The organism is Azospirillum argentinense (assembly GCF_000632475.1).
Lineage (GTDB): Bacteria > Pseudomonadota > Alphaproteobacteria > Azospirillales > Azospirillaceae > Azospirillum > Azospirillum baldaniorum.
The window spans coordinates 1-56254 of sequence record NZ_CP007795.1; the positions used below are offsets into that span (position 1 = coordinate 1).

Below are 56254 nucleotides of genomic sequence, written 5' to 3' on the forward strand. Positions count from 1 at the left end.
ATGCGCGGCGAGGACATCAAGGCGTTCCGGGAAGGCCGAACGCTGAACCAGCCGGATTTCGCGGCTTGGCTGAACGAAAAGCTCGGCCGGAAATACGACAAGGCGAAGATCTCGCGTTGGGAGAACGGCAGCGAGAAGATCCCGGCCCCGGTCATTTCCCTGCTGCTGCAGGAGAAGATCGGAACGGTGACGCAGCATGGTCCGGCGCTGATCTGTGCGGCGGCCAACCGCAAGGGCGGTGTGGGCAAGACGGCCTTCACCGTCAACACCGCCACCCTGCTCGCCCGGCACTTCAAGGTCCTGCTGATCGACGCGGACCCGCAGGCCAACGCCACCATCCATCTCGGCATCAACTCCATCGAGCGCGAGCGGGAGGAGAAAACCCTCTACTACGCGCTGAAGGCGTCCGTGGAGGCGCTGAAATCGCGGGGGAAACACTTCGACCTCGGCGACTACATCGTCACCACCGACAGCGGGCTGGACGTGATCCCCAGCGGCATGCGGCTGGGCGACGCGGAGGCGGAGTTGCAAAGCCAGTCCTCCGGGGACTGCGCGCTTCGTGAATGCCTGGATGGCGGGGCACGGCAGAGCTACGATTTCATCTTCGTCGACACCCCGCCGCATTTCGGCATGCTGGCGCGCAACGCGTTGACCGCCGCCAACACCGTCGCCATCCCCTGCCAGACCGAGATGCTGAGCGTCGCGGGTGTGGAATTCCTGCTGGAGAACCTGGACATGATCCGCCGCCGGGCCAACCCGGGGGTCAGCGTTCTCGGCATCCTGCCGACGATGTTCAACGCAAGGCTGACCCAGGACCAGGCGTCGCTCGACGACATCCGCAACCTGTTCGGCACGAAGCTGCGCGTCTTCGGCCCGATCCCGCGGGCGACCGTCTACGCCCAGGCGGTGGCCGCCGGGCGCGCCGCGCTGGAGGCGGTGCCGGACGCGCCGGGCTACGAAGTCTATCAGGCCGTCGCCGACGCGCTGATCCAGGAACGTGCCCGTATGCCGGAGGTGATGGCCCATGTCGCGTAAACTGGCCCGGACGAACACCGGCGTGCTGACCACCGCGGCGGCGGAGCGCCAAGCCCGCGAGGACGGGCAGGGCTTCAACCGCCGCGGCCCGGTCGTCGTAGAGATCGACGTCGGCCGCATCGTCACCAACCCCGACCAGCCGCGCCGCCATTTCGACGAGGCGGACATGGAGGCGCTGAAATCCTCCATAGCCCAACATGGGCTGGCCCAACCGGTCGGCGTGCAGCAATTGGGCGACGGCCGCTTCCAGCTCGTCTTCGGGGAGCGGCGCTTCCGCGCCGTTCGGGCGCTCGGCCACCCGACCATCTACGCTGTCACCGTCACCGGCGCGTCGGACGAGTTGGCGCTGATCGAGAACGTCGTCCGCGCTGACCTGTCGCCCTTCGAGGAGGGTGACGCCTACGCCCGGCTGATGGAGCGCCACGGCTACCGGCAGGAGGATGTCGGGCGGATCGTCGGCAAGGACCGGGTGGACATTTCCCGCGCGCTCCTTATCAGCCGCCTGCCGCAACGCATCCGCGACGAGTATCCGCTGCACCGCCCGGCGCGCTACCGGCTGGTAGAGATCGCGCGGCTGAAAGGGGAGGGGGACCAACTGCGCGGCTGGGACGCGCTGGTCAATGAGATGGCCCGGCGCTCCGCCGACGAGGAGGCTCCGGCGGCCACGGCGGCGAAGCCCCGCGGAAACGCGGTGCCGACCGGCAGCGCCCTGCCGAAGCCGCTGGCCAAGGCGGTGTTCGGGGCGCGCCAGACCGTCGCCAGCGTCCGTGAGCAGGGCTTGGCCTTGGCGGACATCGACCGCGAGACGCTCCGCGCGATCCGCGATGATATCGACGCGATCCTGAACGCCGGTCCGATTGCCGGGAAGGGCAGGGGAGGGGAGTGAGAAGAACCGGCTCCGCGAGAAAATTTTCTCGCGGAGCGCTGACGTCCAATATGGTTTAGTTGCTCGCCAAGGCCACTGGCGCGGCCGGACTCCGGGCGCTGTCCAACGACTGCAGCAGGTTCGTGCGGGCCATCACCAGGAGCAGGTCTGTCTGGGTCACCACGCCCAGCAGCCCGCCGCTTCCATCCACGATGGCGACCTCGTGCGTGCGCCCGTCCGACAGCGGGCCGAGCAGGAGGAAGGCCGGGGTTTCCGACCCGGCGGTCACCGGCGGGGCCATCACAGCGGCCACCGTCGCGGCGTTCCCGACCAGATGCTGGTATCCGACCAGACCGACCACCACGTTGCGCCGATCGACCACCGGCAGGGTGCGGAAGCTGTGCTCAATCAAGAGGGCGCGGGCCACCTCGGGATGGGCCTCCGCGCTCACCGTCACCACGTCGCGGGACATGATGTCGCCGCAGGTGATCCCGCCGTGCATCCGCTCCATGGCGTGAAGCTCTGCCTTCTCCAGAAGGGCGCTCAGGTCGTCGCGGTTGACGTCCAGCGCCTCTCCCAACTCGCGGATCGCCTCGTCCAGGTCGTCGGCGGTCAGGCCGGCGCGCGTTTGGGCGGGGGGATCGGCGGTGCCGTGGCTGTTGGCCGGCTTGGGTGGCGCCCGGTGCGGGTAGGAATGGCCGGAGAAGCGATGGAACGTCCAGCCCGCCAGCACCAGCAGGATGGAGTTGACGGCCACCGGATAGAACACGAACTGCATCCCCGACGCCGCGATCACCGGGCCGCCGATCACCGCGGTCAGCGCGGCGGCGCCGCCCGGCGGGTGCAGGCAGCGCGTCATCGACATGGTCGCGATCGCCAGCGCCACCGCCACGCCACCGGCCAGCATCGGATCGGGGATCAGCGCCGCCACCATCACCCCGACCAGCGCCGACAGGGTGTTGCCGCCAATGATCGACCAGGGCTGGGCCAGCGGGCTGGCCGGCACCGCGAACAGCAGGACCGCCGATGCCCCCATCGGCGCCACCAGGGCCGGCACGCTGGTGATGTGGGTCAGCAGGTTGTGGCACAGCAGGCCGGTCGCGGCGAGGCCGAGCATGGCGCCGCAGCAGGCGATCAGCCGGTCCTTCAAGTTCGCACCGGGCAGGATGGGCCTGAACAGGGCAAGGCGGCGGCGGTTTTCGCGTTTCTTCAGCAGAGTGATTTTCCAGCGGCGCAGCAGGAGCCGTATCTCGCGGTGCATTCGGCCCGGTCCCTCCCAAGGTTTCGGCGTGCGGCGGCAGGATAGAACCTCAAGCTAAGTTGAGGTCAAACGGAAAGTGCCGGATCGCCTCACCGTTTCCGCGCGGTGTTGCCGCCATCGGACCGGAAGCCGGGGGCGGGCGCCTTGACCGGGGGCAAGGGGGCGATCCCGTCCAACGCCTCTTTCAGCCCCAGCACGCGCTCGACCGACGCCGTCCACTGGGCGACGGTCGCCAGATTGTCGATGGGCCAGGACAACGCCGCGACGGCTTGCTGGAAAGCCTGCGCGGTCTGCATCATCACCCCCAGCGTGATGACTCCCGCGGCGTAGCGGGGCGCCACCACCAGAATGGGAAAGACCGCGGACAGCACCGAATAGGACGCGCCGAAGGCCATCACGCGGACCAGCGCGCCGGTCTGCCGCTCCCAGCCGCGGCGCACCCCGTCGAACAGCAAGGATATGCGGCCGCGCTCCACGGCCTCGCCGCGCTGCCGGGCGATGACCGAAGCGTTCTCGCGAACCCGCGCCAGCCCGAAACGGAAATCCGCTTCCAGCCCCTGCCGGCGCTCCGCCGCGCGGACCAGCGGCCGGGCGACGGCGACGGCCGCGGCGGTCCCGGCGGCGGCAAAAGCCAAGGCGAGGACAAGCAAATGGCCGGGCACCGCAAGGCTCACGCCGCCGAACGCGACAGGCACCACCCCGGAAAGTTGCCATAGGATGCTGGCGAAACTCACCAAAAGCAGCAGGCAATAGGTCAGCGAATGGCCGAGATCGACGGCGAGTTCGGTGACGATGCGGACGTCCTCGGCGATGCGCCCGTCCGGATTGTCGTGATCGCCGGGACGGGAGGGGAGGGCCTGTTCCCGCCCGTCCGACACCCATTCGCCGACCAGCCGCCGGGTCAGCCACGCCCGCCAGCCGAACTGGAGGCGCCGCTTCACCCACAAATGCGCCACGGTGACGGCGATGTTGTAAAGCAGGATGCCGCCGGCCGCCGCGGCCATCACCGGCAAACGCTCCAGCGCCCGCTGCTCCAGCGCGTCGAACAGGCGCTGGCTCCACAAATTCATCATGACCGGGACGGACACCTGCGCCACCGTCAGGGCCAGCAGGGCCACCGCCAGCAGCCACACCGACCAGCGCTCCCGCCCCGACCAGTAGCCTCCGGCCAGTCCGACAAAGCGCCGGACGAAGCCGGAGGCGGTCCTTGGGAAGATCCGTTTCGCCATGACCGACCATCCCGGCCGCTCAATCGAAGCATCCAACCGAGACGCCCGACTCTCAGGCGCCTCGGCTCAGCCTACCACCCTTCCGGCGGAGGGGAACCGGAACAAGCGGTGATCCCCTCATCCCGCCGGATCAGGCGGCCCGGACGGTGGCGATGAAACTGCGCACCTCGCTGCGCAGGCGCTCGGCCTCGGCGGCCAGCTCCTCCGACGTGCCATGGACATGGCTGGCGGCACTGCCGGTCTCCGACACCGCCGTGCTGACGCCGGCGATGTTGCGCGACACCTCCTCCGTCCCCTGGGCGGCCTGGGACACGCTGCTGGCGATCTCGCGGGTGGCGGCGGCCTGCTCCTCGATGGCGGCGGCGATGGTGGTGGCGATCTCGCTCATCCGGCCGATGGTCTGTCCGATGCTGCCGATGGCCTTCTGCGCGCCGCCGGTCGTCTGCTGGATCTCCTGCACCTTCGACTGGATCTCGTCGGTCGCCTTGGCGGTCTGGTTGGCCAGCGCCTTCACCTCGCCCGCCACCACGGCGAAGCCCTTGCCGGCCTCGCCGGCACGCGCCGCCTCGATGGTCGCGTTCAGCGCCAGCAGGTTCGTCTGGGCGGCGATGCCGCTGATGATCTCCACCACCTGCCCGATCTGCTCGGCGGCGGTGACCAGGGCGCGCATGGTGCGGTCGGCCCCCTCCGCATCCGTCACCGCCTGACCGGCGATGCGGGTGGAGATCTCCACCTGCTGACCGATCTCGGCGATCGAGGCCGACAGCTCCTCCGTCGCGCTGGCGACGGTCTGCACGTTGGCCGAGGCCTCCTCGGAGGCGGAGGCAACCAGCAGCGAGCGCTCGCTGGCGTCCGCCGCGGTGCCGGACAGGGTGCTGGCGGCGTTGTTCATGCCGCCGGCGGCGCTCGCCACCGCCTCGACGATGCCCTGGACGGTCGCCTCGAAGGTGTCGGCCATGCGGATCATGGTGGCGCGGCGCTGCTCGGCGGCTTGGCGTTCGGCCTCCTCCTGGGCCTTGCGCATGCGCTCCATCTCCTCGGCGTTCGCCTTGAAGACCTGGAGCGCACGGGCCAGCGCCCCGATCTCGTCCTTTCGCCACCCCTCGTCCACCTGCACCGTACGGTCGCCCTCGGCCAGCCGGCCCATCGCCCCGGTGATGGCGCCGAGCGGACGGGTGATCGCCCGCGAGATCATCCAGGCCAGCAGCAGGCCCAGCGCCACCGCGGCGGCGGTCACCGCGGCGCCTTGCCGCTCGGCGGCGGTCACCGCGGCGGCGGCGCTGACCTCCAGCCCCTTCAGGACCTCAGTGGAGTGCTGGCGGATCGACCCGATCTTCCCATTGATCTGGGCCCCGGCGCGGGTCAGCGTGTCGGCGTTGACGCGCGTCATCTCCTCGGCGATGGCGGCGATGCGCTCGATGCCGGCGGTGTAGCGCGGCAGCTTGGCAAGCAGCTCGGAGCGCTTGGCAGCACCCGGGGAATCGGCCCAGCCCTTGGCTTCGTCTTCGACGTCGGCGGCCACCGCCGCCAGATCCTGGCGGATGCGGACCAGATCCTCGGGCTTCGTCTCGGTCACGAAGCGGGCGACCAGAACGCGCACCAGCAGATACTGCTCACTGACACCCGCGGCCTGAACGGTGCGGTCCAGATTGCCGGTCTGCCGTTCGGCCGTCACCAGATCGCTCAACGTCCGACGGATGTCGGCCCCCAGCTTGTTCACGACCTCCGCGACGATGCCGTCCCGTTCGGTGCGCAGGGCGACCAGCCGGTCGAAGCCGGTCAGGAAGTCCCGTTCCAGCCCGCGGATCTCCTCCACCGCTTGACGGTCGGCGCCGTCGCGGATGCCGGGGGCCGCCTTGTCCAACTGCCGGCGGAAGTCCCCGGCTGTCGCGCGGAAGCGATTGGCAGCACCGTCCGTGCCGGAAACGAGAAACTCCGCTGCCGCCCCCAGCGCGTCGGACAGCGCGGTATCGGCCTCTCCCAGCGTCACCGTGACGTCGGATTGCGCCGCGTAGCTGCGCAGCGCCGCATCGTTGGACCGAAGGCCGCTCCAGGAAACCGCCCCCAGCGTGACCAGCAGGGCCAGCGTGACCCCGAAGCCGGTGTAGACCTTGGTTGCGGTGCGCAAGTTGGCGAAAGCACGAAGGGAGGTGGTCATGATGGGATTTCCTGCCTGGGGTATTTTTTGTTCGGCGTCGGTTGCCCGCACCGGATCAAATCATTCTCAAATTCCGTACCAACTCCCAATCCCCGCGCAATTGCTGTTCCACCCAGCAAAAATCCCGAGCGGGCTGCGCGGTTGTTCCTTCCCAACCGTTGCAATTTGCCAACGCGCTCCCATCCGCGTCGCAAATCGCCACGCCCGCGCCGGCAAGCTGCGAATCGGAACGCCGGAACCGTCCCGATGTTGAGGGCCGATGTTGAGGCCCCATGTTGAGGGAAGCGCCGCCAGAGCGCAGACTGGAATCCCGCACACGCACGGAACAACGAGAGGTCGGTCATGCCGGACAGCAAGCATTTCGCTCCGCCCGGACCCATCGGGTTTGGTGGCGCTCCGCTCGGCAACATGTTCGAGGAGGTGCCGGACGACGTCGCGGAGGCCACGCTGGCCGCCGCCTGGGACGCCGGCATCCGCTATTTCGACACGGCGCCGGAATACGGCCCCGGCATCTCGGAGCACCGGTTCGGCCATGTCCTGCGCAACCGTCCGCGCGACGAGTTCGTCCTGTCCACCAAGGTTGGGCGCCTGCTGCGCGCCGACGCCAGCAAGGGCGGCCAGCACGGCCCCTTCGTGAAGGGGCTGCCCTTCCGGGTGGACTACGACTACACCGCCGACGGGGTCCGCCGTTCCATCGAGGACAGTCTGCAGCGGCTGGGCATGGCGCGCATCGACATCGCCTACATCCACGACTGCGCGGAGGACGCCCACGGCGACCGCTGGCTGGAGGTGTTCGACACCGCCATGAAGGGCGCCGCCGTGGCGCTGACCCAGCTCCGCGAAGAGGGCGTGATCCGCGGCTGGGGGCTGGGCGTCAACCGGGTGGAGCCCTGCGTGATGGCGCTGGAGCGCGCCGATCCCGACGTCTTCCTGCTGGCCGGGCGCTACAGCCTGCTGAACCAGCCGGCGCTGGACACGCTGTTCCCGCGCTGCCAGGAACGCGGCGTCCATGTCGTGGTCGGCGGCCCCTACAACTCCGGCCTGATCGCCGGGGGCAGGAATTTCGAGTACCAGGAGGCTCCGCCGGACAAGGTGGCGGCGCGCGACCGTCTGGCCGAGATCGCCAAGCGGCACGGCGTGGACCTGCGGGCGGCGGCGCTGCAATTCTGCGCGGCGCACCCGGTCGTCGCCTCGGTCATTCCGGGCACCAAGAACCCGCCGCGCGTGCAGGAGAACGTGGCGCTGATGAAGCAGCCGATCCCGGCGGACTTCTGGCGTGAGTTGAAGCAGGCGGGCGTCCTGCCGGAGCAGGCCCCGACTCCCGCCTGAGGCGCCGGCCTAATCGTCCATGCGGACGGCGGCGGCGATCCAGTGGCGGAAGCTCTGCATCGCCGCCGTCTCGGGACGGGAGTGCAGGCGGGTCAGCCAGTAGCGGCCCGCCTGCACCTCAATGGCGAAGGGGCGGACCAGCCGGTCGGTGACGAGATCGTGCCCGAACAGCCGCGCCGGCAGCAGCGCCACCCCGGCGCCCATCGCCGCGGCGGCGGCGATGGTGGGGGAGGAGTCGAAGACCGGACCGCGGATGGCCGGGCAGGGCACCCCGGCCAGCGCGAACCAGCGCTGCCATTCCTCGACCCGGTAGGAGCGCAGCAGCACCTCCCGCGCGAGGTCGGCCGGGGCGGACAGCCGCTGCGCCAGCGCCGGAGCGCAGAGCGGGGTCAGCGGGGCGTCGAGCAGCGGCACCGCCTCCACCCCGTGCCAGGAGCCGTCGCCGAAACGGATGGCGAAGTCCAGCCCCTCACCGGCCAGATCGACCCGGTTGTTGTTGGTCAGGATGCGCAGGTCGACCGCCGGGTTCGCCGCGGTGAAGGCCGGCAGGCGCGGCAGCAGCCAGCCCGTGGCGAAGGTCCCCACCACCCCGACCGTCAGCACCTCGTGGTAACGCCCGTCGGCGAAGCGGTCGAGCGTCGCGCCGATGCGCTCGAAGGCGTCCATCAGCACCGGCACCAGCGCCGCCCCCTCGTCGGTCAGGGCAAGGCCGCGCGGCAGGCGGCGGAACAGGGTGACGCCCAGCCGTGCCTCCAGCGTGCGGATCTGCTGGCTGACCGCCGCCTGGCTGACGCACAGCTCCAGCCCGGCGCGGGTGAAGCTGAGATGGCGGGCCGACGCCTCGAAGGCGCGCAGCGCGTTGAGCGGAAGCTGGGGGCGGGCCATGGACAGCTATTAGTTTTTCTTGTGGCTTGTGAAAACTATCATCGTTTGTTCCGACGCCGGGAGCTTTTTATCGTCCGCCCATCGACACGGCATGAGACGAGGACACGATGATCGGACGGCGGGCTTTCCTGGCCGCGGCGGGCGGCATGACGGTGCTGGCGGCGACCGGCGTGAGGGCGGAGAAACCCAGGAAATTCGGGGACAAGCAGCTGGCCGACGCGATCGCCGCGCTGGAAAAGCGCAGCGGCGGGCGGCTCGGCGTGGCGGTGCTCGACACCGGCACCGGGCAGTGCTTCGGGCATCGCGCGGACGAGCGCTTCCCGATGTGCAGCACCTTCAAATTTCTTTTGGCTGGCGCCGTCCTGAAGCGGGTGGATGAGGGACGCGAGCGGCTGGATCGGACGATCCCGGTGACCAAGGCGGACATGGTCCCCTACGCCCCCTTCGCCGAAACCCGCCTCGGCGGCCCGCCCCCCACGGTGGCCGAACTGTGCGAGGCGACGATGACGCTCAGCGACAATGTGGCGGCGAACCTGCTGCTGCCGGCGGTGGGCGACCCCGCCGGGCTGACCGCCTTCCTGCGCACGCTGGGCGACCGGAAAACCCGGCTGGACCGCAACGAGCCGTCGCTGAACAGCGCCATTCCCGGCGACCCCCGCGACACCACCACGCCCGCGGCGATGGTCCACAGCATGGAGCGGCTGATGCTGGGCGACGCACTGACCCCGGCGTCGCGCGAGCGACTCATCGCCTGGATGGTCGCCAACCGGACCGGTGACAAGCGCCTGCGCGCCGGCCTGCCGAAGGGCTGGCGCGTCGGCGACAAGACCGGCACCGGCGTGCGCGGGACGGCCAACGACATCGGCATCGTCTGGCCGGAGGGCAGGGCGCCCCTGCTGATCACCAGCTACCTGACCGAGACGGCCGACACCTTCAAGGAACGGGACGCCACCCACGCCGGCGTGGCCCGCGCGGTGGCTGACGTCCTCAAAGGCTGATCGCATTTGAAATCCCCTCTCCCCTCCGCTCACGCGCAAACGAAGTTTGCGCTGACGCGACAGGCGGACCTCTGGTCCGCCGAAAGCGGGGAGAGGGTTAGGGTGAGGGGGTTGCGCTTGTGCCGGACGTATCGCCACGCACATCCCCCTCACCGGCCCTCCGGGCCACCCTCTCCCCAGAGGGGAGAGGGCTATGAAGGTCAAACGCGATTGTCTTGACCGACCAGCCCCTGCGGCATGTCGTCACTGGGGTTTACCCTAAGAAGTGTAGGGATGCCCCCAATGGGAGTGGGGCAGGGCGCCGGTACCCTTCGCACCATAGGGCCGCGGTTCGTCGCGGCCGAAGGAATCAGGTGCGAAGAGGCCAGCCATGGACCGATCAAGGCGCAACTTCTGCCTCGGCGCCGGCGCCGCGACCATCGGCGCCGCGACGGTGGCCGCGATGCCCGCCGCCGCAGCCCCCGGCGCTGCACCGCTCCGCCGCGACGGCGATCCGGCGCACCGCTGGGCGATGGTGGTGGACGTGCGCAAATGCGTGGGCTGCCAAGCCTGCACGGTCGCCTGCATCATGGAGAACGACGTTCCGGAAAACAGCTTCCGCACCATCGTCTCCACCTACGAGGTGACCGAGCAGGGCAAGGCCGGCAGCTACATGCTGCCGCGCCTGTGCAACCACTGCGAGGACCCACCCTGCATCCCCGTCTGCCCAACCGGCGCAACCTTCCAGCGCCGGGACGGCATCGTCGTGGTGGACAACACCGTCTGCGTCGGCTGCGCCTACTGCGTCCAGGCCTGCCCCTACGACGCGCGCTTCATCAACCACGAGACCCAGACCGCCGACAAATGCACCTTCTGCGTCCACCGCGTGGAGGCCGGGCTGCTGCCCGCCTGCGTGGAGACCTGCGTCGGCGGCGCCCGCATCTTCGGTGACCTGAACGATCCGGACAGCGCCGTCGCCACCCTGGTCCGCGAGGAGAACCCCAAGGTGCTGAAGCCGGAGCAGGGGACCCAGCCGCGCGTCTTCTACCTCGGCCTCGATCCCCGCTTCCAAGGGAAGGTCGACGGCACGCCGACGCTCTGGCGGCCCAGCAGCGAGACCCACACCCAGGCCCACGCCGAGAAGGAGCACGCGTGATGGACAACCACATCGTCGAGGTCATCAACGTGACCCGCGAGATCGCGTGGCTTCCCTGGGCCGTGCAGTATTTCTTCCTGATCGGCCTGTCGGTCGGCGGCCTGCTGCTCAGCCTGCCCGGCTACGCCTTCGCCCGGGAGGACTGGCGCGCGCTTGGCCGCACCGCCCTGCTGGTGGCGCTGACCTGCGGGCTGGCCGCTCCGGTGGCGCTGCTGTCGGACCTCCACCAGCCCGGCCGCTTCTGGCACTTCTACGTCGTGCTGCGTCCGACCTCCTGGATGTGGTGGGGGTCGATCTTCATCCCCCTCTACGTCACCGGCCTGCTGGTCTATGGCTGGGCGTGCTTCCGCGAGGAGTTGCAGGCGCACGGCCGGGTGGACAGCCGCTTGGCCGCAGTCTACCGGCTGGCGTCGCTGGGCGGCGGGCGCAACGACGCGCTGATCCGCGCCGCCGGCCTGTTCGCCCTGGTGGGCGCGCTTCTCGTCGCCCTCTACACCGGGGCGGAGGTCGCGGTGGTCAAGGCGCGCCCGCTGTGGCACACGCCGTTCCTGCCCGTGCAATTCCTGCTGACCGCGCTGGCCGGCGCCGCCGGTCTGGTGCTGCTGCTGAACCGCTTCGCCGCCGGCAACGACCGCGCGGTGGAGGTGCGGGCGAACCGGCTGCTCGCCGGCGTCCTGGGCGGGGTCATGCTGGTCGGCGCGCTGTGGCTTGCGCTGGGCCTGTTCGGGCTGGACGCCACCCACGCTGAGGCGCTGGGCAGCGTCGCCGGGTCGGAGGCGTGGCGCGTCACCGCCGTCTGGGCCGTCGCCGCCACCGCGCTGCCCTTCGCCATCGCCGTCGCCAAGCCGGCCGGGACGGGGCTGCTGACCGGACTGATCGCCCTGCACGGCGCCTGGATGTTCCGCTGGACCGTGTTCATCGGCGGCCAGACCGTGCCGAAGACCGGCGCCGGCTTCTACGACTACGCGCTGCCCGCCGGTCCGGAGGGGCTGCTGGGGATCGTCGGCACGGCGGGACTCTGGCTGTTCCTGCTGATCGTCCTCACCGCCATCCTGCCTTCCCCGCGCCGCCCGGCGCCCGCTCCGGCCCGCGCCCCCCATGCGCCCGCCGGAACCGTGGCCGCCGCCGAGTGAACGGAGCAACCATCATGTCGATTTCCCGTCGCCTTCTCCTGAAGACCAGCGCCGCGGGCGGCGCCCTCGCCGCCTTCGCGGGTGGCTTCTCCGACACCGGGCGCAAGCTCGTGAAGGGCGCCTGGGCCGGGGACAAACCCGACCACGCCATCTCCGGCAACGCCCCGGCCCCGGAATTCCGCGTCGATCCGGCGACCGGCGACCTCACCCCGACGCCGGGCCAGATCGTCGCCAACGTCGCCTGCCTCGGCTGCACCACCCTGTGCGGCGTCCGCGTCCGGGTGGACGTGGAGAAGAACAAGGTGCTGCGCGTCGCCGGCAACCCCTACAGCCCGCTGTCCACCGATCCCTTCCTGCCCTACGGCACGCCGATCAGGGACAGCTTCAAATCCTTGTCGCGGCTGGACGAAAAGGGGCTGAAGGGCCGCTCGACCGCCTGCGGCCGGGGCAACGCGGCGCTGGAGATGCTGACCTCGCCCTTCCGCGTCGCCACGCCGATGAAGCGGGTCGGCCCGCGCGGCTCCAGCCAATGGGAACCGATCGCCTTCGACCGGCTGGTCGAGGAGATCGCGGAAGGCGGCGACCTGTTCGGCGAAGGCCCGGTGCCCGGCCTGCGGGCGCTGCGCGACCTGAAGACGCCCATCGATCCGGCCGCCCCCGAACTGGGGCCGAAGGTCAATCAGGTGGCCCTGCTGTCGTCGGTCAACGACGGGCGGGAACCCTTCGTGCGGCGCTTCTTCAATCAGGCGCTGGGGACGATCAACTTCGTCGGCCACGGCTCCTACTGCGGCGGCGCCTACCGCTCCGGTTCGGGGGCGGTGTTCGGCGACGCCAAGAAGATGCCGCACGCCAAGCCGGACCTGCAGAACGCCGAGTTCGTGCTGTTCATCGGCACCGCCCCGTCGAACGCCGGCAACCCGTTCAAGCGGCAGGCCATGCTGCTCGCCAAGGGGCGGACGGACGGCGTTCTGAACTACGTCGTCGTCGATCCGGTCCTGACCAACGCCGACAACCGCGCGGCGGCGGAGCGGTCCAACTGGATTCCCATCCGGCCGGGCACCGACGGCGCCCTGGTCATGGGCATGATGCGCTGGATGTTCGAGAACGGGCGCATCGACGCCAACTATCTCTCCCAGCCCAACGGCAAGGCGGCGGAGGCGGCAGGCGAGGCCGGCTGGTGCAACGCCACCCATCTGGCGATCCAGCAGGCGGGCCACCCGCGCGACGGGCGGATGCTGCGCGCCTCCGACCTCGGCTGGGTGACGCTGGACGAGAAGGAGCGCTACGGCGCCAAGGACGCCTTCGTCGTGCTCGACCCCAGCGGGACTCCGGTGCCCCACGACGCGCTGCTGGGACCGGCCGCGCTGTTCCATGAGGGGACGGTGGCGACCCCGGCGGGCGAGGTGGCGGTGAAGACCAGCCTGACCCTGCTGCGCGAGCAGGCGATGCGGCTCGACCTCGCCGGCTACGCCGACGCCTGCGGCATCCCCGCCGACGTCATCGCCGGTCTGGCACGGGAGTTCACCAGCCACGGCAAGAAGGCCGCCGCCAACACCCACGGCGGCATGATGGCCGGCAACGGCTTCTACAACGCCTTCGGCGTGGTGACCCTGAACACGCTGATCGGCAACCTGAACTGGAAGGGCGGCACCATTTTCGGCGGCGGGCGCTTCCCGGATGAGCAGGACGGCCCGCGCTACAAGCTGGCGAGCTTCCCCGGGCAGGTAAAGCCCTCCGGCACGGCCATCAGCCGCCCCGTACCCTATGAGAAATCCAGCGAGTTCAAGGCGAAGAAGGAGGCGGGCAAACCCTATCCGGCCAAGGCGCCCTGGTACCCCAACGCCCCGCAGCTCACCACCGAGTATCTGACCAGCGGCGTGGTGGACGGCTACCCGTACCCGCTGAAGGCCCTGTTCCTGTGGAACAGCAACCCGGTCTACGGCATCCCCGGCGTCCGCGCCCAGGTGGAGGCGAAGCTGCGCAACCCGAAGGCGCTGCCGCTGATCGTCGCCATCGACCCCTTCATCAACGAATCCACGGCCTTCGCCGACTACATCATCCCGGACACCGTGCTGTACGAGACCTGGGGCTGGGCGTCCCCCTGGGCGGGCGTGCCGACCAAGACCTCAACGGCGCGCTGGCCGGTGGTGACGCCGCGCACCGAGCCGCTGCCGGAGGGTCGGCACGTCCAGATGGAGACGTTCCTGATCGCGCTGGCGAAGCGGCTGGGCCTGCCCGGCTTCGGCCCGGACGCCATCGCCGACATGGACGGCAACACCCACCCGCTGGAACGGCCCGAGGATTGGTACCTGCGCGGTGGCGCCAACATCGCGTGGCTGGGCAAGCAGCCGGTGCCCGACGCCACCGACGAGGACATCGCCCTGTCCGGCGTCGCCCGCGTCCTGCCGGCGCTCCAGTCGGTGTTGAAGGAGGAGGAGTGGCGCAAGGTCGCCTTCATCCTGGCGCGCGGCGGGCGCTACCAGAACCAGGCGGAGGGCTTCGAGGGCGACAGGGCCACCCACCGCTTCAAGGACGGGCTGCTGGTCTACAACGAGGCGGTCGGCGCGGCCAAGAGCAGCGTCACCGGCAAGCGCTGGACCGGCACCGCCACCTGGACGCCCCCGGCCTTCGCCGACGGCACGCCGATGCGGCAGGTCCACACGGCGGAGGACTGGCCCTTCCAGCTCATCAGCTCGAAATCGGTGCTGGTCAGCGCCTACACCATCGCGGCGAGCCGTCTGCGCCACCTGCACCCGGAGAATCCGGTGGGCATCAACGCGGAGGACGCGCGGCGGCTGGGCATCGCCACCGGCGACCGCATCCGCATCGCCACGCCGGGCGGGTCGGAGCTGGCGACCGCCATCGTCCGGCACGGCGTGATGCCCGGCGTACTGGCCGTCGAGCACGGCTTCGGCCACAAGGAGTTCGGCGCGCGGCCGCACGTCATCGGCGGCCACAGCCAGCCGGTGGTGCCGGAGATCGGGGCCGGGGTGAACATCAACGACCTGGGCCTGCACGACCCGACACGTCCGGGCGCCTCGGTCTGGGTCGATCCCATCGCCGGAACGGCGGTGCGCCAGGGCCTCCCCGCCAAGCTGGAGCGGGTGGCCGCAGCGGCGTGAGTCATGGATCCCCTTTGAAATCCCCTCTCCCCTCTGGGGAGAGGGTCAGGGTGAGGGGGTTGCGCTTGGCGGTACGTCCGGCAGTAGCGCAACCCCCTCACCGGCCCTGCGGGCCAACCTCTCCCCGGAGGGGAGAGGGTTTACTTTACTCCGTCACGCGTCGAGGTCCGGCATCCGCCAGTTCCCACCGAGATCGGCGTTGCGCAGCAGCAGGAACAGCTCATCCTGCGAGCGGGTGACGGCGGTGTAGAGCCAGCGCCATTTGTGCTCGCGGAAGGCGGCGGAATCGTCGAGCACGGTGACGGAGGGGAACTCCGACCCCTGGGCGGAATGACAGGTGATCATCCAGGCCCAATCGAACTGCTGCACGTCGCGCTCCACCCGCGGCGCCTTGGTCTCGCCGCTGTAGTGGGCCTGGAACATCCAGGGATGGACCATCAGCTTGCTGCGGGGCTTCACCTCGTCCTCCATATGGATGCCGAGCGACCACAGCCCGTCCTGGCGGCCCCGCCCCTCGGCCGCCGGGCGGGTCAGCGTGCCGATCATGCCGTTGAACAGCCCCTCCTCGCGGTCGTTGCGGCGGCAGATCACCCGCTCGCCCGCCTGGGGCATCACCGTGTCGAAGCCGTGACGCGCACGGATGCGCCGGGTGAAATCGGTGCGCACACGGTGGGTGCCGCAGATGGTCTGGGTGTCCACCCGCAGGGCCAGCGGCTCGGTCACCCGGTTCAGCGGCAGCACATGGGCGTTCCCGGCGGTGCCGAAGCGGCGCGGCAGCTCCTGCCGACGCAACAGATGGGCGAGCCGGATCACCGGGCTCTCCCGCGCCGTGCGGTGCGGCTCGACCAGCCGGAAATCCGGCTCGCCCTTGGTCAGCGTGCCCTGGCCGGTCACCGGAGGGAGCTGGTAGTCGTCGGCGATCATCAGGATCTTCTTGCCGGAGCGCAGCAAGTCGCCCGCCACATCGTCCCCGACCATCGAGCCCTCGTCGCAGACGATCAGGTCGGCCTCGGCGAACTTGCCCTCCGACTTGCGGGCGAAGAACAGCTCGCCGGTGTCGTCGTCCTGCCGGGGCGCGTAGATCAGCGAATGCAGCGTCGCCGCCCGGTCGATGCCCTTGCGGCGCAGCACCTGTGCGGCCTTGCCGGTGGGCGCGCCGACCACGAAATTCTCCAGGTTGCGGCGGTCCTGGAGATGGTCCAGCGCGAAGACGGTGGTCTTGGTCTTGCCGGTCCCGGCCTCGCCGGCCAGCCAGAACATCTGGGGGGCCGCGGGGTCGGCGTACCAGGCGTCGATGGCCTGGATCGCCCGGAACTGCTCGTCGGTCGGTGTGTCGGTGGTGCTGGGCATGGAGCGCGGGGAGGGGGGCTGCTGGGCGGGACACAGTAGCCCGCCCGGCCGCCCTCGGCCAAGCCTTACGGCCCCTTTACGGCTCGGGGCGGAAAGGGCCGCTGATGAGACGGCGCAGGCCGGCGAACAGGGTCAGCCCGCCCGACACCACCCCGACATAGACGAACAGCGCGTCATGCCCGAACCATTCCATGGCCGCCGTCGCCAGCAGCGGGCCGAGGGCGGCCCCCAACGCCCAGGCGAGCAGGAGCGCGCTCGCCAGAGGCACCGTCTCCTCCACCGTCACATGGTCGTTGGCGTGGGCCACGCAGATCGCGTAGAGCGACAGGGCGGCGCTGCCCCACAGGGTGAACAGGCCGAGCAGGACGGTCTGCGGCGCCGCCCCGCCGGGCGGGTTGGCGAAGGCGGCAATCAGGAAGGCGGCGACGGTCGCCACGGCGGACACCGCGAAGATCACCAGCCGCCGGTCGTGTCGGTCGGAGACGCGGCCGATCGGCCATTGCAGCACCACGCTGCCCACCTGGATGCCCGACATGATCAGCGCCACCCCGGCGGCGGGCAGGGCCAGCCCGGCGAGCCAGGCCGGGCCGATGCCGGTGACCGCGGTGTTGCACAGGCCGACCATCAGACAACCGGCGAAGGCCACCGGCGCCCGCCGCACATACTGCCAGGGCGACGGCGCCGGCCCCTTCGGCGCGGCGCTGGCCGGCGGGCGGACCGCCGCCACCGGAACCAGCGACAGGCCGTAGCAGCCCGCCGCCAGAACGGTCAGCCACAGGGCCGACAGGTTCGGGCTGGCGAGCAGCATCTGGCCGCCGATCACCGCCACCTTGCAGGCGATCATGTAGAGGGAGAAGACGCTGCCCCGCGAACCCGGCGGAGACAAGGCGGCCAGCCCGCTTTCCGCGACGGTGAGCATCCCGACATAGGACACCCCCATCAGCAGCCGCAGCCCCACCCAGGCCTGGGCGTCGGGCAGCAGGTTCAGCAGCAGCGTGGCGGCGGCGGCGAGCAGCCCGAAGGCGGCGAAGGACCACACCCCGCCCACCCGGCGGATCATCCATGGGGCCGCCCAGCAGCCCAGCACGAAGCCGACCGAATAGGCCGACGCCACTGCCCCGACGACCAGCGGCGGGGCAGTGGCGTCGGCGAGGCGGAGCGGCAGCAGGATCTGCAAGATGCCGTTGGCGACCTGGATGACGCAGACGCCGAGGATCAGCGCAGCCAGCACCGTCATCGGCGAGGCGGGCGCCCGTTGGGTGTGGGGCAAGATGGGCGGAGGGTCAGTGGTTGCCGGGCAGGGCGTCCAGCGGGTCGTCGGCCGCCGGCTGCGGGCGGGCGCCGGCGAGATGGCCGTCCACCAGCGCGCGCAGGAAGCCGCGGGTGCGCTCCTGGGTCGGGCTGGTGAAGATCTGCTCCGGCGAACCGGACTCGACGATGCGCCCGTCGGCCATGACGACCACGGTGTCGGCGACCTCGCGGGCGAAGCCCATCTCGTGGGTCACCACCATCATGGTCATGCCTTCCTCGGCCAGCGTCTTCATGACCTGGAGCACCTCGCCGACCAGTTCGGGGTCGAGAGCAGAGGTCGGCTCGTCGAACAGCATCACCTTCGGCTTCATGGCGAGCGCGCGGGCGATGGCGGCGCGCTGCTTCTGCCCGCCCGACAGGGTGGACGGATAGACGTCGGCCTTGTCGCCCAGCCCGACCTTGCGCAGCAGCTCCATCGCCAGTTCCCGCGCCTCGGCCTTGGCCATGCCGCGCACCACGACGGGGGCGCGCATGACGTTCTCCACCGTGGTCATGTGCGGGAACAGGTTGAAGGACTGGAAGACCATGCCGGTCTCGGCGCGCAGCGCGTTCAGCTCCTTGTCGGGCAGCGGCTTGCCGTCGGCGATGATGGTGCGGTGGTTGATGCGGATCTCGCCGCGGTCGGCGGTCTCCAGGCAGTTGCAGCAGCGCAGCAGCGTGCTCTTGCCCGAACCCGAGGGGCCGATGACCACGGTGGTGCGCGACGGCGGCACGGTCAGGCTGACGTCCTTCAGCACCTCGGTGCTGCCGAAGCTCTTGTAGACGTTGCGGATCTCGATCACCGGCTTACCCTCTTTCCACGGTCATGCGCTTTTCGATCTGGCGCAGGATCCAGGTGGCCGCGTTGGTCAGCACGAAATAGATCAGCGCCACCGCGATGTAGACCTCCAGCGCGCGGAAGCTGGTGGAGATGATCCGCTGCCCTTCGCGCATCACGTCGTCGATGGTCAGCAGCGACACCAGCGCCGAGTTCTTGATCAACGCGATGGTCTCGTTGCCCAGCGGCGGCAGCATGCGGCGGAAGGCCTGGGGCAGGACCACCTCCCACATCGCCTCGCGGTAGGACATGCCAAGCGAGCGGGCGGCCTCCATCTGGCCGCGGTCGATCGACTGGATGGCGCCGCGCACCACCTCCGACACATAGGAGCCGCTGTAGATGCCGAGCCCGATCACGCCGCACAGCATCGCCGGCAGCAGGATGCCGAACTGCGGCAGGCCGAAGAACAGCAGGAACAGCTGCACCAGCAGCGGCGTGCCGCGGATGAAGGCGACATAGGCCGACGCGATGCCGTACAGCACGCGCCGCGCCGGGTTGAGGCGGATGATGCCGACGAGCAGGCCAAGCACGGCGCTGAGCAGGAAGGCCGCCGCGGTCACCTCGATGGTGACCACGGTGCCCTTCAGCAGCTCCGGCAACCCTCCCCAGACGGGGGCGAAGTCGAGCGTCACGGGAGGGGTCCTCCGTTCACAAAAATATCGATCACTTCTTGGCTTCGAACCACTTGTCGATGAGCTTCTGATAGGTGCCGTCGGCCTTCAGCTTGGTGATGGCCGCGTTCACCTTGGTCACCAGCTCGATGTTGTCCTTGCGCATGGCGAAGCCGTAATCCTCGGTGGTGAGCTGGTCGTCCAGCACCTTCACGCTCGGATGCGTCTGGGCGTAGAGCTTGGCGGCGGGCTTGCCGGTCACCGCGACGTCGGTGCGGCCGGTCTCGACCTGCCCGAACATCTCGGCGTTGGTCTCAACCTCGACGATCTTCGTCTTCGGGAAATGCTCCTTCAGATGGACGACCGACTTGGTGCCGATCTGCACGGCGGCGGTCTTGCCTTCGAGGTCGGCCGGGCCCTTCACGGCGGTGTTGTTCGCCTTGACCATGATGACGAGGCCGCCCGGATAGTAGGTGTCGGAGAAGGCGACGACCTTGCGGCGCTCCTCCGTGATGTACATGGCCGAGGCGATCATGTCGAAGCGGTTGGCCATGAGGCCGGGGATCAGGCCCTTGAAGTCGATGTCCACCCACTCGACGCCCTTGGTGGCGCCCAGTTCCTTGGCGATGGCCTCGACCAGCTCGATGTCGAAGCCGGTCTTCTTGCCGTCCTGCGAGAATTCGAAGGGCGCGAAGGTGGCGTCCACGCCAACGCGGAAGGTGCCGTTCTGCTTGATCGAAGCGATCACCGCGTCCTCGGCGCGGGCCGGGACGGACCCGGCGCCGACCATCGTGACGACCGCGGCGGCGGCGAAGGAGGCGGCGGCGAGAAACTTACCAAAGGACTTCATGGGTCGGAATTTCCCTGTTCGTTGCGCCTGCGTTGCCAGTTTCGGACGCCGGGGAACCCCCTTGCGCAGCGAGCGGCTTGGCAGCGCCATGTTTTGCCTATAAAACATATGTTGCCCAGGGAAAACAGTCGCGTCAACGCCGTTTGTCATACTGGAGCATGTCGGACGCCCTATGGCAACGCTGGTGTTGCGGCCACGTAACGCGAACGTCGCGGAAGCCGGGGGCGACCGAACAGGGACGCAGAAAGTTTTGCTGACAAAACACTTGTCGCACGGGAGAGAGGATATGGACGTTTTCGGGTTTCGCGCCGCGCGCCGTCCGGTGCTGGTCAGCCTGCCCCATGTCGGCACGGCGCTGCCGGACGGATTCATCGGCAGGTTGGTGCCGGAGGCGCAGGGCCTGCCCGACACGGACTGGCACCTGCCGCGGCTCTACGACTTCCTGGAGGATCTTGGAGTCGGGGTGATCCAGGCGCGCTTCTCGCGCTACGTCGTCGATCTGAACCGCCCCAGCAACGACACGCCGCTCTACAGCGGCGCCACCACGGGCCTTTGCCCGACGACCCTGTTCGACGGGGCGCCGCTGTACCAGCCGGGCGCCGAACCGAACGCAGCGGAGGTGGCGGAGCGGGTCACCCGCTACTGGGCGCCCTACCACGACGCCATCACCGCGGAGATGACCCGGCTGCGCGACCAGTTCGGGCGGGCGGTCCTGTTCGACGCCCATTCCATCCGCTCCGTCGTGCCGCGGCTGTTCGAGGGGCGGCTGCCCGACCTGAACATCGGCACCAACGACGGGCGCAGCGCCGATCCCGTGCTGAGCGAGCGGCTGGTCGCGGTCGGCGCGGATGCCGGGGCCGACGGCTTCACCCATGTCCTCAACGGGCGCTTCAAGGGCGGCCACATCACCCGCCATTTCGGGCGCCCGGCCGAGGGCTGGCACGCCGTGCAGCTCGAGATGGCGCAGGTGACCTACATGGAGGAGGATGCGCCCTTCGCCTTCGACGAGGCGCGCGCCGCGCGGATCCGTCCGCATCTCCGGCGCTTCATCGGAGCGATGGCCGATTGGGCGGAGGAGCGGGCGTGATGGAGGCGGCGATGGACAGCGTGACGGGGGACGGCATGAGCGGACTGTTCTGCGAGCGGGCGCTGCTGCCCGAAGGCTGGGCCTCGAACGTAGCGCTGCGCTTCGGCGCGCGGGGCACGCTGACGGCGGTGGAGCGGGACGCCTCCGCGGAGGGCCTCCCGCAGGCCGCCGGACCGGTGATCCCCGGCATGCCCAACCTGCACAGCCACGCCTTCCAGCGCGCCATGGCCGGGCTGACCGAATACGCCGGCGCGTCGGAGGACAGCTTCTGGACGTGGCGCGACGCCATGTACGGCTTCGTCCGCCGCATGACGCCGGAGGCGGCGGAGGCCGTCGCGGCGCTGCTCTACATGGAGATGGCGAAGCAGGGCTACACGGCGGTCGCGGAGTTCCACTACCTCCACCACGGTGCCGACGGGCGCCCCTACGCCGACCGGGCGGAGATGTCGCGCCGCATCCTGGCCGCCGCGGACACGGCCGGGATCGGCCTGACCCACCTACCGGTGCTCTACGCCCACAGCGGCTTCGGCGGCAAGCCGCCGTCCGACGGGCAGAAGCGCTTCATCAACGACGTGGACGGGCTGCTGTCCATCGTCTCCGCCATGCAGAAGGCCATGGGCGCGGAGCGGGCGGGCCGCCGCGCCGGTCTCGCCCTGCATTCGCTGCGCGCGGTGACGCCGGAGGAGATGCGCGACGCGCTGGCCGGCCTCGACGCGCTCGACCCCGGCGCGCCCATCCACATCCACATCGCCGAGCAGACGGCGGAGGTGGACGACTGCGTCGCCTGGAGCGGCAAGCGCCCGGTGGAGTGGCTTCTGGAGAACGCTCCGGTGGGGCCGCGCTGGTGCCTCGTCCACGCCACGCACGTGACCCTGGCGGAGGTGGACGGCATGGCGGCGAGCGGGGCCGTGGCCGGCCTCTGCCTGACGACCGAGGCCAATCTGGGCGATGGGCTGTTCCCCGCCATCCCCTTCCTGGCGCAGGGCGGGCGGTTCGGCGTCGGGTCGGACAGCCACATCAGCGTGTCCGCGGCGGAGGAGCTGCGCCTGCTGGAATACGGCCAGCGGCTGGTGCAGAGGCGGCGCAACGTGCTGCGCATCGGGGATTGCCCGTCCATCGGCGGCGGCCTCTACCGGGCGGCGGTGGCCGGCGGTGCGCAGGCGTTGGGGCAGCCGGTGCCCGGCGGCGGGATTCAGGTGGGCCAACCCGCCGACCTCGTCGTGCTTGACGCCGACAACCCGAAACTGCTTTCTCGGACCGACGACAGCCTTCTGGACGCCTATGTCTTCGCCAGCGACGGGCACGCCGTGCGCGACGTGGTCGCGGCGGGGCGGACCGTGGTGCGCGAAGGCCGCCACGTCCGGGAGGACGCCATCCGGGCCGCCTACCGGCGCGCCATCGAGGGGTTGCGCCGGGACACATGAGCGAAACGGATCCGAACACCTACATCGCCCCGGCGCTGCAGCGCGGGCTGGCCATCCTGGAGCTGTTCACGCCGCAGCGCCGGACCCTGTCCCTGACCGACATCGCCAAGGCGCTGGGGATCGGGCGGGCCTCGGCCTACCGGCTGGTCTTCACGCTGGAGCATCTCGGCTACATCGGGCGGGTGGGGGACGGCAAGTCCTACCGCCTGGCGCCGCGGTCGATGCAGCTCGGCTACCATTACCTGTCGGGGCTGGACGGGATCGAGGTGGCGATCCCCTACATCGACGGGCTGCGCGACAGCACGCAGATCTCCGCCCACATGGCGGTGCGCGACGGGACGGAGATCGTCTACGTCTACCGCGCGCACTCGCACATGACGCTGTCGAGCAACATCGCGGTCGGCTACCGCCTGCCGGCCCACGCCACCGCGATGGGGCGGATGCTGCTGAGCGGCCTCAGCGACGAGGCCATCGCGCAGCTCTACACCGGCGTGCGGCTGGACCGTTACAGCGACACCACGGCGGTCACGCTGACCTCGCTGATCCAGGAGGTGGCGGAGGACCGCAAGCGCGGCTGGACGATGAACCGCTCCTCCTTCGTGTCGGGGATCGTCGCCATCGCGGCGGCCATCCGCGACCACCGGGGCGAGGTCATCGCCGCCATCAACCTGTCCGGCCCCAGCGCCGTGATGGACCAGCCCGCCACGCTCGACCATCTGCGGACCAAGGTGGTGGAGACGGCCGACACGATCTCGCACCAGCTCGGCTACCTGCCGCGCGGCTGAGCGGCAACTGCCCAATTGACCCTCGCCCCTCTGGGGAGAGGGAGGGGACCCGCGCCGTAGGCGTGGGGAGGGTGAGGGGGATGCGCTTTTGCCGGGAGGTAGAACGCGGCATTCTGACCGAGTCGGAAGATTGCACGGGAGAAGCCCTATGCGTGCGCATCGCAACGCCCTGCGGATCGCTCTTGTGGCGACGGGTCGCATGGGGAGGCGCCGCCCTGGCCGCCAAAGCTGCCGCCCCCTCCTTCTCCTGCGCCAAAGTGGAGGCGGGCAGCATCGAGCAGACGGTCTGCACCGACGCCGGCCTGTCGGCGCTCGACCGCAAGCTGGCCGGCGTTTATGGCGAAGCCACGGCCAAGGCGGCGAACGAACACCCCCCGACACTGAAGGCGGAGCAGCGCGGCTGGATCAAGGGCCGGAACGACTGCTGGAAGGCCGACGACCGTCGTGCCTGCGTCGGCGAGCAATACCGCCTGCGCATCGCCGAGCTTCAGGCCAAGTACCGGCTGGTGCCCGCCATCGGCCCGGTCCGCTTCGCCTGCGACGGCCAAGCGGGCAACGAACTGACCGCCACCTTCTTCGAAACCGACCCACCGACGATGATCGCCGAGCGCGGCGACGCGGTGTCGTTGATGGTCGGACAGCCGGCGGCGTCCGGCGCCCGCTACCAGGGCCGCAACGAGAGCTTTTGGGAGCATCAGGGCGAAGCGCGGGTGACCTGGGGCTACGGCGCTCCGGAGATGACCTGCCGGAAGGCGCCGTAAGCCCTCACGCCGGGGCCCTCTACCCGCGCGCCGCGACGCGGGCGAGGATGGCGCAGGCTCCCGGCCCGGTCTCCAGCGTCGCGGCGGTGTCGTCCAGACGGGCGGTCCAGCCCGGCGACACCCGCGCCACGCTGTCGCCGGTGCGCAGGATCACCTCTCCGTCCAGCGCGTGGACCAGCGCCATGCCACCGGCCGGGATGTCCGCCGCCGTGTCGGCCGGCAGGATGTCGAGCCGGGCGTCGGCCCGCTCGCGGTCGAAGATCAGGTTGAAGTCGCGGATCGGCCCGTCCAGCAGGGCGCAATCCACCGCGGCGTCGCCGGAGAAGCGGAATGGCGCGGCGCGGTTGGTGACGGTCGCCGGGACGCCGTCCACGGTCAGCCGCATGCCGGCCCCCTCGACCACGGCGATCAGCCGCTCGTAACCGGTGAAGGCGGAGAAGGGGCCGGCCTCCGCCACGTCGGCGATGCTGATCCGCCACAGGAAGCGGCCGGCGGCGCCGGGCAGCTCCTGGAGGGCGATTTCGGTGGTCGTGCCGCCGCCGTTCTTCCAGGGCATGCGGCGGTAGCGGGCGGGGTCGAGAAGAGAAACAGCCATCAAAATCCTCGCGGGACGGGGGAGGGCGTCCGGCCCATCCCCTGTCCCTTGTCCTCGTGTGCGTGTCTGCGGCGCCGATGGGCGGCGAGTCAGGCGTCCCCGAGCGATTGGGTCAGGCCCCGGTGCTTGAGAAGCGCCTCGATGCGCGGCTCGCGTCCGCGGAAGGCGGTGTACAGCTCCATCGGGTCGCGGGTGTCGCCCGACGAATAGATCGTCTTCAGCTTCGCCGCAAGGTCGGGATCGAAGGGGTTGCCGGTTTCCAGGAACGCCTCGAACCCGTCGGCGTCGAGCACCTCCGCCCACAGATAGGCGTAATAGCCCGCGGCGTAGCCGCTGCCGGCGAACAGATGCTGGAAATGGGTCGGGCGGTGGCGAACGGCGATTTCCGCCGGCATGCCGATCTTGTCTAGCACCGACCGCTCGAAGGCGGCGACATCCGTGTCGGCGGCGTCGCTTCGGGTGTGGAACTCCAGATCGAGCAGCGCCGCCGCGGTGTATTCCACCGTGCCGAAGCCCTGATTGAAGTTGCGGGCGGCGAGCAGGCGGCGCAGCAGATCCTGCGGGATCGGCTCCCCGGTCTGGTGATGGCGGGCGTAGGTGGACAGCGTTTCCGGAACCGCCAGCCAGTGCTCGTAGATCTGCGAGGGCAGTTCCACGAAGTCGCGGCGGACCGAGGTGCCGGACTGGCTCGGGTAGCGCACGTTGCTGAGACAGCCGTGCAGGAAATGGCCGAACTCGTGGAACAGCGTCTCGGCGTCGTCGAAGCTGAGGAGCGTCGGCTCGCCCTTCGAGAAGTTGTTGTTGTTGACGATGATCGGCGACACCGCCCCGTCGAAATTCTCCTGGTCGCGGTAGCTGCTCATCCAGGCGCCGGAGCGCTTGGACGACCGGGCGAAATTGTCGTGCAGGAAAATGCCGACATGACGCCCGTCCTTTTCCGTCACCTCGTAGACGCGGACGTCCGGGTGGTAGACGGGCAGGTCGGGCCGCTCGGTGAAGGTCAGCCCGAACAGGCGCCCGGCGGTGTCGAAGGCCGCGCGCACCATGTTCTCCAGCACGAAGTAGGGCTTCACCTCCGCCTCGTCGATGTCGTACTTGGCCTGCCGGACCTTCTCCGCGTAATAGCGCCAGTCCCAGGGGGCGATCGGCTCGTTCATGCCCTCCGCCCGGGCGCAGTCCTGAAGCTCCGCGCGCTCGGCGGCCGCCTTCTCCTTGGCCGGTCCCCAAACCTGCAGCAGCAGCCATTCGACGGCGGAGGTGTCCTTCGCCATGCTGTCGTCCAGCTTGAAGTCGGCGTAGCTGGCGTAGCCCATCAGCTTCGCCTGCTCGGTGCGCAGCGCGACGATCTCCCGGATCAGCGGGCGGTTGTCGTGCTCGCCCTCATGCTCGCCGCGGCGGATCCAGGCCTCGTAGGCGACCTGACGCAGGTCGCGGCGGGCCGAGAAGGTCAGGAACGGCTCCACCGAGGAGCGGGCCAGCGTGATGACGTACTTGCCCTCCTGCCCGCGCTCCTTGGCGGCCTGGGCGGCGGCGTTGCGCGCGAAGTCCGGCAGGCCGGCGAGGTCGCTCTCCTCCAGGACGAGCTGCCAGTCCTTCTCGTCGTGCAGCACGTTCTGACCGAACAGCGTGTGCAGGGTCGCCAGCCGCTCGGTGATCGCGGTCATCCGCGCCTTGGCGTCCGGCGGCAGCAGCGCGCCGCTGCGCACGAATCCCAGATGCTGGCGCTCCAGAAGGCGCAACTGGTCGGGGGCGAGGTCCAGCGTGCCGCGCCGCTCGTAGAGTTCCGCGACGCGGGCGAACAGCGCCGGGTCCAGCGCGATGCGCATGGAATGCTGGGCGAATTTCGGCGCGTAGTCGCGGGCGATGGTCTCCAGCGCGTCGGTGGTGTTGCTGGAGTTCAGGTTCCAGAACACGCCGCCGACCCGGTTCAGGAAGCGCCCGCTGCGCTCCATCGCCTCGATGGTGTTGGCGAAGGTCGGGGCGTCGGAGTTTCCGGTGATCGCCGCGATCTCCGCGATGTTTTCCGCCATGCCATGGTCGAAGGCGGGCGGAAAATGCTCGGCCTGGATGCGGTCGAAGGGCGGCAGGCCGAAGGGCGTGGTCCAGGTTTCGAAGAACGGGTTGCTCATCAAGGCCCCTTGCTGACCGGAAACGGAAGACATGCAAGGACATGGTGCCGCAACCGGTCCGCCGCCACAACACACCGGTCGCCACAGGGCGCATCCCAGAACGGCGAAAATAGAAGGAACCGCGGCGCGGCATTAGGACAATAAGCCTTGAAATCCACGCTTGAACGACATTGATCCGGTGCCATACCCAACCGAGACATAAAAAGGCTTCAAATCTCTCCTAAAGTTTGTTAGCCTCTTGTCAGTGGCGGCCAGGAATTGTCCTCTTGAACGCGCTTCAGGAGCGCCATTCCGTGTGCGCATTTCCCTACAACCCCAGTCTGTTTCAGAGGTGACATCGGTATGCATGCATAGATAAATCTGTTTTCTTGTTCATATAGCCTTCAATTTCATGAGTCTTCGCTGTTTTTGCGTTTTCTCATGTAGCTTTACTTTCCCTGTGGTTGGCGGGAGGCGGTCGCGACGCGGCTGTCGAAATTGCTGGCGTGCGGACGAAAGTCCTTGCCTTGCGTGCCTCTCCACCCCGGCACGCCCCTGCTTCCCCCTGCTTCCAATGAAGGCTGCAAGACGGACCGGTCCCGTTCGGGCTCCGGAACCACACGCATTTTGCCAAGAGCGGAGGCATCAGCGCATGACCGCGAAAATTGCCGTAAACGGCGTCACCCGGATTTTCGGGCGCCACCCACGTCAGGCGCTCGACCTGCTGAAGGCGGGTCTTTCCAAGGAAGAAATCTTCAAACGCACCGACCAGACCGTCGGCGTCCTCGACGCCACATTCGAGGTCGAGGCCGGTGAAATCTTCGTCATCATGGGCCTGTCGGGCTCCGGCAAATCGACGCTGGTCCGCATGCTCAACCGGCTGATCGACCCGACCGCGGGCGAGATCCGGATCGACGGGCGGGACATCACCAAGCTGTCGCGCGCCGAGCTGACCGAGCTGCGGCGGCGCGACCTGGGCATGGTGTTCCAGTCCTTCGCCCTGCTGCCGCACCTGCGGGTGTGGGAGAACGCCGCCTTCGGGCTGGAGATCGCCGGGGAAAGCCTGAAGGCGCGGCGCGACAAGGCGCAGCAGGCGCTGGACGCGGTCGGCCTCGGCGCCTACGCGGAAAGCTTCCCGCGGGAGCTGTCGGGCGGCATGCAGCAGCGCGTCGGTCTGGCCCGCGCGCTCGCCAACGAGCCGTCCGTCCTGCTGATGGACGAGGCCTTCTCGGCCCTCGATCCGTTGATCCGCACGGAGATGCAGGACGAGCTGCTGCGCCTTCAGGCCGAACGGCAGCGCACCATCGTCTTCATCAGCCACGATCTGGACGAGGCGATCCGCATCGGCGACCGTCTGGCCATCATGGAAGGCGGCCAGATCATCCAGGTCGGGCGCCCGGACGAGATCCTCAAGCAGCCGGCCAACGACTACGTCCGCTCCTTCTTCCGCAACATCGACGTCACCAAGATCCTGACGGCGGGCGACATCGCCCGGCGCGATCAGGTGACTCTGATCCGCCACACCGGCGAAGGCCCGCGCGCCGCCGTCCGCCAGCTGCGCGAGCGCGACCGCGAGTTCGGTTACGTCCAGGATGGCCGCCGCCGCTTCCACGGCGTGGTGTCGGTGGAAACGCTGGTCACCGCCATCGAGCGGCACAACGGCTCCGCCACGCTGGACGAGGCGCTGCTTCCGGGCATCGAGCCGTTGCCCGTCGACCTGCCGATGGACGAGGTGCTGCCGCGCATCGCGTCGGCCCCGTGCCCGCTGCCGGTGGTGGATGGGCAGGGCGCCTATGTCGGGGCGATCTCCAAGACCGCCTATCTGGAAACCCTTGGACGGACGCGCTGACCATGGAATTCAAGCTTCCCATCGGCGATTGGGCCGACGCCGCCGTGATGTTCCTGCTGGACCACGCGCAATGGCTGTTCGACGGCATCGACCTCGTGGTCGGCGCGGTCGCCGACGGCGTCCAGGCCGCCCTGACCGCGCTGCCCGGCGTGGCGCTGGCCGCCATCGTGGTGGTGATCGGGCTGTGGCGGAACGGCTGGCGCTTCGCGCTGTTCGCCGCGGCCTCGCTGCTGGTCGTCGCCGGGCTGGGCATGTGGCACCAGACGGTGGACACGCTGGCCCTGGTGCTGACGGCGACCGCCATCGCCCTGACCATCGGCGTTCCGCTGGGCATCGTCGCCGCGCGCAACGACCGGGTGGAAACGGTGGTGCGCCCCGCGCTCGACCTGATGCAGACCATGCCGGCCTTCGTCTACCTGATCCCGGCGGCCATGCTGTTCGGGCTGGGCCGCGTGCCGGGCATCATCGCGACGATCATCTTCGCCATGCCGCCGGTCGTCCGCCTGACCAGCCTGGGCATCCGGCAGGTCCCGCACGAGCTGGTCGAGGCCGGCCTCGCCTTCGGCTGCACGCCGCGCCAGCTCCTGTTCAAGGTGCAGATGCCGACCGCGCTGCCGTCGATCATGGCGGGCATCAACCAGACCATCATGCTGTCGCTGTCGATGGTCGTCATCGCCTCGATGATCGGCGCGGGCGGCGTCGGCAACGAGGTGCTGCGCGGCATCCAGCGGCTGGACATCGGCCTCGGCGTCGAGGGCGGGCTGGCCGTAGTGATCCTGGCGATCCTGCTCGACCGCATCACCCAGAGTTTCGGAACCCCGGACGCGGGGGGACGCTCCCCCCGGTCCGCCTTGCGCTCCCTGCTGAGCCGCCGCCGCGCGGCGCAGCCGAAGGACGACGCGCACCTGTCTCCCACGCACGGAGTCACCGAAGCGGGATGAACCGCCATCCCCAAAACCATACAAAACAAAGGATTTTTTGCATGAGACGCACGTTTCTGAAGATGATGGCCCTCGGCGTCGCCGCCGTGATCGGCAGCACCGCCCTGTCCTCCGCCAGCATTGCCGCCGAGGACAAGAAGCCGGTCCGCATCGGCTGGACCGCTTGGTCCGACGCCGAGGCGGTGACCAAGCTCGCCCAACGCCTCATCCAGGAACGGCTGGATCAGCCGGTCGAGCTGGTGCTTGCCGACATCGGCCTGCAGTATCAGGGGCTCGCCAAGGGCGACCTCGACTTCATGATGATGTCCTGGCTGCCGACCACCCACGCCTCCTACCTGGACAAGGTGGGCAAGGACATCGTGCCGCTGGGCATGCTCTACACCCGCGCCCGCCTGGGCTGGGCCGTGCCGGACTATGTGCCGGAGGATCAGGTGAAGACCATCGCCGACCTCGCCAAGCCGGAAATCCGCGAGAAGCTGAAGGGCAAGATCCAGGGCATCGACCCCGGTTCGGGCCTGATGCAGGCGTCCGAGAAGGCGCTGAAGGACTACGGCCTCGACGGCTACGAGCTGGTGTCGGCCAGCGGCGCGGCGATGACCGCCGCGCTCGGCCGCGCCGACCGGCGCGAGGACTGGATCGCCGTCACCGCCTGGAGCCCGCACTGGATGTTCGCCAAGTGGAAGCTGCGCTACCTGGAGGACCCGAAGGGCTCGCTGGGCGGGCTGGAGCGCGTCCACGTCATGGCCCGCAAGAACTTCTACCAGGAGCACCCCAAGGTCGCCGAGTTCCTGACCCGGATGTATCTGCCGCTGGAGGATCTGGAGAAGATCATGCTGGAGGCCGACGCCACCTCCTACGACAAGGCGATCGACAATTACATCGCCAACAACAAGCAGCGCGTGGACTATTGGGTGACCGGCGAGATGCCGGCCTCCTGACCCAGCCCGAGGCTCTGTCCGCCCCCTACAAAGGTTCGGACAGAGCCTCGACGCTGTCCTTCAACACGCCCTCCAGGCATCCCGCCAGGGCCAGGGCCTCGTCGGGCGGCGCCTTTTCCAGCGCCAGCACGAGGTCGCCCAGCCGCTTTGCCCCCACGTTCCAGGACAGTCCCTTCAGCGTGTGGGCGGCGCGGCGGTGCTCCTCGCCGCTGGCCAGGGCGGCGCTGATCCGCGCCACCTGCTCCCACGCGGTGCGGGAGAAGCCTTCCACGGCCTCGGACCAGCATTCCGGACCGAGCGCCTCGGCCACGCTGTCCATCTGTTCGCGGTCCAGCAGGTCGGCCACCGGAACGCTTTCCGGAGCCGCCTCGGCAAACACCGTGGGCACCGCCTTGGAAGCGGGGCTGCCGACGACCGCGCGGATCGCCGCGTCGAGCGCCGCCGGACGCAAGGGCTTGGGAACGAACCCGTTCATGCCCACCGCCATGCATTCCGGAAGCGAACTGCCCGAGGCGTGCGCGGTCAGCGCGATCACCGGAACCCCGTTGCGCGGCGCCGGCAGGGCGCGGATCAGGTGGGTGGCGGTCAGCCCGTCCATCCCCGGCATCTGGATGTCCATCAGGACCACGTCGAAGGGCTCCTCCGACCGCTCCACGGTCCGCACCGCCTCGTCCCCATCGACGGCGGTGACCACGCTGTGCCCGCCGCGCACCAGCAACCCGCGCACGATGTCCCGGTTCACCGCGTTGTCGTCCACCGCCAGGACCCGCAAGGGGGGCAGGGGGACGGCCGGCGGCGCCTCCGCGGCATGGCGCAACGCCGCCGGATCGCCCGGCGCGCAGGCGGCCGAGAACTGGAACAGGCTTCCCTTGCCCGGCGCGCTGGTGACGGAAATCGTTCCGCCGAGCAGCCCGCACAGCTCCTTGCAGATCGCCAGCCCCAGACCGGTGCCGCCATAGCGGCGGGTGATCGAGCTGTCGGCCTGGGTGAAGCGGTCGAACAGCGACGGGATGGACTCCGCGGCGATGCCGATGCCGCTGTCCTCCACCTCGAACTCCAGAAGGAAACGCCCCTCCGGCAGGTCGGCGCCGCGGCGGGCGCGCACGGCCACATGGCCGGTGCCGGTGAACTTCACCGCGTTGCCGACGAGATTGAACAGGATCTGCCGAAGGCGGGCCGGGTCGGTGACCACCGCCTCGGGCACGGTGGGCAGCATGCGACAGGACAGGGACAGCCCCTTGTCCGCGGCCGAGGGCTGGAACACCGCCATCACCGCCTCCGCAAGGTCGGCGGGCGTGCAGGCCTCCTCCTCAATGGCGATCCGCCCGGCTTCCAGCTTGGAGAAATCGAGGATGTCGTCGAGCAGCCGCAGCAGGCTTTCCGCCGAGCGGCGGGCGACGCCGGCCAGACGCCGCTCCTCCGCATCCAGCCCCTCGCCGTCCAGCAGCGTCAGCGTGCCCAGCACGCCGTTCATCGGCGTGCGGATCTCGTGGCTGATGGTCGCCAGGAACTCGCTCTTCATCCGGTTGGCGTGTTCGGCGCTGTCGCGGGCGCGGCGCAGGTCGGCCTCGATCTGCTTGGCCTTGGACAGGTCGTGGAAGACGCCGATGAAATGCTCCCGCCCGCCGGCCCGCCAGCTCGACAGGGCGATCTCGGTGGGCACCAGAGCACCGTCGGCGCGCTGGACCGGCACCTCGCGGATCATGCCGCTCGGGCTGCCGCGGCCGCTTGACTGGTAGTCCCGGAACAGGCGGTCATGGTTGGCGGCGTGCCCGTCCGGCATCAGGGCCGTGACGTTCCGCCCGATCATCTCCGCCTCATGGTAGCCGAAGAGGGCCTCCGCCGCCGGGTTGAAGCCGGTGATCACGGCGTTCTGGTCGGTAACGACGATGGGCTGGCCGACCGCGGCGAACATGGCGCGGTAGCGCCGCTCGCTGTCGGTCAGCGACCGTTCCGCCCGCCGCCGCTCCGTCACGTCGGAGCCGGAGCCGCGGTAGCCGACGAAGGCGCCCTGATCGTCGAAGACCGGCTTGCCGCTGAGCGACCAGATCCGGGTGTCGCCGTCCGGTCCGTGGACCGCGAATTCGAAATCGCGGAAGGGTTGCCGGTCCTCCAGGACGCGGCGCTGCTCCTCCCAATGAGCACCGTCGCTGGCTTCGCGCAGGGCAATGTCCTCGCAGCGCCGGCCCCTGTACAGCTCCGGGTCGCGGATCGATCCGGCATAGGCTCCGGACACGCCGGCGAAGCACAGGTTGGCGTCCATTTCCCAGAACCAGTCGGACGCCGTTTCCGCGATGTCGCGCAGCTTCGTCTTGCTGGCGCGCAGATGGCGCGCCGCCTCGTCCAGCGTGGCATGGGCGCGCTCCTGGGCACGGCTTTGCAGCGTCACCAGCGAGGCCAGGACGAACAGCAGGGCGCTGGTCAGGCCCGCCCCGACGGTGTAGGCCCGCTGCCGCGCCCAGGTTTCGGCCATGAACTCCGCCTCGCCGAAGCCCGCGCTGACGATCAGCGGGTAATTCTGAAGGCTTCGGAAGCTGGTCAGGCGGGCCACCCCGTCGACGGGACTGACCGAGCGCAGGAAGCCTTGTGTTTTCTCCTGCGCCTGCCGCAGGATCGGCGACATGCCGAGGTCCAGTCCGATGATGCGGTCGTCCATGACGCTGCGCGCGCGCAGGACGCCGTCGCGGCCGATGATCGAGATGACGCCGTCATGGCCGACATCCAGATTGTCGAAGGTGCGCCCGAAATAGAAAGGGTCGAGCGAGGCGACGATCATCCCGCCGAACCCGCCGTCCGGAGCGTCGGCCTTGCGGCTGAGCTGGATCGACCATTTGCCCGACACCCGCCCGAAGACGGGGCGGCTGATGAACAGTCCCTGGACCGTTCCTTCCTTGTGCACGCGGAAATGCTCGCGGTCGGCCAGATTCACCCGGGCCGGGGCGTTGTCCACGCTGCTCTGGATCAGGTCGCCCTTTCCGTCCGCGTAGGCGAGCTGGAGCAGAAGGTCCGAATCCAGCGTCGCGTTCCGCATCACGTCGCGCAGCAGCGGGCTCTGGCTGCCCAGCCGGTACAGATCATAGCCGATGAAGGACAGGATGCGGTCGGTCCCGGCGATGGCCCGCGTGGTCTGTTCCGCGATGATGTGGGCCAGGTTGCCGGTGTCGCGCTCGGCCCGCTGCAGCGCGTCGCGCCGATCGCGCTCCGTCAGGTAGAAGGCCGCGGTCCAGGCCGCCGCGGTCAGCAGGATTGTGGCCATCCACACCCCGGAAACCAGCGCCCTGGACCGGAACGCGTAGGCCCGGTGGCCGTGTTCGGGCAGGGGAAGGGAAGCGGGGGTGTCCGGCATCGCGCCCTCCCGTCTAGCGGAACGCGGCGCCGTCCGTCCCGGTGAAATCCGGGTCGGGATGGGCGTCGTGAATGGCCAGGATGGACGTCCAGACGCGCAGGAAGGCGTCGACGCAGGCCGGGTCGAAATGGCTGCCGCTGTGCTCGAGGATGTAGGCCTTCGCGGTGTCGAGCGGCCAGGGATTCTTGTAGGGGCGGGCGGTGGTCAGCGCGTCGAAGACGTCGGCGATGGCGACGATGCGGCAGGCCAGCGGGATTTCCTCCCCCCGTAGGCCCTTGGGGTAGCCGGTGCCGTCGTACTTCTCATGATGGCCCAGCGCGATCTCCGCGGCCTCGCAGATGAGGGGGTGCTCGCCTCCCTGCAGCATGGCGTGGCCGATCGCCGGATGCTCGCGCATCACCCGCATCTCGCTTGCGGTCAGCCGGCCGGGCTTCAGCAGGATGGCGTCGGGGATGCCGATCTTGCCGATGTCGTGCATCGGCGCGGCCTCGGCCAGCCGGGCGCAGTCGTCGGGGTCCATCCCGAAACCTTCGGCGATGACACGCGAGTAGCTTGCCATCCGTTCGATGTGCAGGCCGGTTTCCGGGTCACGATACTCCGTGGCACGGGCGAGGCGGGCCACCAGCTCCTGCGCCTGCTGGCGGAGCTGGGCGGTCGCCTCCTCCACCCGGCTGCGCAGAACGGCGGCCTGATCGCACATCATCCGCTGGCCGAGCCGCAGGCGCAGAAGGTTCTGCGCACGGGCGAGCAGCTCCGGCACGATGATGGGTTTGGTCAGGAAATCGGTGCAGCCGCTTTCGAGGGCGGCCACCCGCAGCTTCACCGACGTGTCGGCGGTGATCATCACCACCGGAACGTCGGCGAGATGCCGCTGGGCGCGGATGCGCTCCAGCACGTCCATGCCGTCGAGGTCCGGCATGACATGGTCGATCAGGATCAGGTCGGGCGTGTTGACGGCCAACCAGTCCAGAGCCTCCAGCGGACTGCCCATGCCGATGGGCTCCGCGTCGTCGATCCGCCGGATGACCGCGCTGGTGATGAACAGCGTGGAGGGATCGTCATCGACGATTACAACCTGCATTTTTGCGCCCGACCCAGACCGCCATTTTGGGTATCATTAGAAAATGATAGCCAGCAAAATCTTAACGAATCTTGCTAAAATTGGTCATATGCGGGCGAAAAAGTCGCGGCCGGACCGTCCGGCCGCGTGCAGGTGACTTGTGGTATCGGGTGCGCCTCAGCGGGCGGCGGTCAGACCACCGTTGGTCGCAGCGCCGTTGGTCGCAACGCTCGGGCGGCTGAAGGCCGCGGCCAGACGGTGGAACAGGCTGCGCAGATAAGCGGCCCGCAGGGCTTCCGCCTGACGGCGGATGTTGCGCAGTTCCGTGGACGACAGAGGGTTCGCGAAGTTGTCGGCGTTCATGGCTGTCCTCATGGCGGCCTTGAAGGCCGCGGTTCGATGGGAATGTCTCTGGCTGTGCCGCTCGGGCGCCGGAGTCGACGGCTGGCCGTGGAAGGGGCCTGCGCGATTCCGGCGGAGGGGCGGTGCTGCCTGCCTGGATATATTGACACCACCACCCCGAAAGACGACGCGCCGATAACGCATGGCTTCCATTACTATGATGCAGCGCACAACCAAGAATAAAAGGGAGCATCATCACTCAAGAATGCAAGTCTTCGCAGCGCTGTTAAAAGACTTGGTCGCAGCGCTGTGATGATGGAAACTTCCGCAGCGCTGCGAAGCGCGGATTTCCTGCCTTCCCGGCCGGAGAGGAACACACCGGACCGGATGATCGCCGAGGACGGGTTGACCGCACTCCGCCGCCGCGGCAGAGTCGACGACGCCCCTCGAAGGAAGGGGAATCCGCCGAAGGGGAATCCGCATGCTCCGCCCAGCGCTGCTCGCCCTTGGCCTCCTGGCGCTGCCGACCGCCGCAGCGGCGGCGGGTTTTCCCTGCTCCAAGGCCACCACCCCGACGGAAAAGGCGATCTGCGCCGATCCGGCGCTCTCCGCTCTGGATGAGCGGCTGGCCGCGACCTACCGCGCCGCCCTGGAGCGCCTGTCGGGCGCCAGCCCGGAGGAGGGCGCCGCCGGGGCCGCCGTGAAGGCCGACCAGCGGGCGTGGCTGCGCGAGCGCGACTCCTGCGGCGCCGACGCGACCTGCCTGCGCCGCGCCTATGACGGGCGCATGGCGATCCTGTCCTTCCGCAGCGATCCCGCCACACCGCCGCCGCCCGTCGGGCGCTACGTTGGCCGCTTCGACCATGAGGGGTTCATCGGCATCGCCGCCCTCGCCCTGCGCAACGGGACGGTCGCCGTCAGCGTCAGCGGCGCCGAGCCCACGGCGGGGCGCTGGGTGTGCAACTTTTCCGGCATCGGGCGGCTGGACGACCAGGGACGGCTGACGGTCGGCACCCCCGACGCGGAGGGCGGCGGCCTGATCCTGGTCGCGGAGGAGGGCGGCGGGATCGCCATCCCCGATCTGGAGCCCAACCGCGCCGCCAACGGCTACTGGTGCGGCCACAACGGCAGCTTCATCTGGACCTACCGGCGCGTTTCCTGATCCGCGCCGCCTTGCGAAGCGCGTGCCCCGACGCCATTCCGACGATGCATTGCGCGCAATTCAATAGCGCATGACAAAATACATTGCGCGCAATTCGATTTTGCGTGATGGTTTCCCTCGACAACAAGCGGCAACCCGCTTCCCCGATCGAAACGATCCATCTGTTCGAAGGAGTGCAAACAATGAAGATCCTCTACACGACCAAGGCGACGGCCACCGGCGGGCGTGACGGCAAGGCGGAGACCGACGACGGCCTGCTGTCGGTGGCGCTGGCCGCCCCGAAGGAGCTGGGCGGCAAGGGTGGCGCCACCAACCCCGAGCAGCTGTTCGCCGCCGGCTATTCGGCGTGCTTCCTCGGCGCCATGAAGTTCGTCGGCAACCGCGACAAGATCGCCGTTCCGGCGGACGTGACGGTGACCGCCCAGGTCGGCATCGGCCCGCGCGACGACGGCGAGGGCTTCGGCATCGCGGTGGACCTCACCGTGTCCCTGCCCGGCCTGGACAAGGCGGCGGCCGAGGATCTGGTGGCCCGCGCCCACAAGGTCTGCCCCTACAGCCACGCGACCAAGGGCAACATTGCGGTGAGCACGGCCATCGCGTAAGAGGGCGCGTCACTGGGCGCATAACAGGGTTTCATGCTCGCGGGCGTGTTGCGTGCCATACCCCCATGCGCTATGGGGTCGCGCGCAACAGGCCCGCGACGCGTCCCTGGCTGGGAACCCCCGAACGATGAGCACCGAGAACGACAACCCGCTGCTGCTGGCCAACCAAGCCTGCTTCGCCCTCTATTCGGCGAATCTGGCGATGGCGCGGGTGTACCGCCCGCTGCTGGAGGCGCTGGAGCTGACCTACCCACAGTATCTGGTCATGCTCCTCCTCTGGGAACAGGACGGCCAGACCATGAAGGCGCTGGGGGAGCGGCTGCTGCTCGACAGCGGCACGCTGACCCCGCTGCTGAAGCGGCTGGAAGGGCAGGGGCTGGTCACCCGCGGGCGCGACCCGGCGGACGAGCGGCTGGTGCGCATCCACCTGACGCCGCAGGGCACCGCGCTGCGGGAGCGGGCGACGGCGCTGCCGGAGCACATCGCGGCGGCGGCGAACTGCCCGCTGCCCGACCTCGCCGGTCTGCGCGACGCGCTCCTGAGCTTGCGCGACTCGCTGAACGCCGCCGCCGACCGGGATTGAACCCGGCCTCGTCAGCCGGCCTCGGCCATCGGCAGACGCGGCGGCTCCTCGGTCAGCCGCTTGGCGCGGCGGGCGCGGGTCTCCACCGTCGCGGCGGGCGTGACCGGCACGAAATCGGTGGGCCGGCGGTCGTCGCCGGTGATCGCCCGCATAGCCGCCACATTGGCGTTTTCCACCGCCTGCGCCTTGCGCACCTGGGCCAGGAACTTGGCGCTGGGCAGCATCACGTAGGTGATCCCCTCGATGCGGGCGCCCACCTTGTCGTAGAGCTTCTCCGCGCTGGTCAGGATTCCCTCCTCGACCAGGGCGTCCACCGCGGAAGTCACCGCGCGCAGCGTGTCGCGGCGGCGGCTCCACACGTTCATGCCGCTGTTCTTGATGATCTCGTCCGCCGACAGGGTCATCGCCCTGGCACCCAGATCGCCCGGCGCCTCCGCCCCCGAATAGTCGTACTCGGCGCTGAGACGGTTGTAGAGCCAGCGGGACACCGGGCTCTTCAGCCGCATCAGCCATTGGTAGCTGACCGGCTTGAACTCCAGGTTCCGGATGGCCGAGGAGACCAGCGGGTTGAACTGCAGGTGGGTTTCCTCGTCGCCCCCCTCGTCGCCGATCAGGTCGGGGCGGGAGCGGATGGCCAGCACCGGGAAGGCCGTGGATTCCAGCAGGTTGGCCCCGCGGCCCTTCTTCACCCCCTCCGCCGGCTTGCCGATGATGATGCGCGAGCGCGCCAGGATGGTCAGCGATTCGCGGATGTCGCGGATCGACAGCGTGTGGCCGACCGCCTTCAGCTCGCGCTGAATCTCGTAGAGGGTGAAGCGCATCTGGACCTTATCGCGGTTCTCGCCGCCCAGCGACAGGCGCGAGCGGTCCATGGCGAGGCGGCGCACCACATGCTCCACCACCTGCTCGCGCTCGGCGGGGAAGACCTCGTACTCGATCTCGGTCTGGCCGTCGGCCTGGGCGGTCCCGTCGTCGCGGTTGACCATGTCGCGGTTGACCATCTTGGTCAGACGGGCGGGCTGGATGGTCAGGTGGAAGGTGCTGCCGTGATAGGTGAACTCGCGCTTGATCGACGCGACGAAATTGCCCTTCGCCGGCGCGGTCTCCGCGGACCGTCCGCCGTCGCGCGAGGCGAAGACGTAGCGCGGCGCCAGATCGTACAGCGCGATCAGGTGCGACTGGGAGCGGTCCTCCAGCTCGAACAGAACCAGTTGCAGCGCGCCGGGTGTCGCGATCTTGCTCATCCAATCCCTCCTTGCCCGGCTATGACCATGCGGCGGCGGGCGCGCGCTGACAACCGCTTCGTGATGGGCGACCTCCTTCGGTATGGAGCCTTTGCCCGCACCCATGGAGCGATAGCCCGCGGGTATGGAGCAACAGCCCGCGCTTTTCCGGCACAGCGTTGAGATCCTTCGACTCTGTCGGCGACTCCGCCGCCCGCGGCGAATCGCTCCACACCGGCGAGGGTCAAGGCGCGGACCAAGGCGCGGGCTATCGCTCCATGACCGCGAGTCTCCCCGCGAGTCGGAACTCCATGGGCCGGACCGGCGAAGCGCGAGCAAAAGCTCCATCCCGTGCTCGCCACCGGATGACGGCCCGAGGCACGGGGAGACGGCAGGGCGCGGGCTATCGCTCCATACTCGCGGGCTATCGCTCCATAGTGCGCGGGCGGAGCGCCGTCCAAACGCGGGCTGTTGCTCCATGATCCAGCGTGCCAGCCGCGGGCCATCGCTCCATACGTCCGAATCCGGAGGCGCGGGCTACCGCTCCAGGACCGCGGGTTCCCGCTCCAGGATTCCGATTCGGCGATGAAGCGCGGGCTGTCGCTCCATGGCGGCGGGCAATGGCTCCAGGAGCGCGGGCCAGGGCTTCAATGGCGCGGGCTACCGCTCCATGCCCGGCTATGGAGCGACAGCCCGCGGTTTGAAGAGCCGCGCGCCACTGGGAATCCTGATCCGCAAAGCCACCGGCCCGCAGTCCGTGCGGAGCCGGCCCCGACAGCCTTGCGGAGACCGCATCATGACACCCCGCGACGACACACCCATGGGCATCCCACCGGGTGACGCCCCACGAGAATCCGGCCCGCCCGCCGACACCGGGCGGTGGGGCCGGATTCCGGCCTGGTGGCTCGGCCACCCCGCCATCGACGCCGATGGTCTGGCCGTCCTGGCGGCGTTGGCGACCTACGCCAACGCCCGCGGCGAGTGCTGGCCGTCCCAGGCGACGCTCGCCACCGCGCTGAAGCGCAGCCGCAGCACGGTGAACCGCATCCTCGGCCATCTTGCCGAATCCGGGGTGATCGCGAGGGAGTCCCGCCGCTCCGCCTCGGGCGGGCGTCTGTCCTGCCTGTACCGGCTGCGGATGGTTCCCGACGACGAACCGAAAACCGCGCCTGTCGCGGAGGCCCGGACCGGAACGCCCCCTGTGCAGCCGCCGGCCAAGGATGTCGCTCCCACCGACTCCCCATGTGCGCCGGTGCTACAGAAACAGCCGGAATCCGAACAGACTCCGGACTCGCACGCTTCGCGCGGGCCAGCCCAGACGGTGCCGGACGGTTGGATGCCGGATGCCGAAGACCGCGCCTGGGCCGAAAGCCGCTTTGCCGGGGTCGATCTCGACCGCCACGCCGAAGGATTCCGCCTGCGCTGCCAAGCCCACGGCTACCGCTACCGTGACACCGGAGCCGCCTGGAAAGCCTGGCTGACGCAGGACGCCGCCGCCGGCAAGGCGCCGCTGCTCCGCTCGACCGACCGCGCCGCCACCACAAGGCCGGCGCCCGCCGCGCCGGTTCCCGAACAGAAGCTCGGCGCCTGGATGGCCGCCGCGGCGAAGCTCAACGCAAGCCACGGCGTCGGCATCACCCCGCAAGCCCACCCGAATGTCTGGAGTTGAAGGACAGGCCATGACCGCACAGCCACGATCCGCTCCACCCGGAGCTTCCAACCCATCGGTCGTGACACACCTGCCGTCCCGTCCGCCGCTTCCCTTCGATCCCGCCGCCCCCGCCCATGAGCGCGGTCTGGCGCTGGCCTCGGCGTTGCCGGTGCCGCTCAGGACCGTCCTCGCCTCCGGGCGGGTGGAGCGTCGGCCGCGATTCGGCGATCGCGGTTTCGACGGGGTGACGGAGGACTGGAGCCCGCCCGACGGGGTGACCGCCCAGCACGCGCTGATGGCGCGGCGCGCGCTCGACGAGTTGACCGGCTCCATCCTCGCCCCGGCGACGCCGGACCATCTGCTGGCCCGCATCCTGGCCCTGCTCAGCCACTACCCGGCCAAGGGCACCACGCCGGAGGTGGAGCATCTGGTCGCGCTCGACTGGGCGGAGGACCTCGGCGAGTTCCCGGCCTGGGCGGTCGACGCGGCGGCGCGGACCTGGCGCCGCACGCAGAAATGGCGCCCGTCCATCGCGGAGATGCGGGCGCTGTGCGAGGAGGCCTGCGCGCCGGAATGGGCGCTGGCGCGGCGGCTGTCGGTGATCGCGGTGGCGGGAAGCGCGTCCGGAGACGGGGCGGGCGGGGGGACGGGCCACGGCCGTGCCGGCCGGCTGCGCGCGCTGGCCGGGGGAGCGGTCCGGCGGATGGGATGAGCTGACCGCCCGGCTGCGCCGCTTACGGCGTCCACTCCTCGCGGATCGCCCGTTCGAAGGCGGCCAGCATCTCCACCCCTTCGGCGCCGAACCGCCGCTCGATGGCCTGCCGCACCGCGGGCTGGGTCACCTTGCGGAACGCCTCCGCTTCGCGCGGGGTCAGCGTGTGGACCTCCATGCGCTGCGCCAGCGGCGGCAGGCCGCGGTCGGAGGATTCGATCAGACGGCTGAGGCCGCGGCTGGCGACGACGCCCAGCCGGGCGGCGTTCGTCACGGCCGCGCGGTCGCTGGGGGCGAGGTCGTCCAGGAACTTGGCGTTTATCACCCAGACATAGGGGAGGAACAGGTGGTTGCTCAGCGTCAGGTGACGCTGCACCTCGTCGAAGCGTGCGAAGCGGACGATCGGCACCGGGTTCATCTGGCCGTCCACCGCGCCGGTGCCCAGCGCGTTGTAGAGGTCCGACCAGGCGACGTTGACCGGCGTGCCGCCGAGGCTGCCGATCATGGTGCGGTGCGTCTCCAGATCCATGGTGCGGATCTTCAGCCCCTTCATGTCCTCGGGCTGGCGGATCGGGCGCTTGGAGTTGGTGATGGTGAACAGCCCGCCGGGATCGCCGAAGCCCAGCACGGCGAGGCCGGCCTTGCGCCGGACCTCCTCGGCCAGCCGGTGGCCGAAGGGGCCGTCGAAGACGTCGTAGGCGTTGGCGACCGAGGAATAGGCAAAGGGCAGGTCGATGACCGCCAGCATCGGGTAGAGCGGCGCCACCCCACCGACCGAGGAGATGGCCGACTGGATGGTCCCCTGGCGGACCAGCTTCACCGCGTCGCCGTCGCGGCCCATCTGGCCTTCGGGAAAGATCTCCACCCGCACGCGCTTCTCGGTCGCCACCTCGACATGATTCTTGAAGACGATCGCCATGGCCCCGGCGGTGTTGTCGAAGGCGTCGTTGCGGTTGGGGTGGGCCAGCTTGATGACCGTCTCGGCGGACACCCCGGCGGCGGCGAGCGCCAGCGCCAATACCGTGCAGGCGGCCAACAGCCGCGCCGTCCATCTGCTTTTCATCGCGTCCTCTTCTGGCTACTTGGTCTTGAAATGCTCGGCGGGGTCCCAGCCGTCGCCGGGCGGGTCGGCGATCAGCCGCTCGCAGCGCGCGATGTAGAGCCGGGCCAACGCCGCCACCTCCGGCTCGTCGGCCAGCGGCCGCAGCAGGTCGAGCGCGGCCGACCAGCGCCGGCCGCGGTAGAGCGAGACGGCGACGTGCCACTGGCGGCACAGGTCGTGGGTTTCCGGCGGGCGGGCGAAGGCCGAATGCGGGTCGAGCGCGCCGACAAGTTCGAACAGCTCGATCGGCGCCGACAGGCCCGAAGGCACGGCGAGATCGACGGGTCGGAACAGGAAGCGCCCGCGCACCGCGTGCTCCACCGCTCCGGTGACCAGGATGCTGGTGCCGTAGACCTTGTTCAGCCCCTCGATGCGCGAGGCGAGGTTCACGTGGGAGCCCAGCGCCGTGTACTGCATGCGGTCGGAGGAGCCGACGTTGCCCACCACCACCTCCCCCAGATGCAGGCCGAAGCGGGTCGGCATCGGCGGCATGCCGGCGGCGAGGCAGGCGTCGTTGATGGCGCGGTTGACCGACAAGCAGCCGAGAGCGGCGAGGCAGGCATGCTCCGCATGGTTCGGGTCGGGGCGCGGCGCGTTCCAGAAGGCCATGATGGCGTCGCCGATGAACTTGTCCACCGTGCCGCCATGGCCGTGGATGCAGGCGGTCATCCGCTCGAAATAGGTGGTCAGCCGGTCCAGCACCTGTTGCGGCGGCATGGACTCGCTGGTCGCGGTGAAGCCGGCGATGTCGCTGAACAGGATGCTGAGGGGGCGCGTCTCGCCGCCCAGCTCGCCTCCGTCGCCGGTCACGATGATGTCGCGCACCAGCGCCTTGGGCACATAGGCGCCGAAGCGGCGCAGCCCGCCCTTCATGGCCTCCACGGCGCCGGCCAGCTCCGCCACCTCCTGCACGCGGGTGCGGACGGCGAAGCGGCCGGTCAGGTCGAAATGGCGGATGCGCTTGGTCTCCGACACGATGTCCTGCATCGGGCGGGTCAGCCGGTGCGACAGCCACAGCAGCAGCAGAACCGACACCGCCAGCAGGCCGGCGCCGATCACCACGATGCGGTAGGTGGCGCGGCGAAGCGAGCCGACGAACTCGTCCACCTCCACCGCCACGCCGACCGTCCAGCCTCGGCCGATTCCATCGGTCAGGGGCGCGAACTCGACGATGTAGTCGCGGCTTTGCGGCCCCAGCGGGGCGATGAAGCGGTCGCCGGCCCCGCTGTTGCGGCGCTCCACCGCCTCGGCCAGCACCGGATCGGGGAAGGACGCGGTGGTGTGGAGCGCCGCCGCAGCACCGTCGCCGCCGACCAGCAGGTCGGCCCGGTTGTGGCAGATCACCCGCCCGGTGCCGTCGATCACGAACACCGCCCCGGAGGGGCCGATGCGCAGGGCGTCCAGCCGGGCCGCCAGCCGGTCCAGCGAGACGTCGGCCCCGATGGTGCCGATGGGCACCCCGTCGTCAGTGGCCATCCGGTAGGAGACGGTGACCACCGGCCGGCGGGTCGCCGGCAGGACGAAGGCGTCGGACATCACCGCCATCCCGGCCTTCTGCGCCGCCACGTACCAGGGGGCGGTGCGCGGGTCCTCCGTCGCCTCCGACCGCTCCACGCCGGTGACCTGCCCCCAGGAGCGCAGGTAGAAATAGGAGTCGGCGAACCGGCCCGAACTGGAATCCTGCATGCGCAGGGCGAGCGCGCTGCCCGGCGGCGGCGCGGCGGGGCCGAAACGCCCGCCGTCGGGGGCCAGCCGCACCATCTGGAAGAAGGCGCCGTCCCCGGCGAAGCCGACATAGAGCGAGGCGAGCTGCGGCAGGGTGGCCAGGGCGTCGGAGAAGTAGCGCAGCGATTCGATGCGGCGCAGCCCGTTGCGGTCGATCCGCCCGAAGCCGGCCATCGCCTCGGCGACGCGGGCCACCGGGCTGACCAGACCGTTCAGGTCGTTGGTGACGGTCTGGGTGGTGCGCGCGATGGACTGGGACGCCACCTCCAGCGCGGTGCGGGAGTTCTCATGATAGAGGTAGCTGAGCATCACCGCGATCAGCGGCACCGTCGTCAGCAGGAAGGCCAGCGCGATTCCCACGCGCAGGCGTATCCGGTACGGCGTTTGGGACATCGGGCGGTCTCCGGAGGGCCAAAGGAGCGGTGACAAGGGGCGCCTCAGCCGCCGGCCGGGGCGGACAGGTCGCGGACGAAGAGGAGGCGGTCGTGCCCGTCGTGCTTGGGCTTGCGCGCGAACACGCTCATGCCGACCGACAGCATCCCGCGCACGCTGGCCGTGTTCTCGGGCCGCACGGTGGCGAACCAGTAGCGGTGCCGGTCCGGCGGCAGCACCCCCTGGGCGGCGGTTTCGATCAGGCGCCGGTGCAGGCCCTGCCCGCGCCGGTGCGGATGCACGAGAATGCCGGTGAAGTGCAGCGCCCGGTCGAGGTCTCCGTCCGGAAGGCCGTAGTCGCGGCCCAGATTGTGGTCGGTCCGACCGGGAAACTGCACGGCGAGGAAGGCGGTGAGGCCATGGTCGGTCAGCGCGCCGAGCACCACGCCATGCCCTCCCGCCGGCCCGGCCAGCATGTCCGACAGCTCGGCCTCGCCGAGCGGGTGCATCAGCGGGCCGCAGGCCTCCCGTTGCAGCGCCAGGACGGCGCCCAGCGCGTCCGGGGTGAGAGGAACGAAGCGCAGGCCGGTCATCGTCCGCCCTCCATCCGCGAGGGCCGCGTGTGGGACGGGATGGCCCGCCGCCACGTCAACAAGGCGAAAAGCAGCAGGCTGCCGGCCAAAAGCCCGCCGATCAGGCCCACCCCCTCCGGGCCGGCGCCCAGCGGGACGGCGGCGGCCAGCGTGCCGAACAGGATCGGTCCGGCGGCCTGCCCCAGCTTGCGGGTGTTGACGTGCAGGGCGAGCACGGAATCGCGTCGCCGCGCCTCGCGCGCCGACAACAGTTCGACGTGGCGGATCTGGGCGGACAGGCCGAAGCTCTCCGCAAGGCCGATCAGGAACACCGTCGCGAAGGCCGTCCACAGCGACGCCTGGAGACCGAACAGGGCCAGCGCCCCGGCGATCATCGCCGCCGACAGCAGCGTCACCCCCGGAATCGGCAGGCGCCGCGCCGCCATCCGGGTCAGCAGCGGCCCGGCCAGAACGACGCACAGGCCGTGCAGCAGGTAGGCGCGGCCCACCGTCGCCGACGACAGGCCGAGGTCCGCGATGAACAGCGGCAGATAGAAGGGCAGGAACATCGCCGCCACCGCGGTGGGCAGGGAGATCAGCGCCAGGAACAGCGGCACCTTGATGCGCCGGTGCCGTGGGCGGACCGTCGCGCTGCCGGGCGAGGGAACGGCCGCAGCGTCGCAGTGCGCGTCCGGCGGGACGGTTCCGGGCAGGCGGGGAACGCCGAACGCGGTGTAGAGCAGCCCCGCCAACGGGATCAGGGCGCCCGCGGCGAACACCGTCACCGCTCCGTAGGTGGTGGAGAGCAGGGCGCCCGACACGGCCCCGCAATTCACCCCGGCGTACATGCCGGCGAACAGGCCGGATTGCAGGGCCGAGGTGTCGGAAACCCCGCGCAGCCGCCCGATCAGGGCGTTCGCGGCAATCAGCCCGGCCATGCCGCCCGCCCCGCTCAGCCCGCGGGCCAGGACGAACAGCAGCGGGTCGGCGGCCACCGCCGCCACGGCGGCCAGCGCCATTCCCGCCGCCGCCGCCGCGAAGCCGGCCAGCGAGACCACGCGCCAGCCGAACCGTCCGGTCAGCCGTCCGGCGGCCAGCGCCGCCGCGACCCCGAACAGCATTTCCGCCGTCAGGGGCGCCGCGGCGACCTGGGACGGCGACAGCAGGGGGAAGGGGTTCCCGCCGAAGCTGGTCATCAGCAGCGGGACGAAGGACACCGGCAGAAAGGCGCCGAAATACATCAGAAAGGCCGAGAAGCGGATGGAGCCGGCGAAATCGCCGCTCGCGTCCGGCGCGGGCCCGACGGGTTCGGCCCGCCCGTCGCCCAAGCGGCGGGCCATCCGCGTGCGCCCGCCCAGCACGCGGTCCATCTCGAACATGAACAGCAGCGAGGTGACGAGGATGGTCGCCATGTCCAGCCCGAATTCGGTCAGCTGCGCATCAACCCGGTCTCCGTCCACCACGGCCACCAGCTCGCGCGCCTCGCCGCCGCGGTCCTGGGCGAGCGGCCAGCGCAGCGTCACGTCCGGCATATCCGACAGGAAGGGAATGCCGCCAAACGCATGGCGTGCCTCCTGGGTCGGCGGGGTCGCGCCGGGCGGGGCCAGCTCGATGGAGCGCAGGGTGGGCATGCTGGCGCGGATGCGCTCGAAATAATCATCCACCCCGGCCAGCGACCCATAGTCCAGCCCGCGGCGGACCACCGATTCGACGTCGTTGCGGATCATCCGGGCGACGATCTGGGTCGCCTGTTCGGCGGCCTCCAGATGGGCGGTGGAGATCAGCGTGTAGCATTCCGCCGCCGCCGCGGTCTGGGCGGCGAGCATCGCGCCGAGCGCCAGCAGCCGGCGCAGGCGCTCCAGCCGGACCCGGCGGCCTTCCGACGCGCGGCGCAGGCCGAAGGCCATCACCAGACCGGTCAGGCCGAGGAAGCCGACCGTCCCCAGCCCCGTCCACAGGAGCTGCGGCAGGGTGCGGTCGCGGAACTCCTCGACGCGGTCGTCCACCCTGGCGCTGTCGGACTGGATGATGAGAAAGCCGGCGGGAGCGTCGACCGGCCGGCCGGCCGGCTCCGCCTCGCCGGGGGGGCGGATCGGCAGATAGAGGGCGTAGGTGCCGTTGTCGGCATCGTGCCGGAACCAGTGGGGGTGCCGCTCCAGCTCGGCGCGGGCGCGGCGCAGGGTGGCCTCCGGCATCGGTTCCACGGGCCGTCCTCTGGCGGTGGCGACGATGCGTCCGTCCGCCACCGCCACCCCGATCCCCCGCGCCCAGGGCAGATTGGCGGCGAGCTGGTTGAGGATCGCCTCCAGCCCGTAGAAGTCGTCCAACGGCTTGCCGTAGCCCAGCGCGTCCTGGACGTTCTCCACGGTCTTGCCGCCGACCACCGCGAAGGCGGCCATCAGAGTGCCCGCATGGTTCTGGCGGAAGGAGCCGAGATTGATGCTCAGGCTGAAGGCCAGCGTCACCCCGACCAGAAGCACGGACACCAGAAAGGCGCGGAGGGGGCTGGAGCGGCCGGACGGGGCGCCGGATGAGGCCATGGCTAGAGCACTCCGTGCAGTGAATCCGCCGCCAGCAGCGCCGGGAAGGGGATTCGGTAGCCGATGGCCGCCGCGGTCGCCGCGTTCCAGGCGATGGACGGCGTGTCGAAATAGACCTGCGGCAAGTGGCGCAGCGGCTCTCCGGCCATGACGTGGGCGAGGGTGGCAGCGCCGAAATGGCCGATGCCCGCCATGTCGGCACGGGCGATGCTCATCAGCGCGCCGCGCTCCACCTCCTCGGGGCCGAGCTGCGAGAAGGTCGGGATGCGCTGTTTCAGGAAGGGCCGAGCCAGCGAGGTGAAGCGGTCCAGCGGCCAGCGCCCGTAGGTGATGTAGACGGCATCCGCCTCGCGCGACAGCGCTTCCCAGGCCGCGGTCAGATCGACCTCGTAGCGGTATTGGTCGAGGTGGTCGATCGGCGCGCGGACGTGCCGCTCCACCAGTTCGAACCCGATCCGCTCGGCCGTCGCCTCGATGTCGGGCAGCGAGGCGATGGCCCGGCCCGTCGGGCTGTTGTCGTAGGCGATGCCCAGCCGCCGGAACTGGAAGGTTTTGTGGAAGATGGACAGCTGGCGCTGGAACCGCCGCGGGTCGAGATGCGCCCACACATGATCGCGCCCGGTGTCGGTTTCCGACGCGACGATCCCGGCGGCAACCGGGTTGGTGCAGGAGAAGGCGAGGACCGGCACCCGGTGGGCGTCGGTCGCCAGGGCGACGCCGGCGACCGTCCCCATGACGATCATCAGGTCGATGTCGCCCGGATCCTGCAGACGCCTCACCAACGCCGCGGCCCCCTCGGGGGTCAGGTTGGTGGCGTGGGCGTCGGGGACAAAGTCCAGGACCGGGCTGCCGGCGCGGGCGGCCAGCCAGGACCACAGGCCGGCGGTGTCGGTCTGCCCCGGGTGGTAGGGCATGCCGGTCAGCGCGCCGATCCAGCCCATCCGCTCAAACTCGCCGAGGATGGCGGCGAGCGTCGCGGCGTAGTTGCCGTAGGGCATGGATTCGGCGTAGCCGATGCGCCAGCGCCGCGGCACGTCCCGGACCGATGGGAGCGGTCGGGGGGCGGCCAGCACCGCGGCCGGCGGGCAGAGGGCGCCGAGGCCGGTGGCGGCAGCCCCGGCCATCCAGCCGCGGCGGGTGATCGCCGCGGCTCCGGCTGTGTCCGCAAGGGCTCGACGGTGGGACGGTGGGGCGGCTGGGCTCATTCCATCTGGTCCTCCCTTGCGCTCGACCGGTAGCGGCGGACGACCCGCGGCCCGAGAAGCGGGACCGCGCTGGGGCGCAGCCCGGACCGTGCCGCGATGTCCTCCGCCGTGATCCGGTGCTCGCCCTGCCGTCCGATCAGGACGGCCTCGTCGCCCGGCTGGACGCCGGTGATGTCGGTCACGTCGGCCAGCAAACTGCTCATGAAGGGGCGTCCCAGGACCGGCGCCGGGCGCCCCCGGATCAGCAGGACCCCGCCGGCCAGCCGGTGCAGGTGGTGACCGTCGGAGAAGCCGAAGGGCAGGACCGCCACCGGCGTGCGCCGGGGCGCCGCGCTGGCGGCGGCGTAATCGGCGACGTCGCCCGGCTCCAGCGCCGTCACGCGGGTGACGCGGGCCTTCACGCTCATCACCGGGGCCAGGGGGAGGGGCGTGTCCCCGTCGGCCATGCGGATGCCGAACAGGGCGGCGCCGCAGCGCACCGCCGTGCAGCCGATGCGCGCCGCGGCCCCGGTCAGCAGGGGCCGGCCGAGCGCCACGCTGCTGAGCGCGTGGACCAGCGGCGGCAGCAGCCCGGCGGCCCGCGCCGTGTCGACCGCCTCGCCGAACCGTTCCAGCTCCGCCAAGCCGCCGTCCTCGTAAGGGCCGTAGGCGCCGGACAGGTGGGTGTAGAGCCCTTCCAGCCGCAGCGCCGGCGCGCCGGCAACCGCGGCCAGCACGTCGGTCAGGTCCGCCCGCGGCGCCCCGAAGCCGGCAAAGCCGGTGTTCACCCGGACATGCACATCGACCGTCCGGCCGGCGCGGTTGGCGGCGGTGGCGAGGGCCCGCGCCTCCGCCGCGCTGGTGACGGTTGCGCCCAGCCGGTGCAGGGCGGGCAGCCGCAGCTGGCTGGGCAACGGCGGGTCGATCACCAGGATGGGAGCCGTGATTCCGGCTCGCCGCAGGGTGATACCCTCGCCCATGTCGGCGACCACCAGCCCGTCGATCCCGAACCGCTGGAGCGCCCGCCCGACCGGTCCGGCGCCGTGGCCGTAGGCGTCCGCCTTGACCACGCCGAAGACGGCCTGACCAGGGGGAAGGCCACGGCGCAGCTGATCCAGGTTCCGGCCGAGGGCGTGCAGATCGATGTCCGCCCAGGCGGTGGTGCTGCCCCGCCGGCCCGTCCGCGTTCCCGTCATGCAAGGAACTTCGCGCTGATGTCGGTCGAGGATTCCCTGCCGATCTTGTCGAAATGCTGATCCAGGAATTCTTCGGCCTTGTGGCGGCCCGTTTCGAACATGTAGGTCAGGAAGTCCCAGTCGGCGTTCAGCTTGCTGGTGACGCCCAGCTTCTCCACGACCTCTTCGGCGTCGACGGTGTGGATGTGCATCTTCTTGTGCTTCTCCGGGCTGAGTTCGCCGGAGTCGATCAGCTTGGAGACGAAGTCGACAACGCGCAGCTCACGCATCATGCTGGAGTTGAAGCTGAGCGTGTTGACGCGGTCCATGATCTCGCGGGCGGTGCGCGGCGGCACCGGCACGCGGACTGGGTTGATCTGGACGATCAGGATGTCGCGGCTGTCGCACTGGTCGATCAGCGGGAACAGCGGCGGGTTTCCGGAATAGCCGCCATCCCAGTAGAAGGCGTTGCCGACCTGCACCGCCTGGAACAGGAAGGGCAGGCAGGCCGAGGCGAGCACCGCGTCCACCGAGATGTCCTTGGGACCGAACACCTTCAGCCGGCCGGCGCAGACGTCGGTCGCCGCGATGAAGGTCTTGCAGGCCGGCGCCTTGCGCAGCCGCTTGAAGTCCACCACGTCCGACAGCACGTCGCGCAGCGGGTTCATGTTCATCGGGTTCAGCTCGTACGGCGACATCATGCGCGACAGCGCGTCGAACATCTGCCAGAGCGGGGAGAAATCCATGTTCCCCTTGCTGAACATCTTGTCCAACGGGGTCGGCTGGAGCGGCCCCTTCTTCGCCTCGTCGGAAATGCGGCGCCAGAATTCGCGCAGCTTGCTCCGCGCCCCCTCGGGGCCGCCGATGGTCAGGCCGTAGGCGGTGACGGCGCAGTTCATGGCGCCGGCGCTGGTTCCGACGATGCCGTCGATGGTCAGGCGCCCGTCCTCCAGGATGCGATCGAGCACGCCCCAGGTGAAGGAGCCGTGGGCACCGCCCCCCTGGAGCGCGAGATTGATCGGCTTGGCGCTCTTCCGGTTGGCGGGCTGGACGGCGGGGGTGGGCATGGTCTGGTCGGGCGGCATGGATGGCTCCGGTCGTTGACGTCTTGGGTTGGAGGTCGGTGGGGTGGGAATGAGCGCGCTCGGGCGGCGGTGCGGGTCAGAGCGCCGGCTTCATCGTCTTGGTGGGGGGAGTGGAGGGGAGCTTGGGCGGACGCGTTCTGGTCAGCACGCCGTGCTTGGTCGCGCGCCGCGACTGCGGCGTGTCGGGGGGCGGCTTCGCCAGCAGGTCGCGATGGTCGGGAACCGCGCTGCGCAGGTAGCTGCGGATCTGCTGAATCCATTTGCGCGCCAGTTCTTCGGAGATGGACAGCTCCGCGGCGATGTCCGCGTAGGGCTGTTCCTCGATAAAGCGCATGCGGGCGGCTTGGCGCATCCGCTCGTCCCGGATGCCGTCGAGCGACTCCAGAACCTTGGCGAGCAGGGCGCGGTCGGCGTTGGTGCGTTCCGGGTCCATGGCGTCCCGGCCGCTGGTCCCGTCGGCGATGGAGGCGATCTCGACGAGGGAGCCGACCAGGACAGGATGGCGCTGGTGGGCGCGGTGCCGGTCGATGAAATGGTTGATGGCGGTGCGGCGCAGCCAGGTGCGCGTCTTGATGATGGACCGCGCGTAGAGGGGAAGGGCTTCCGACAGATTGATGCAGAGCCCGCTCAGGCAGTCGTGAATTTCCTGCCGGTTTCCTTTGCACAACCTGTGATACGTCCAAAACAGATCGGTGTAGTGGCGGCACCAGAAGACCCAGAAGGCCGTCTGATCGCGGGTCGCGATGCGCTCCAGAAGGCCGGAATCGTCCAGCTCGTGGAGATTTTCACCCGTATGGGAGTGAAGCCGGGGTGATCCAGCCATGGACAGAGAAGGCCAGGAGCGTTTCGGTTCCCGCTGCCGGTCCAACGCCGATCCGGTGGGGGTGCCCCCCAGAGGTTGCATTCTTTGCTGCATATGACGTCCCTTGCGCGTTTTGCTCAAGGGACGCTCGCCAAGTTCTATGCGTGAACGAAATGGATATACTTTTTTTCGAAATACCTATGTATTTCGTACGATCTTATCTAAAAAATGGCCTATCAAAATGCAACCGCACTATGTCTTGATAATCAAGCCATGGCTATACGCGCGCATGCAGGCGCATCGGTTCTGTCGGTTGGTATCGGAGGATGGCGAAGCGGCTAGTAACGCCGCGCGGCAACAGGCCGTTCAGAAGAATGAGGATGACGATTTATTAACCAAGAAAACAGATTCCTCGGCCCTGGTGCCGAAGAGTGTTTCCAAAATTCTACATTTCAGGACGTTTGCGCTGCCGTGCGCGGGGCCATTCGAATCTTGCGTCGAATGGCAGGAGTGGAGGGGCTCGAACCCCCAACCCCCGGTTTTGGAGACCGGTGCTCTACCAATTGAGCTACACTCCTGTCGCCGCCTTGCAGCGGGAAGCCGCTTGTAGGCGATTTCCGGGCCGTGCACCAGAAGAAAAATGCGACGGTCGTGTTTGAAACGCGCTTTCACCGCAGCGACAAGGAACTTGGCGGTGAAACGGACGGACGCGAGCGCCGTCGGCCGCAGCGCGCGCAACGGGGAAAGAAAAAATTCACCAAGAAACGTTTCATTATGACAAAAAACGAATAATGACCGCTTCCCGGCAGCAGAATTCATCCTTTTTTGAAAATACATATGTCAATTTTAAAAGATAATGGGGCAGCGGCCCTGGCCGCCCGGGGAAACCAAGCCATCGATGACGGGCGCGGCGTCATGGGGCGGTGAGGCCGTGGCATTCCATGACCGCTTGGCCGAGCGAGCACCGGATGCAGCGTGCGAACAAGCCCAGGGGCTCCTCTCCACCCGGTCTTCGCCGGCATCGATCGAGGTCCGGACCATCCGATGTTTGGGGACCGCTGCCACGTGTTACTGTGGGGCAATCCGCCGGAGGGACTCGGGACGCAGTGCAGATGGACAGAATGAGCGCTCAGGATCGGCTGATGGCGTGGTCGCGGACCCCGCATGCTCCCGACACCCGGGATCTGACCTGCATTCTGCTCCATCGTTGCAGCGGCCGGCAGGCTTCCTACGTCCATGGGCTCGGGCTGGAGGCGGGCGCGCTGGCCGCGCTGATCGACGTGCATTTCCCGGCCGCCGCCGTGGGTTGGACGCCGGGCACCTGCTTTTCCGATCACGTCAAGCGCTTGGGCGGGGTCCGATGCGGGTGTGCCGGGGTGACGGCGGCCGTATCGCGTGAGGAGGGCAACAGCACGGACGATTGGCTCCTGCGCGAGGAACGGGACTTTCGCGATCTGTTGATGCGCCATCGCCTGGAGAACGATGCGTCGGCGCTGCCGCTTGCCGATGTCATCGCCCGGGCCTGTCTTGAGAACGACCATCTTTGGCGCAGCCTGGGTTTGGCGGATCGTCCCCATTTGGCGGCGCTCCTTGCCCGCCATTTCCCGTCATTGGCCGAGGCCAACACGCGGAAACTGCGCTGGAAACGCTTCTTTTATGAATGCCTGTGGGCTGAAGGGCGTCCGGTTTCAAGGTCGACGGTCTGCGACGCATGCCTGCATCAGGCCGAATGCTATGACGGCACCGCTTCATACCATCAGCGTGGAGCCTGACACATCAGGCTCCACGCGTGTCCTCGAACGGCGGGCGCGGCCGTCCGGAGGCATGATTTACCGTGCTCTCGACTCCGGTCGCCGCAACGCGCGGGTTGCGAGCAGCCGGCGTGGGAGATGGCGGGCCAAGCCGATGGCGATGCCGGTGCCGTGCAGCATCGCGGTGGAAAGCACGAAGCCCAGGCCGTAGAGGAAGGGGTCTGCGGTTTGCGGCATCTCGGTGCCATGGGCATGGCCGTGCAGCACGGCGAAGGCTCCGACCAGGATCGCGGCGGCGGCGGCCGGCACGCGCTTGTTCAGCAGCACCAGCAGCCCGAGCACCGCCACCGAGGCAGCGATTCCGGCTTCGACCGCCGGAAGCTCGATTCCGGCCATGCCGAGCACGGCACCGCTGGACAGCATGGCGATGAAGGCCGTCGGCAGCAGCCAGATCGCGCGGCCGCCATTCTGCGCCGCCCAAACGCCGACCGCCAGCATGGTCAGCAGATGGTCGATGCCGCTCAGCGGGTGGAGAAGCCCCTGAACGAACATCGCGTCGCCGGCATGGCCGGTGTGGGCGGCCGCCGGCAGGGCCAGCGTCGCCGCGAGAAGGCCGGCGGTGCCGGCGGAAAGCAACCTGTTCATCGGAACGATCTCCTGTGGGGTTCGACCGGCCGCTTCGCCCCGGTCAGGCGAGCAGGGAGGCCTTCAGATGCCCTCGTCCGGCTTCCGCCTCGTCGACTTGGCGAAGCAGGTCGAGGGTGATCCGTGCGTCGGCTTCCTCGACGCGGGAAAGAGCGAAGCCCAGATGGACCAGGACCCACTGCCCGACCTGATCGGACAGGGCTTCGCCCGGTTCGACGATGCAGGAAAGGTTGACCTCCCGCCGTTCGCCCAGGATGTCGGCGACGGCAAGCATCCGCGCGGCGTCGGCGATGGCGATGATCCTGGCCGGAACTCCAAGGCACATGGCAGGGCTCCTTGTCGCGGCGGTCACGCCACTTCCAGTTCGACCAGCGTCAGATCGTCGCCGCCGCGCGGGGTCAGGCGCAGGCCGCCGCAGGCCGGGCAGGGGGCGATCCGTGTCGGGACCTCCCTCTCGCGGGCGCAGTCCTCGCACCAGACGAGGCCGGGCGGCTGGTGGATGTCGACCGTCGCACCGTCGGCCAGTGTGTCGCGTCTGATCACGTCGAAGGCGAAGCGAAGGGCGTCCGGATCGACGCAGGCGAACTGGCCCACCGCCAGCTTGATCCGCGTGACGCGATGAAAGGCGTGGCGCCGCGACTGCTCCTCCAGCAACTCCAGCAACCGTTCGCACAGTGACAGCTCATGCATCATCCTTCTCCGCTGTGAGAGCCGGTGGCTGCGGGACCTGATTGGGAAACTCCGTGGCGGATCGACCATGCCCTGGCGCGTCATCGCTGGAAAAACGGAGATGGCGGGTCGATGGTAGGCCACCCAACAGGCGGCTTGTTGAGATTGTTCTCAAAAATTACCACTGAACGATGAGTATTGCAAACATCAAATCAAAAAAACAGGGATGGATTTGACCAATGAAAGAGGGTTGATAAGCCATTTCTATGGCGCAATAAGCAGGTCTTATTCTGAATTCATCGGTGATTATTTATGGTGAGCCGGAATGTCGCATGTCGCTGCGTGACGGTTGGGTGCAGAGTTGGACAGCGGACGCCGGAACCTCACCGCCCGCACCTGTCGCCACAGCCTGGGTTTCGGCCACATCATGGAACATGCAACCGCCTGCGCGGCCCCGCTCCCCGCTCCGCTGTCCCTGGCTCACCCGCTGTCCCATCACGGAGTCCGGCTGGTGCCGGCGACCGTCTGCACCGGATCGGGCATTGACCGGCGGGAGGAGAAGATCGTCGACGAGGTGCCGGTCGGGCTGCTTTATGCCGACAATCTCTTCGCCGTCATGTTGGCGACGCCCACCGACCTGGAGGATTTCGCCACCGGCTTTTCCCTCAGCGAAGGGATCGTCGGCAGCGCCGATGAACTGGCCGTCACCGCCATCGACGAGCTGACGGACGGAGTCCGCATCCGCATGCAGTTGCCGGTGGAGCGGCTTGCCGCCCTGCTGCGCCGCAAGCGCAACCTGATGGGCGGCTCCGGCTGCGGCCGTTGCGGCACCGACAGTTTCGCGGAAACCCTGAGGCCGCTCGATCCGGTCCGGTCCACCGCCTGCTTCGCGCCGGACGCGATCCATCGTGCGATGGCGGCCTTGCCGTCGGGGCAGAGCCTGAACCGGGAGACCGGGGCGGTCCATGCCGCCGGGTTTGCCCGGCCCGACGGCGAGCTGGTGGCGGTGCGCGAGGACGTCGGCCGGCACAACGCGCTCGACAAGCTGATCGGGGCGCTGGCCCTCGCCCGCATCGACCCCACCGGCGGCTTCGTCGTGGTGTCGAGCCGCTGCTCCTTCGAGTTGGTCCACAAGACGGCCGCCGCCGGCATCCCGCTGATCGCGGCCATCTCCGCCCCGACCTCGCTGTGCCTGGGTTTCGCCGCAACGGTGGGGGTCGGGGTCGTCGCCTTCGTGCGCGAACGCCGCCTCACGGTCTACGCCGTCCCGTCGCGGGTCGCGATGTCCGCGTGAACCGCGCCGGAGTCAAAAAGAACCGCGGGCTGGTTCATCGCCAGCCCGCGGTTTTTTGCGGTCAGTGTGTCGCCGCCGGT

At 69.4% G+C, this 56254-nt stretch carries 49 protein-coding genes and 1 tRNA gene (1 of these 50 cut by a window edge); 22 read left to right on the forward strand and 28 right to left on the reverse strand.

Going from position 1 to position 56254, the window contains the following annotated elements:
* Both ABAZ39_RS22650 and ABAZ39_RS22655 read left to right on the forward strand, forming a co-directional pair.
* Complete coding sequence (locus ABAZ39_RS22650; RefSeq protein ID WP_040136000.1) at positions 1-1035, forward strand: AAA family ATPase; 1035 nt, start codon at positions 1-3, stop codon at positions 1033-1035.
* On the forward strand, positions 1025-1921 hold the full coding sequence (locus ABAZ39_RS22655) for a ParB/RepB/Spo0J family partition protein (protein WP_051658418.1): 897 nt from the start codon (positions 1025-1027) through the stop codon (positions 1919-1921). Before ABAZ39_RS22650 ends, ABAZ39_RS22655 begins: the two co-directional genes overlap by 11 nt.
* A 55-nt stretch (positions 1922-1976) precedes the next feature.
* Here the strand turns inward: ABAZ39_RS22655 and ABAZ39_RS22660 are convergent, their stop codons facing one another.
* From ABAZ39_RS22660 to ABAZ39_RS22670, 3 genes are all read right to left on the reverse strand, one after another.
* Positions 1977-3161, reverse strand: a complete 1185-nt coding sequence (locus ABAZ39_RS22660; protein ID WP_063922709.1) for an HPP family protein — start codon at positions 3159-3161, stop codon at positions 1977-1979.
* Between the two features lie 89 nt (positions 3162-3250).
* Positions 3251-4390, reverse strand: coding sequence for an SbmA/BacA-like family transporter (locus ABAZ39_RS22665; protein WP_051658419.1), 1140 nt, complete (start codon positions 4388-4390; stop codon positions 3251-3253).
* Between the two features lie 130 nt (positions 4391-4520).
* Positions 4521-6548, reverse strand: coding sequence for a methyl-accepting chemotaxis protein (locus ABAZ39_RS22670; protein ID WP_040136010.1), 2028 nt, complete (start codon positions 6546-6548; stop codon positions 4521-4523).
* A gap of 342 nt (positions 6549-6890) precedes the next feature.
* Between ABAZ39_RS22670 and ABAZ39_RS22675 the strand changes: the two genes are divergently transcribed.
* Positions 6891-7877: an aldo/keto reductase gene (locus ABAZ39_RS22675; RefSeq protein WP_051658420.1), complete on the forward strand. Its 987-nt coding sequence runs from the start codon at positions 6891-6893 to the stop codon at positions 7875-7877.
* Between the two features lie 9 nt (positions 7878-7886).
* Here ABAZ39_RS22675 and ABAZ39_RS22680 read toward each other — a convergent pair whose 3' ends face one another.
* Positions 7887-8762, reverse strand: a complete 876-nt coding sequence (locus ABAZ39_RS22680) for a LysR family transcriptional regulator (RefSeq protein WP_040136012.1) — start codon at positions 8760-8762, stop codon at positions 7887-7889.
* A 107-nt stretch (positions 8763-8869) separates the two neighbouring features.
* On the opposite strand from ABAZ39_RS22680, the gene bla reads away from it, so the two are divergent.
* From bla to ABAZ39_RS22700, 4 genes are all read left to right on the forward strand, one after another.
* Positions 8870-9760, forward strand: coding sequence for a class A beta-lactamase (gene bla, locus ABAZ39_RS22685; RefSeq protein ID WP_040136014.1), 891 nt, complete (start codon positions 8870-8872; stop codon positions 9758-9760).
* Between the two features lie 370 nt (positions 9761-10130).
* Complete coding sequence (gene dsrO, locus ABAZ39_RS22690) at positions 10131-10895, forward strand: sulfate reduction electron transfer complex DsrMKJOP subunit DsrO (RefSeq protein ID WP_040136016.1); 765 nt, start codon at positions 10131-10133, stop codon at positions 10893-10895.
* Entirely contained in the window at positions 10895-12028 is a 1134-nt protein-coding gene (gene nrfD, locus ABAZ39_RS22695; RefSeq protein ID WP_040136018.1) for an NrfD/PsrC family molybdoenzyme membrane anchor subunit, read from the forward strand. The genes dsrO and nrfD overlap by 1 nt, the downstream gene beginning before the upstream one ends.
* 14 nt (positions 12029-12042) lie before the next feature.
* Complete coding sequence (locus ABAZ39_RS22700; protein ID WP_040136020.1) at positions 12043-15150, forward strand: molybdopterin dinucleotide binding domain-containing protein; 3108 nt, start codon at positions 12043-12045, stop codon at positions 15148-15150.
* Positions 15151-15303: 153 nt separating this feature from the next.
* On the opposite strand, the gene ABAZ39_RS22705 is transcribed toward ABAZ39_RS22700, so the two are convergent.
* From ABAZ39_RS22705 to ABAZ39_RS22725, 5 genes are all read right to left on the reverse strand, one after another.
* The gene (locus ABAZ39_RS22705; RefSeq protein ID WP_040136023.1) at positions 15304-16500 is read right to left on the reverse strand and encodes an ATP-dependent DNA helicase; all 1197 of its coding nucleotides are present in this window, start codon (positions 16498-16500) and stop codon (positions 15304-15306) included.
* Between the two features lie 76 nt (positions 16501-16576).
* Positions 16577-17737: an MFS transporter gene (locus tag ABAZ39_RS33305; protein ID WP_051658421.1), complete on the reverse strand. Its 1161-nt coding sequence runs from the start codon at positions 17735-17737 to the stop codon at positions 16577-16579.
* 46 nt (positions 17738-17783) lie between these two features.
* Positions 17784-18593 carry an amino acid ABC transporter ATP-binding protein gene (locus ABAZ39_RS22715; protein WP_040136025.1) on the reverse strand — a complete coding sequence of 270 codons (810 nt, stop codon included), beginning with the start codon at positions 18591-18593 and terminating at the stop codon, positions 17784-17786.
* Positions 18594-18597: 4 nt separating this feature from the next.
* A complete protein-coding gene (locus ABAZ39_RS22720; RefSeq protein WP_014241975.1) occupies positions 18598-19260 on the reverse strand; it encodes an amino acid ABC transporter permease in 663 nt (220 codons plus the stop codon).
* A gap of 31 nt (positions 19261-19291) precedes the next feature.
* Positions 19292-20089 (reverse strand): glutamine ABC transporter substrate-binding protein, encoded by a 798-nt coding sequence (locus tag ABAZ39_RS22725; RefSeq protein ID WP_040136027.1) that lies wholly within the window; start codon positions 20087-20089, stop codon positions 19292-19294.
* A gap of 286 nt (positions 20090-20375) precedes the next feature.
* Between ABAZ39_RS22725 and hutG the strand changes: the two genes are divergently transcribed.
* From hutG to ABAZ39_RS22745, 4 genes are all read left to right on the forward strand, one after another.
* On the forward strand, positions 20376-21176 hold the full coding sequence (gene hutG / locus ABAZ39_RS22730) for an N-formylglutamate deformylase (RefSeq protein ID WP_040136029.1): 801 nt from the start codon (positions 20376-20378) through the stop codon (positions 21174-21176).
* 35 nt (positions 21177-21211) lie between these two features.
* Complete coding sequence (locus ABAZ39_RS22735; RefSeq protein ID WP_040137098.1) at positions 21212-22600, forward strand: formimidoylglutamate deiminase; 1389 nt, start codon at positions 21212-21214, stop codon at positions 22598-22600.
* A complete protein-coding gene (locus tag ABAZ39_RS22740; RefSeq protein WP_040136031.1) occupies positions 22597-23385 on the forward strand; it encodes an IclR family transcriptional regulator in 789 nt (262 codons plus the stop codon). Before ABAZ39_RS22735 ends, ABAZ39_RS22740 begins: the two co-directional genes overlap by 4 nt.
* 158 nt (positions 23386-23543) lie before the next feature.
* On the forward strand, positions 23544-24146 hold the full coding sequence (locus ABAZ39_RS22745; protein ID WP_051658575.1) for an MliC family protein: 603 nt from the start codon (positions 23544-23546) through the stop codon (positions 24144-24146).
* Between the two features lie 19 nt (positions 24147-24165).
* On the opposite strand, the gene ABAZ39_RS22750 is transcribed toward ABAZ39_RS22745, so the two are convergent.
* Positions 24166-24741, reverse strand: a complete 576-nt coding sequence (locus tag ABAZ39_RS22750; RefSeq protein WP_040136033.1) for a HutD/Ves family protein — start codon at positions 24739-24741, stop codon at positions 24166-24168.
* A gap of 89 nt (positions 24742-24830) precedes the next feature.
* Entirely contained in the window at positions 24831-26870 is a 2040-nt protein-coding gene (locus ABAZ39_RS22755; RefSeq protein ID WP_040136035.1) for a M3 family metallopeptidase, read from the reverse strand.
* A gap of 631 nt (positions 26871-27501) precedes the next feature.
* Here ABAZ39_RS22755 and proV point away from each other — a divergent pair.
* The 3 genes from proV to ABAZ39_RS22770 are packed head-to-tail and all read left to right on the forward strand — an operon-like array spanning position 27502 to position 30577.
* Entirely contained in the window at positions 27502-28698 is a 1197-nt protein-coding gene (gene proV / locus ABAZ39_RS22760; RefSeq protein WP_040136037.1) for a glycine betaine/L-proline ABC transporter ATP-binding protein ProV, read from the forward strand.
* Between the two features lie 2 nt (positions 28699-28700).
* Complete coding sequence (locus ABAZ39_RS22765; RefSeq protein WP_040136039.1) at positions 28701-29639, forward strand: ABC transporter permease; 939 nt, start codon at positions 28701-28703, stop codon at positions 29637-29639.
* A 41-nt stretch (positions 29640-29680) separates the two neighbouring features.
* Positions 29681-30577: a glycine betaine ABC transporter substrate-binding protein gene (locus ABAZ39_RS22770; protein WP_040136042.1), complete on the forward strand. Its 897-nt coding sequence runs from the start codon at positions 29681-29683 to the stop codon at positions 30575-30577.
* Positions 30578-30602: 25 nt separating this feature from the next.
* Here the strand turns inward: ABAZ39_RS22770 and ABAZ39_RS33310 are convergent, their stop codons facing one another.
* The 3 genes from ABAZ39_RS33310 to ABAZ39_RS22785 form a co-directional block, all read right to left on the reverse strand.
* Positions 30603-33923 (reverse strand): PAS domain S-box protein, encoded by a 3321-nt coding sequence (locus tag ABAZ39_RS33310; protein ID WP_063922710.1) that lies wholly within the window; start codon positions 33921-33923, stop codon positions 30603-30605.
* Between the two features lie 13 nt (positions 33924-33936).
* Entirely contained in the window at positions 33937-35004 is a 1068-nt protein-coding gene (locus ABAZ39_RS22780) for an HD domain-containing phosphohydrolase (protein ID WP_040136043.1), read from the reverse strand.
* Between the two features lie 156 nt (positions 35005-35160).
* A complete protein-coding gene (locus ABAZ39_RS22785) occupies positions 35161-35346 on the reverse strand; it encodes an RSP_7527 family protein (RefSeq protein ID WP_040136046.1) in 186 nt (61 codons plus the stop codon).
* Positions 35347-35806: 460 nt separating this feature from the next.
* Here ABAZ39_RS22785 and ABAZ39_RS22790 point away from each other — a divergent pair, with 460 nt between their 5' ends.
* The 3 genes from ABAZ39_RS22790 to ABAZ39_RS22800 all read left to right on the forward strand — a co-directional run bounded on the left by ABAZ39_RS22790 (position 35807) and on the right by ABAZ39_RS22800 (position 37672).
* Complete coding sequence (locus tag ABAZ39_RS22790) at positions 35807-36487, forward strand: lysozyme inhibitor LprI family protein (protein WP_040136048.1); 681 nt, start codon at positions 35807-35809, stop codon at positions 36485-36487.
* Positions 36488-36669: 182 nt separating this feature from the next.
* Complete coding sequence (locus ABAZ39_RS22795; protein WP_040137104.1) at positions 36670-37089, forward strand: organic hydroperoxide resistance protein; 420 nt, start codon at positions 36670-36672, stop codon at positions 37087-37089.
* 127 nt (positions 37090-37216) lie between these two features.
* Entirely contained in the window at positions 37217-37672 is a 456-nt protein-coding gene (locus ABAZ39_RS22800; RefSeq protein WP_040136049.1) for a MarR family winged helix-turn-helix transcriptional regulator, read from the forward strand.
* Between the two features lie 11 nt (positions 37673-37683).
* Here the strand turns inward: ABAZ39_RS22800 and ABAZ39_RS22805 are convergent, their stop codons facing one another.
* A complete protein-coding gene (locus tag ABAZ39_RS22805) occupies positions 37684-38916 on the reverse strand; it encodes a hypothetical protein (protein WP_040136051.1) in 1233 nt (410 codons plus the stop codon).
* A 775-nt stretch (positions 38917-39691) separates the two neighbouring features.
* Between ABAZ39_RS22805 and ABAZ39_RS22810 the strand changes: the two genes are divergently transcribed.
* Positions 39692-40564 carry a helix-turn-helix domain-containing protein gene (locus tag ABAZ39_RS22810; RefSeq protein WP_307832654.1) on the forward strand — a complete coding sequence of 291 codons (873 nt, stop codon included), beginning with the start codon at positions 39692-39694 and terminating at the stop codon, positions 40562-40564.
* Between the two features lie 10 nt (positions 40565-40574).
* Positions 40575-41258, forward strand: a complete 684-nt coding sequence (locus ABAZ39_RS22815; protein WP_040136053.1) for a hypothetical protein — start codon at positions 40575-40577, stop codon at positions 41256-41258.
* 22 nt (positions 41259-41280) lie between these two features.
* On the opposite strand, the gene ABAZ39_RS22820 is transcribed toward ABAZ39_RS22815, so the two are convergent.
* The 9 genes from ABAZ39_RS22820 to ABAZ39_RS22860 form a co-directional block, all read right to left on the reverse strand.
* The gene (locus tag ABAZ39_RS22820) at positions 41281-42321 is read right to left on the reverse strand and encodes a TRAP transporter substrate-binding protein (protein WP_040136056.1); all 1041 of its coding nucleotides are present in this window, start codon (positions 42319-42321) and stop codon (positions 41281-41283) included.
* 15 nt (positions 42322-42336) lie between these two features.
* Positions 42337-44478, reverse strand: coding sequence for an adenylate/guanylate cyclase domain-containing protein (locus tag ABAZ39_RS22825; protein WP_081863270.1), 2142 nt, complete (start codon positions 44476-44478; stop codon positions 42337-42339).
* Positions 44479-44522: 44 nt separating this feature from the next.
* Positions 44523-45050, reverse strand: coding sequence for an N-acetyltransferase (locus ABAZ39_RS22830; protein ID WP_040136060.1), 528 nt, complete (start codon positions 45048-45050; stop codon positions 44523-44525).
* Positions 45047-47569, reverse strand: coding sequence for an MFS transporter (locus ABAZ39_RS22835; RefSeq protein ID WP_040136062.1), 2523 nt, complete (start codon positions 47567-47569; stop codon positions 45047-45049). The genes ABAZ39_RS22830 and ABAZ39_RS22835 overlap by 4 nt, the downstream gene beginning before the upstream one ends.
* Positions 47570-47571: 2 nt before the next feature.
* The gene (locus ABAZ39_RS22840) at positions 47572-48774 is read right to left on the reverse strand and encodes an ABC transporter substrate binding protein (protein WP_040136064.1); all 1203 of its coding nucleotides are present in this window, start codon (positions 48772-48774) and stop codon (positions 47572-47574) included.
* Positions 48771-49949, reverse strand: a complete 1179-nt coding sequence (gene alr, locus ABAZ39_RS22845) for an alanine racemase (protein ID WP_051658423.1) — start codon at positions 49947-49949, stop codon at positions 48771-48773. Before alr ends, ABAZ39_RS22840 begins: the two co-directional genes overlap by 4 nt.
* Positions 49946-51013: a patatin-like phospholipase family protein gene (locus ABAZ39_RS22850; RefSeq protein ID WP_051658424.1), complete on the reverse strand. Its 1068-nt coding sequence runs from the start codon at positions 51011-51013 to the stop codon at positions 49946-49948. Before ABAZ39_RS22850 ends, alr begins: the two co-directional genes overlap by 4 nt.
* 76 nt (positions 51014-51089) lie before the next feature.
* Positions 51090-51836 carry an RNA polymerase sigma factor gene (locus ABAZ39_RS22855; protein ID WP_040136066.1) on the reverse strand — a complete coding sequence of 249 codons (747 nt, stop codon included), beginning with the start codon at positions 51834-51836 and terminating at the stop codon, positions 51090-51092.
* Between the two features lie 481 nt (positions 51837-52317).
* Positions 52318-52393: transfer RNA gene (locus ABAZ39_RS22860), tRNA-Trp, on the reverse strand.
* Between the two features lie 46 nt (positions 52394-52439).
* Here ABAZ39_RS22860 and ABAZ39_RS36260 point away from each other — a divergent pair.
* The gene (locus ABAZ39_RS36260; protein WP_160174853.1) at positions 52440-52607 is read left to right on the forward strand and encodes a hypothetical protein; all 168 of its coding nucleotides are present in this window, start codon (positions 52440-52442) and stop codon (positions 52605-52607) included.
* Between the two features lie 320 nt (positions 52608-52927).
* A complete protein-coding gene (locus ABAZ39_RS33315; RefSeq protein WP_160174854.1) occupies positions 52928-53587 on the forward strand; it encodes a nitrogen fixation protein NifQ in 660 nt (219 codons plus the stop codon).
* Positions 53588-53644: 57 nt separating this feature from the next.
* Here ABAZ39_RS33315 and ABAZ39_RS22870 read toward each other — a convergent pair whose 3' ends face one another.
* The 3 genes from ABAZ39_RS22870 to hypA are packed head-to-tail and all read right to left on the reverse strand — an operon-like array spanning position 53645 to position 54901.
* The gene (locus ABAZ39_RS22870) at positions 53645-54211 is read right to left on the reverse strand and encodes a HupE/UreJ family protein (RefSeq protein WP_040136069.1); all 567 of its coding nucleotides are present in this window, start codon (positions 54209-54211) and stop codon (positions 53645-53647) included.
* Positions 54212-54254: 43 nt separating this feature from the next.
* A complete protein-coding gene (locus tag ABAZ39_RS22875) occupies positions 54255-54536 on the reverse strand; it encodes a HypC/HybG/HupF family hydrogenase formation chaperone (RefSeq protein ID WP_040136071.1) in 282 nt (93 codons plus the stop codon).
* A gap of 23 nt (positions 54537-54559) precedes the next feature.
* Positions 54560-54901, reverse strand: coding sequence for a hydrogenase maturation nickel metallochaperone HypA (gene hypA / locus ABAZ39_RS22880; protein ID WP_040137113.1), 342 nt, complete (start codon positions 54899-54901; stop codon positions 54560-54562).
* Between the two features lie 406 nt (positions 54902-55307).
* On the opposite strand from hypA, the gene fdhD reads away from it, so the two are divergent.
* Positions 55308-56174 (forward strand): formate dehydrogenase accessory sulfurtransferase FdhD, encoded by an 867-nt coding sequence (fdhD, locus tag ABAZ39_RS22885; protein WP_040137115.1) that lies wholly within the window; start codon positions 55308-55310, stop codon positions 56172-56174.
* A gap of 61 nt (positions 56175-56235) precedes the next feature.
* Here the strand turns inward: fdhD and ABAZ39_RS22890 are convergent, their stop codons facing one another.
* Positions 56236-56254, reverse strand: partial view of a formate/nitrite transporter family protein gene (locus ABAZ39_RS22890; RefSeq protein ID WP_040136073.1) — the 3' end only. The gene runs 890 nt beyond the window's last position; the window shows 19 of its 909 coding nt (coding positions 891-909); its start codon lies beyond the right edge, outside the window; the stop codon is at positions 56236-56238.

Coding starts and splice junctions, on each gene's coding strand:
- ABAZ39_RS22650 (WP_040136000.1), top strand. CDS start 1: ATGCGCGGCGAGGACATCAAGGCGTTCCGGGAAGGCCGAACGCTGAAC.
- ABAZ39_RS22655 (WP_051658418.1), top strand. CDS start 1,025: ATGTCGCGTAAACTGGCCCGGACGAACACCGGCGTGCTGACCACCGCG.
- ABAZ39_RS22660 (WP_063922709.1), bottom strand. CDS start 3,161: ATGCACCGCGAGATACGGCTCCTGCTGCGCCGCTGGAAAATCACTCTG.
- ABAZ39_RS22665 (WP_051658419.1), bottom strand. CDS start 4,390: ATGGCGAAACGGATCTTCCCAAGGACCGCCTCCGGCTTCGTCCGGCGC.
- ABAZ39_RS22670 (WP_040136010.1), bottom strand. CDS start 6,548: ATGACCACCTCCCTTCGTGCTTTCGCCAACTTGCGCACCGCAACCAAG.
- ABAZ39_RS22675 (WP_051658420.1), top strand. CDS start 6,891: ATGCCGGACAGCAAGCATTTCGCTCCGCCCGGACCCATCGGGTTTGGT.
- ABAZ39_RS22680 (WP_040136012.1), bottom strand. CDS start 8,762: ATGGCCCGCCCCCAGCTTCCGCTCAACGCGCTGCGCGCCTTCGAGGCG.
- bla (WP_040136014.1), top strand. CDS start 8,870: ATGATCGGACGGCGGGCTTTCCTGGCCGCGGCGGGCGGCATGACGGTG.
- dsrO (WP_040136016.1), top strand. CDS start 10,131: ATGGACCGATCAAGGCGCAACTTCTGCCTCGGCGCCGGCGCCGCGACC.
- nrfD (WP_040136018.1), top strand. CDS start 10,895: ATGGACAACCACATCGTCGAGGTCATCAACGTGACCCGCGAGATCGCG.
- ABAZ39_RS22700 (WP_040136020.1), top strand. CDS start 12,043: ATGTCGATTTCCCGTCGCCTTCTCCTGAAGACCAGCGCCGCGGGCGGC.
- ABAZ39_RS22705 (WP_040136023.1), bottom strand. CDS start 16,500: ATGCCCAGCACCACCGACACACCGACCGACGAGCAGTTCCGGGCGATC.
- ABAZ39_RS33305 (WP_051658421.1), bottom strand. CDS start 17,737: ATGACGGTGCTGGCTGCGCTGATCCTCGGCGTCTGCGTCATCCAGGTC.
- ABAZ39_RS22725 (WP_040136027.1), bottom strand. CDS start 20,089: ATGAAGTCCTTTGGTAAGTTTCTCGCCGCCGCCTCCTTCGCCGCCGCC.
- hutG (WP_040136029.1), top strand. CDS start 20,376: ATGGACGTTTTCGGGTTTCGCGCCGCGCGCCGTCCGGTGCTGGTCAGC.
- ABAZ39_RS22735 (WP_040137098.1), top strand. CDS start 21,212: ATGAGCGGACTGTTCTGCGAGCGGGCGCTGCTGCCCGAAGGCTGGGCC.
- ABAZ39_RS22740 (WP_040136031.1), top strand. CDS start 22,597: ATGAGCGAAACGGATCCGAACACCTACATCGCCCCGGCGCTGCAGCGC.
- ABAZ39_RS22750 (WP_040136033.1), bottom strand. CDS start 24,741: ATGGCTGTTTCTCTTCTCGACCCCGCCCGCTACCGCCGCATGCCCTGG.
- ABAZ39_RS22755 (WP_040136035.1), bottom strand. CDS start 26,870: ATGAGCAACCCGTTCTTCGAAACCTGGACCACGCCCTTCGGCCTGCCG.
- proV (WP_040136037.1), top strand. CDS start 27,502: ATGACCGCGAAAATTGCCGTAAACGGCGTCACCCGGATTTTCGGGCGC.
- ABAZ39_RS22765 (WP_040136039.1), top strand. CDS start 28,701: ATGGAATTCAAGCTTCCCATCGGCGATTGGGCCGACGCCGCCGTGATG.
- ABAZ39_RS22770 (WP_040136042.1), top strand. CDS start 29,681: ATGAGACGCACGTTTCTGAAGATGATGGCCCTCGGCGTCGCCGCCGTG.
- ABAZ39_RS33310 (WP_063922710.1), bottom strand. CDS start 33,923: ATGCCGGACACCCCCGCTTCCCTTCCCCTGCCCGAACACGGCCACCGG.
- ABAZ39_RS22780 (WP_040136043.1), bottom strand. CDS start 35,004: ATGCAGGTTGTAATCGTCGATGACGATCCCTCCACGCTGTTCATCACC.
- ABAZ39_RS22785 (WP_040136046.1), bottom strand. CDS start 35,346: ATGAACGCCGACAACTTCGCGAACCCTCTGTCGTCCACGGAACTGCGC.
- ABAZ39_RS22790 (WP_040136048.1), top strand. CDS start 35,807: ATGCTCCGCCCAGCGCTGCTCGCCCTTGGCCTCCTGGCGCTGCCGACC.
- ABAZ39_RS22795 (WP_040137104.1), top strand. CDS start 36,670: ATGAAGATCCTCTACACGACCAAGGCGACGGCCACCGGCGGGCGTGAC.
- ABAZ39_RS22800 (WP_040136049.1), top strand. CDS start 37,217: ATGAGCACCGAGAACGACAACCCGCTGCTGCTGGCCAACCAAGCCTGC.
- ABAZ39_RS22805 (WP_040136051.1), bottom strand. CDS start 38,916: ATGAGCAAGATCGCGACACCCGGCGCGCTGCAACTGGTTCTGTTCGAG.
- ABAZ39_RS22810 (WP_307832654.1), top strand. CDS start 39,692: ATGACACCCCGCGACGACACACCCATGGGCATCCCACCGGGTGACGCC.
- ABAZ39_RS22815 (WP_040136053.1), top strand. CDS start 40,575: ATGACCGCACAGCCACGATCCGCTCCACCCGGAGCTTCCAACCCATCG.
- ABAZ39_RS22820 (WP_040136056.1), bottom strand. CDS start 42,321: ATGAAAAGCAGATGGACGGCGCGGCTGTTGGCCGCCTGCACGGTATTG.
- ABAZ39_RS22825 (WP_081863270.1), bottom strand. CDS start 44,478: ATGTCCCAAACGCCGTACCGGATACGCCTGCGCGTGGGAATCGCGCTG.
- ABAZ39_RS22830 (WP_040136060.1), bottom strand. CDS start 45,050: ATGACCGGCCTGCGCTTCGTTCCTCTCACCCCGGACGCGCTGGGCGCC.
- ABAZ39_RS22835 (WP_040136062.1), bottom strand. CDS start 47,569: ATGGCCTCATCCGGCGCCCCGTCCGGCCGCTCCAGCCCCCTCCGCGCC.
- ABAZ39_RS22840 (WP_040136064.1), bottom strand. CDS start 48,774: ATGAGCCCAGCCGCCCCACCGTCCCACCGTCGAGCCCTTGCGGACACA.
- alr (WP_051658423.1), bottom strand. CDS start 49,949: ATGACGGGAACGCGGACGGGCCGGCGGGGCAGCACCACCGCCTGGGCG.
- ABAZ39_RS22850 (WP_051658424.1), bottom strand. CDS start 51,013: ATGCCGCCCGACCAGACCATGCCCACCCCCGCCGTCCAGCCCGCCAAC.
- ABAZ39_RS22855 (WP_040136066.1), bottom strand. CDS start 51,836: ATGGCTGGATCACCCCGGCTTCACTCCCATACGGGTGAAAATCTCCAC.
- ABAZ39_RS33315 (WP_160174854.1), top strand. CDS start 52,928: ATGGACAGAATGAGCGCTCAGGATCGGCTGATGGCGTGGTCGCGGACC.
- ABAZ39_RS22870 (WP_040136069.1), bottom strand. CDS start 54,211: ATGAACAGGTTGCTTTCCGCCGGCACCGCCGGCCTTCTCGCGGCGACG.
- ABAZ39_RS22875 (WP_040136071.1), bottom strand. CDS start 54,536: ATGTGCCTTGGAGTTCCGGCCAGGATCATCGCCATCGCCGACGCCGCG.
- hypA (WP_040137113.1), bottom strand. CDS start 54,901: ATGCATGAGCTGTCACTGTGCGAACGGTTGCTGGAGTTGCTGGAGGAG.
- fdhD (WP_040137115.1), top strand. CDS start 55,308: ATGGAACATGCAACCGCCTGCGCGGCCCCGCTCCCCGCTCCGCTGTCC.